This is a genomic window from Rhizobium nepotum 39/7 (genome assembly GCF_000949865.1).
GTDB classification, from domain to species: Bacteria; Pseudomonadota; Alphaproteobacteria; order Rhizobiales; family Rhizobiaceae; genus Agrobacterium; species Agrobacterium nepotum.
This window is the reverse complement of record NZ_JWJH01000018.1, coordinates 1-56,197: the sequence shown is the minus strand read 5'-3', so window position 1 is coordinate 56,197 and position 56,197 is coordinate 1. Positions and strand designations below refer to the sequence as shown.

General features: G+C 59.4%; 57 protein-coding genes and 1 other RNA gene (1 of these 58 cut by a window edge). 20 read left to right on the top strand and 38 right to left on the bottom strand.

The features are described 5' to 3' along the window. From serA to ruvC, 18 genes are all read right to left on the bottom strand, one after another. Positions 1–974 carry the 5' portion of a phosphoglycerate dehydrogenase gene (gene serA / locus RS75_RS18665; protein ID WP_045023265.1) on the bottom strand. The gene continues 622 nt to the left of window position 1, outside the view, so only the first 974 of its 1,596 coding nucleotides appear in the window; it begins with the start codon at positions 972–974; its stop codon lies beyond the left edge, outside the window. A gap of 83 nt (positions 975–1,057) precedes the next feature. Then, positions 1,058–2,236, bottom strand: a complete 1,179-nt coding sequence (locus RS75_RS18660) for a phosphoserine transaminase (RefSeq protein WP_045023264.1) — start codon at positions 2,234–2,236, stop codon at positions 1,058–1,060. Between the two features lie 216 nt (positions 2,237–2,452). Further along, complete coding sequence (locus RS75_RS18655) at positions 2,453–3,298, bottom strand: outer membrane protein (protein ID WP_045023263.1); 846 nt, start codon at positions 3,296–3,298, stop codon at positions 2,453–2,455. A gap of 190 nt (positions 3,299–3,488) precedes the next feature. Then, entirely contained in the window at positions 3,489–4,841 is a 1,353-nt protein-coding gene (gene glmM / locus RS75_RS18650; RefSeq protein ID WP_045023262.1) for a phosphoglucosamine mutase, read from the bottom strand. Between the two features lie 190 nt (positions 4,842–5,031). Then, positions 5,032–6,996, bottom strand: a complete 1,965-nt coding sequence (gene ftsH, locus RS75_RS18645) for an ATP-dependent zinc metalloprotease FtsH (protein ID WP_045023260.1) — start codon at positions 6,994–6,996, stop codon at positions 5,032–5,034. Positions 6,997–7,150: 154 nt separating this feature from the next. Beyond that, positions 7,151–8,479, bottom strand: coding sequence for a tRNA lysidine(34) synthetase TilS (tilS, locus tag RS75_RS18640; protein WP_045023258.1), 1,329 nt, complete (start codon positions 8,477–8,479; stop codon positions 7,151–7,153). 30 nt (positions 8,480–8,509) lie between these two features. Beyond that, complete coding sequence (gene ybgF / locus RS75_RS18635; protein WP_045023256.1) at positions 8,510–9,511, bottom strand: tol-pal system protein YbgF; 1,002 nt, start codon at positions 9,509–9,511, stop codon at positions 8,510–8,512. Between the two features lie 158 nt (positions 9,512–9,669). Then, a complete protein-coding gene (gene pal, locus RS75_RS18630; protein WP_045023254.1) occupies positions 9,670–10,203 on the bottom strand; it encodes a peptidoglycan-associated lipoprotein Pal in 534 nt (177 codons plus the stop codon). Between the two features lie 208 nt (positions 10,204–10,411). After that, on the bottom strand, positions 10,412–11,719 hold the full coding sequence (tolB, locus tag RS75_RS18625) for a Tol-Pal system beta propeller repeat protein TolB (RefSeq protein WP_045023295.1): 1,308 nt from the start codon (positions 11,717–11,719) through the stop codon (positions 10,412–10,414). A gap of 20 nt (positions 11,720–11,739) precedes the next feature. Continuing rightward, positions 11,740–12,909: a hypothetical protein gene (locus RS75_RS18620; RefSeq protein ID WP_045023252.1), complete on the bottom strand. Its 1,170-nt coding sequence runs from the start codon at positions 12,907–12,909 to the stop codon at positions 11,740–11,742. A gap of 9 nt (positions 12,910–12,918) precedes the next feature. Next, positions 12,919–13,377, bottom strand: coding sequence for a protein TolR (tolR, locus tag RS75_RS18615; protein ID WP_045023250.1), 459 nt, complete (start codon positions 13,375–13,377; stop codon positions 12,919–12,921). A gap of 59 nt (positions 13,378–13,436) precedes the next feature. Continuing rightward, positions 13,437–14,156, bottom strand: coding sequence for a protein TolQ (gene tolQ / locus RS75_RS18610; RefSeq protein ID WP_003511390.1), 720 nt, complete (start codon positions 14,154–14,156; stop codon positions 13,437–13,439). A gap of 261 nt (positions 14,157–14,417) precedes the next feature. Next, positions 14,418–14,858 (bottom strand): tol-pal system-associated acyl-CoA thioesterase, encoded by a 441-nt coding sequence (gene ybgC / locus RS75_RS18605; RefSeq protein ID WP_045023248.1) that lies wholly within the window; start codon positions 14,856–14,858, stop codon positions 14,418–14,420. 85 nt (positions 14,859–14,943) lie between these two features. Next, entirely contained in the window at positions 14,944–15,471 is a 528-nt protein-coding gene (locus RS75_RS18600; RefSeq protein WP_045023246.1) for an NUDIX hydrolase, read from the bottom strand. Next, positions 15,471–16,052 (bottom strand): DinB family protein, encoded by a 582-nt coding sequence (locus tag RS75_RS18595; protein WP_045023244.1) that lies wholly within the window; start codon positions 16,050–16,052, stop codon positions 15,471–15,473. Before RS75_RS18595 ends, RS75_RS18600 begins: the two co-directional genes overlap by 1 nt. Before the next feature lie 18 nt (positions 16,053–16,070). Continuing rightward, on the bottom strand, positions 16,071–17,111 hold the full coding sequence (ruvB, locus tag RS75_RS18590) for a Holliday junction branch migration DNA helicase RuvB (RefSeq protein WP_045023242.1): 1,041 nt from the start codon (positions 17,109–17,111) through the stop codon (positions 16,071–16,073). Positions 17,112–17,237: 126 nt separating this feature from the next. Continuing rightward, positions 17,238–17,855 (bottom strand): Holliday junction branch migration protein RuvA, encoded by a 618-nt coding sequence (gene ruvA / locus RS75_RS18585; protein WP_045023241.1) that lies wholly within the window; start codon positions 17,853–17,855, stop codon positions 17,238–17,240. A gap of 31 nt (positions 17,856–17,886) precedes the next feature. After that, on the bottom strand, positions 17,887–18,399 hold the full coding sequence (gene ruvC / locus RS75_RS18580; RefSeq protein WP_045023240.1) for a crossover junction endodeoxyribonuclease RuvC: 513 nt from the start codon (positions 18,397–18,399) through the stop codon (positions 17,887–17,889). 248 nt (positions 18,400–18,647) lie between these two features. Here ruvC and RS75_RS18575 point away from each other — a divergent pair, with 248 nt between their 5' ends. After that, entirely contained in the window at positions 18,648–20,957 is a 2,310-nt protein-coding gene (locus tag RS75_RS18575) for a methyl-accepting chemotaxis protein (RefSeq protein WP_045023239.1), read from the top strand. Between the two features lie 133 nt (positions 20,958–21,090). Further along, positions 21,091–22,092, top strand: coding sequence for an LLM class flavin-dependent oxidoreductase (locus RS75_RS18570; RefSeq protein WP_045023237.1), 1,002 nt, complete (start codon positions 21,091–21,093; stop codon positions 22,090–22,092). A 59-nt stretch (positions 22,093–22,151) separates the two neighbouring features. Here RS75_RS18570 and RS75_RS18565 read toward each other — a convergent pair whose 3' ends face one another. After that, positions 22,152–22,898, bottom strand: coding sequence for a YebC/PmpR family DNA-binding transcriptional regulator (locus RS75_RS18565; RefSeq protein WP_045023236.1), 747 nt, complete (start codon positions 22,896–22,898; stop codon positions 22,152–22,154). Between the two features lie 198 nt (positions 22,899–23,096). On the opposite strand from RS75_RS18565, the gene RS75_RS18560 reads away from it, so the two are divergent. Continuing rightward, on the top strand, positions 23,097–23,600 hold the full coding sequence (locus RS75_RS18560) for a pyridoxamine 5'-phosphate oxidase family protein (RefSeq protein ID WP_045023235.1): 504 nt from the start codon (positions 23,097–23,099) through the stop codon (positions 23,598–23,600). Positions 23,601–23,637: 37 nt separating this feature from the next. On the opposite strand, the gene RS75_RS18555 is transcribed toward RS75_RS18560, so the two are convergent. The 7 genes from RS75_RS18555 to RS75_RS18530 all read right to left on the bottom strand — a co-directional run bounded on the left by RS75_RS18555 (position 23,638) and on the right by RS75_RS18530 (position 28,504). After that, a complete protein-coding gene (locus RS75_RS18555; RefSeq protein WP_045023234.1) occupies positions 23,638–24,480 on the bottom strand; it encodes an MBL fold metallo-hydrolase in 843 nt (280 codons plus the stop codon). A gap of 116 nt (positions 24,481–24,596) precedes the next feature. Continuing rightward, positions 24,597–25,421 carry a TIGR00282 family metallophosphoesterase gene (locus RS75_RS18550; protein WP_045023233.1) on the bottom strand — a complete coding sequence of 275 codons (825 nt, stop codon included), beginning with the start codon at positions 25,419–25,421 and terminating at the stop codon, positions 24,597–24,599. Between the two features lie 72 nt (positions 25,422–25,493). Next, positions 25,494–26,108 carry a 5-formyltetrahydrofolate cyclo-ligase gene (locus RS75_RS18545; RefSeq protein WP_045023232.1) on the bottom strand — a complete coding sequence of 205 codons (615 nt, stop codon included), beginning with the start codon at positions 26,106–26,108 and terminating at the stop codon, positions 25,494–25,496. Then, entirely contained in the window at positions 26,108–27,370 is a 1,263-nt protein-coding gene (locus tag RS75_RS18540) for a hemolysin family protein (RefSeq protein WP_045023230.1), read from the bottom strand. The genes RS75_RS18545 and RS75_RS18540 overlap by 1 nt, the downstream gene beginning before the upstream one ends. Positions 27,371–27,605: 235 nt before the next feature. Beyond that, a non-coding RNA gene (ssrS, locus tag RS75_RS25780) (6S RNA) lies at positions 27,606–27,764 on the bottom strand. A gap of 78 nt (positions 27,765–27,842) precedes the next feature. Beyond that, a complete protein-coding gene (locus RS75_RS18535) occupies positions 27,843–28,220 on the bottom strand; it encodes a cell division protein ZapA (protein WP_045023229.1) in 378 nt (125 codons plus the stop codon). 11 nt (positions 28,221–28,231) lie between these two features. Next, a complete protein-coding gene (locus RS75_RS18530) occupies positions 28,232–28,504 on the bottom strand; it encodes a DUF4164 domain-containing protein (protein ID WP_003511407.1) in 273 nt (90 codons plus the stop codon). A 323-nt stretch (positions 28,505–28,827) separates the two neighbouring features. Here RS75_RS18530 and tkt point away from each other — a divergent pair, with 323 nt between their 5' ends. The 8 genes from tkt to rcdA all read left to right on the top strand — a co-directional run bounded on the left by tkt (position 28,828) and on the right by rcdA (position 39,380). Further along, complete coding sequence (gene tkt, locus RS75_RS18525) at positions 28,828–30,810, top strand: transketolase (RefSeq protein WP_045023228.1); 1,983 nt, start codon at positions 28,828–28,830, stop codon at positions 30,808–30,810. Positions 30,811–30,872: 62 nt separating this feature from the next. After that, positions 30,873–31,883: a type I glyceraldehyde-3-phosphate dehydrogenase gene (gene gap, locus RS75_RS18520; protein ID WP_045023227.1), complete on the top strand. Its 1,011-nt coding sequence runs from the start codon at positions 30,873–30,875 to the stop codon at positions 31,881–31,883. A gap of 397 nt (positions 31,884–32,280) precedes the next feature. Beyond that, complete coding sequence (locus RS75_RS18515) at positions 32,281–34,146, top strand: potassium/proton antiporter (protein ID WP_045023293.1); 1,866 nt, start codon at positions 32,281–32,283, stop codon at positions 34,144–34,146. A 68-nt stretch (positions 34,147–34,214) separates the two neighbouring features. Next, positions 34,215–35,417, top strand: coding sequence for a phosphoglycerate kinase (locus RS75_RS18510; RefSeq protein WP_045023226.1), 1,203 nt, complete (start codon positions 34,215–34,217; stop codon positions 35,415–35,417). 191 nt (positions 35,418–35,608) lie between these two features. Further along, positions 35,609–36,634, top strand: coding sequence for a class I fructose-bisphosphate aldolase (locus tag RS75_RS18505; protein WP_045023225.1), 1,026 nt, complete (start codon positions 35,609–35,611; stop codon positions 36,632–36,634). Between the two features lie 349 nt (positions 36,635–36,983). After that, positions 36,984–38,273, top strand: a complete 1,290-nt coding sequence (locus RS75_RS18500; protein ID WP_045023224.1) for an MFS transporter — start codon at positions 36,984–36,986, stop codon at positions 38,271–38,273. Beyond that, a complete protein-coding gene (locus RS75_RS18495) occupies positions 38,270–38,461 on the top strand; it encodes a DUF1192 domain-containing protein (RefSeq protein WP_045023223.1) in 192 nt (63 codons plus the stop codon). Before RS75_RS18500 ends, RS75_RS18495 begins: the two co-directional genes overlap by 4 nt. 403 nt (positions 38,462–38,864) lie before the next feature. Continuing rightward, positions 38,865–39,380 (top strand): protease adaptor protein RcdA, encoded by a 516-nt coding sequence (gene rcdA, locus RS75_RS18490; protein ID WP_045023222.1) that lies wholly within the window; start codon positions 38,865–38,867, stop codon positions 39,378–39,380. A 153-nt stretch (positions 39,381–39,533) separates the two neighbouring features. Here rcdA and rpmE read toward each other — a convergent pair whose 3' ends face one another. After that, complete coding sequence (gene rpmE / locus RS75_RS18485) at positions 39,534–39,755, bottom strand: 50S ribosomal protein L31 (RefSeq protein ID WP_045023221.1); 222 nt, start codon at positions 39,753–39,755, stop codon at positions 39,534–39,536. Between the two features lie 261 nt (positions 39,756–40,016). Between rpmE and RS75_RS18480 the strand changes: the two genes are divergently transcribed. Next, a complete protein-coding gene (locus RS75_RS18480; RefSeq protein ID WP_045023219.1) occupies positions 40,017–41,816 on the top strand; it encodes an ABC transporter transmembrane domain-containing protein in 1,800 nt (599 codons plus the stop codon). Between the two features lie 5 nt (positions 41,817–41,821). On the opposite strand, the gene RS75_RS18475 is transcribed toward RS75_RS18480, so the two are convergent. From RS75_RS18475 to RS75_RS18445, 7 genes are all read right to left on the bottom strand, one after another. Further along, positions 41,822–43,468: an FAD-binding dehydrogenase gene (locus RS75_RS18475; RefSeq protein ID WP_045023218.1), complete on the bottom strand. Its 1,647-nt coding sequence runs from the start codon at positions 43,466–43,468 to the stop codon at positions 41,822–41,824. Between the two features lie 97 nt (positions 43,469–43,565). Beyond that, positions 43,566–43,820: a hypothetical protein gene (locus RS75_RS18470; RefSeq protein WP_045023217.1), complete on the bottom strand. Its 255-nt coding sequence runs from the start codon at positions 43,818–43,820 to the stop codon at positions 43,566–43,568. A 16-nt stretch (positions 43,821–43,836) separates the two neighbouring features. Next, positions 43,837–44,868: a peptidoglycan -binding protein gene (locus RS75_RS18465; RefSeq protein WP_045023215.1), complete on the bottom strand. Its 1,032-nt coding sequence runs from the start codon at positions 44,866–44,868 to the stop codon at positions 43,837–43,839. A gap of 2 nt (positions 44,869–44,870) precedes the next feature. Beyond that, on the bottom strand, positions 44,871–45,890 hold the full coding sequence (locus RS75_RS18460) for a hypothetical protein (protein WP_045023214.1): 1,020 nt from the start codon (positions 45,888–45,890) through the stop codon (positions 44,871–44,873). A 200-nt stretch (positions 45,891–46,090) separates the two neighbouring features. Next, entirely contained in the window at positions 46,091–46,891 is an 801-nt protein-coding gene (locus RS75_RS18455; protein ID WP_045023292.1) for an inositol monophosphatase family protein, read from the bottom strand. A 164-nt stretch (positions 46,892–47,055) separates the two neighbouring features. Beyond that, a complete protein-coding gene (locus RS75_RS18450) occupies positions 47,056–48,156 on the bottom strand; it encodes a tetratricopeptide repeat protein (RefSeq protein WP_045023213.1) in 1,101 nt (366 codons plus the stop codon). 8 nt (positions 48,157–48,164) lie between these two features. Continuing rightward, on the bottom strand, positions 48,165–48,818 hold the full coding sequence (locus RS75_RS18445; RefSeq protein ID WP_045023291.1) for a thiamine phosphate synthase: 654 nt from the start codon (positions 48,816–48,818) through the stop codon (positions 48,165–48,167). Between the two features lie 103 nt (positions 48,819–48,921). Here RS75_RS18445 and RS75_RS18440 point away from each other — a divergent pair, with 103 nt between their 5' ends. Beyond that, positions 48,922–49,686 (top strand): sulfite exporter TauE/SafE family protein, encoded by a 765-nt coding sequence (locus RS75_RS18440; protein WP_045023211.1) that lies wholly within the window; start codon positions 48,922–48,924, stop codon positions 49,684–49,686. Between the two features lie 101 nt (positions 49,687–49,787). Here the strand turns inward: RS75_RS18440 and RS75_RS18435 are convergent, their stop codons facing one another. Then, complete coding sequence (locus tag RS75_RS18435) at positions 49,788–49,964, bottom strand: YdcH family protein (RefSeq protein WP_003506164.1); 177 nt, start codon at positions 49,962–49,964, stop codon at positions 49,788–49,790. Between the two features lie 237 nt (positions 49,965–50,201). On the opposite strand from RS75_RS18435, the gene RS75_RS18430 reads away from it, so the two are divergent. The 5 genes from RS75_RS18430 (at position 50,202) to RS75_RS18410 (ending at position 53,106) form a co-directional block, all read left to right on the top strand. Beyond that, positions 50,202–50,405 carry a YdcH family protein gene (locus RS75_RS18430; protein WP_006314698.1) on the top strand — a complete coding sequence of 68 codons (204 nt, stop codon included), beginning with the start codon at positions 50,202–50,204 and terminating at the stop codon, positions 50,403–50,405. A gap of 152 nt (positions 50,406–50,557) precedes the next feature. After that, on the top strand, positions 50,558–51,025 hold the full coding sequence (gene purE / locus RS75_RS18425; RefSeq protein WP_034501985.1) for a 5-(carboxyamino)imidazole ribonucleotide mutase: 468 nt from the start codon (positions 50,558–50,560) through the stop codon (positions 51,023–51,025). 11 nt (positions 51,026–51,036) lie between these two features. Continuing rightward, complete coding sequence (locus RS75_RS18420; RefSeq protein ID WP_084687081.1) at positions 51,037–52,125, top strand: 5-(carboxyamino)imidazole ribonucleotide synthase; 1,089 nt, start codon at positions 51,037–51,039, stop codon at positions 52,123–52,125. A gap of 139 nt (positions 52,126–52,264) precedes the next feature. Beyond that, entirely contained in the window at positions 52,265–52,390 is a 126-nt protein-coding gene (gene ykgO, locus RS75_RS18415) for a type B 50S ribosomal protein L36 (protein WP_003497670.1), read from the top strand. 95 nt (positions 52,391–52,485) lie between these two features. Further along, positions 52,486–53,106 (top strand): tetratricopeptide repeat protein, encoded by a 621-nt coding sequence (locus RS75_RS18410; protein WP_045023208.1) that lies wholly within the window; start codon positions 52,486–52,488, stop codon positions 53,104–53,106. Between the two features lie 69 nt (positions 53,107–53,175). Here RS75_RS18410 and RS75_RS18405 read toward each other — a convergent pair whose 3' ends face one another. The 3 genes from RS75_RS18405 to RS75_RS18395 form a co-directional block, all read right to left on the bottom strand. Continuing rightward, the gene (locus tag RS75_RS18405) at positions 53,176–53,433 is read right to left on the bottom strand and encodes a DUF2312 domain-containing protein (RefSeq protein ID WP_006314683.1); all 258 of its coding nucleotides are present in this window, start codon (positions 53,431–53,433) and stop codon (positions 53,176–53,178) included. A gap of 151 nt (positions 53,434–53,584) precedes the next feature. Continuing rightward, positions 53,585–53,890 carry a DUF1244 domain-containing protein gene (locus RS75_RS18400; protein WP_045023206.1) on the bottom strand — a complete coding sequence of 102 codons (306 nt, stop codon included), beginning with the start codon at positions 53,888–53,890 and terminating at the stop codon, positions 53,585–53,587. A 15-nt stretch (positions 53,891–53,905) separates the two neighbouring features. Next, a complete protein-coding gene (locus RS75_RS18395) occupies positions 53,906–54,694 on the bottom strand; it encodes an N-formylglutamate amidohydrolase (protein ID WP_045023205.1) in 789 nt (262 codons plus the stop codon). 291 nt (positions 54,695–54,985) lie between these two features. Here RS75_RS18395 and RS75_RS18390 point away from each other — a divergent pair, with 291 nt between their 5' ends. Both RS75_RS18390 and RS75_RS18385 read left to right on the top strand, forming a co-directional pair. Next, on the top strand, positions 54,986–55,372 hold the full coding sequence (locus RS75_RS18390; protein ID WP_407691559.1) for a DUF1036 domain-containing protein: 387 nt from the start codon (positions 54,986–54,988) through the stop codon (positions 55,370–55,372). Next, positions 55,372–56,197 (top strand): pyruvate kinase (locus tag RS75_RS18385; protein WP_045023204.1); only part of this gene is annotated, 826 nt, incomplete at its 3' end. The genes RS75_RS18390 and RS75_RS18385, both read left to right, overlap by 1 nt.

Below are 56,197 nucleotides of genomic sequence, written 5' to 3'. Positions count from 1 at the left end.
GGGGCTTCTTCCGCCGTGATCGACGGCATGTTGATGGCGTTGGAGACGGCGCCCTTGACCAGATAATCCGACATCTGCTCGGCAACCTGAAGGGCAACGTTTTCCTGCGCTTCCGTGGTCGATGCGCCAAGATGCGGCGTGCAGACGACGTTCGGCAGGCCGAACAGCGGGCTTTCGGTGGCGGGTTCGACTTCGAACACGTCGAAACCGGCGCCTGCGACATGGCCCGACTTGATGGCTTCGGCAAGGGCTGCCTCATCCACCAGGCCGCCACGGGCGCAGTTGACGATACGCACGCCCTTCTTGGTCTTGGCAAGGTTTTCAGCGCCCAGAATGCCACGTGTCTTGTCGGTCATCGGCACATGCAGGGTGATGAAATCAGCCTGCGCCAGAAGCTCGTCCAGTTCAACCTTGGTCACGCCCATTTCCTGCGCGCGCTCCGGCGACAGGAAGGGGTCGTAGGCCAGAACATGCATCTTGAGACCAAGTGCGCGCGAGCAGACGATGGAGCCGATATTGCCGGCACCGATGACGCCGAGTGTCTTGCCGGTGATTTCGACACCCATGAATTTCGACTTTTCCCACTTGCCCGCCTGCGTGGAGCTATCGGCGGCCGGAAGCTGGCGCGCGACGGCGAACATCAGCGCAATCGCATGTTCGGCGGTGGTGATGGAGTTGCCGAACGGCGTGTTCATGACAATGATACCACGGCGCGAGGCGGCCGGAATATCGACATTGTCGACACCGATGCCGGCGCGGCCGATGACCTTGAGGTTGGTCGCCGCCTCGATCAGCTTTTCGGTCGCCTTGGTGGCGGAACGAATGGCAAGACCATCGTAATTGCCGATGATTTCAGCCAGCTTGTCCTTGTCCTTGCCGAGCTTCGGCTGGAAATCGACTTCGACGCCACGATCACGAAAGATCTGGACGGCGGTTTCCGACAGTTCGTCAGATACGAGTACGCGAGGTGCCATGGTTTACGGGCTCCTTGAAAAGCGGTGCAGTTTTAAAAGCGGGAAATCGGCGGCCCTGCATCAGCGCAGGGCCGGTATCAAAATCAGGCGGCAGCCTTGGAGAGCGTTGCCTTCTGCGTCTGGTACGCCCAGGCGAGCCAGGGCATGACGGCTTCCATATCGGCCGTCTCGATGGTCGCGCCGGCCCAGATGCGCAGACCGGACGGTGCGTCGCGGTAAGCGCCGATATCGAGGGCGACATTTTCCTTTTCGAGCAGGGCAACGATGCCCTTGGCGAAATCCGCCTGCGCGGCGGCGTCCAGCGCAGCCACGTCGGGATCGACGATCTTCAGGCAGACGGAGGTATTGGAGCGGGTTTCCGGCTTGACGGCCAGATTGGCGATCCAGTTATTCTTCTCGATGAAGTCGTAAATGACCTTGGCATTGGCATCGGCACGGCCGATCAACGCCTTCAGGCCACCGAGGTTCTTCGCCCACAGCAGCGCGTCGATATAGTCCTCAACGCAGAGCATCGACGGCGTGTTGATGGTTTCGCCGGTGAAAATGCCTTCGATGAGCTTGCCGCCGGAAACCATGCGGAAGATTTTCGGCAGAGGCCATGCCGGCGCGTAGCTCAAGAGGCGCTCGACAGCGCGGGGCGAAAGAATGATGACGCCATGGCCGCCCTCGCCGCCCAGAACCTTCTGCCAGGAGAAGGTCACGACGTCGAGCTTTGTAAAGTCCATATCCTGCGCAAAAGCCGCCGAGGTGGCGTCACAGATCGTCAGACCTTTGCGGTCATCAGGAATGAAATCGGCATTTGGAACGCGAACGCCTGACGTGGTGCCGTTCCAGGTGAAAACCACGTCACGGTCGAAATCGACCTCGGCAAGGTTCGGCAGCAGGCCGTAATCGGCCTCGAACTTGCGGACGTCCTTAAGCTTCAGCTGCTTGACGACGTCGGTGACCCAGCCGGCACCGAAGCTTTCCCAGGCGACCATATCGACGCCACGTTCGCCGAGCAGAGACCAGAGCGCCATTTCAACGGCGCCGGTATCGGATGCAGGAACGATGCCGATACGATAATCGGCGGGAACACTCAAAATTTCACGGGTGAGATCGATGGCCTGCTTCAGCTTGGCTTTGCCAACCTTGGCGCGATGCGAGCGACCGAGCGGCGCATCGGAAAGAGCATCTAGCGACCAACCGGGACGCTTCGAGCAGGGACCAGAGGAAAAATGCGTATTGCCCGGACGCACGTCCGGCTTCACGATATCTGTCATTTTGACTATCCTTCCAGATAGGCGCTCCACGTTAGGGTGGAGTGTCCTGACGCCGTTGCTATTCCTCTCACCGGCCTCCGTCAAGCGGAATATGTCGCTACGCATGGAAATTTTGGTCCATATGCGTCATGCGCCGCGTCAGACACCCCTAAACAAAAAACCGCCCGCATCCGAGGAGGATGCGGGCGGTTTCAAACTATCAGTCCGGCGTGACGTTTATTTATAAACGGCAGGCTGCAACGGAATATCGGCAGGCGGCATATATTGCGCGGTATCGCAGCCATTGAAGACATAACGGCCGCCGACACGCACTTCATGCGAATAGAGGCCCTTGTCGCGGCCGGGGCCACCATTGTTCTCGTAACCGAACATGTCGCCCTTGTTGATGTGGCGGAAACGGTAGCCGATATCGGCCTTGAGGTTACAGGTGACGTCGATGGAGGCGCCGGCCATCAGGGCGTAGGCGAAACGCCACTTGCCCTTGCCACCGTGTTCCGTGGTCGGATCGCAGCCGAGGCCGCTTGTGCTGCACGAGGTGTTGCGCAGCTTGTCCCATTTGACATAGGAGCCGCCGATACCGCCGCCGACATAAGGCGTGATGCGACCGTAAGTTCCGAGATCGACATAGGCATTCGCCATGAGCGTATAGGCCCGCAGCGCACTGAGGTCCGCCGAGACACAGGGACCGGTCACGGAGCCACATTCACCGCTCGTCGAACCACGGAAATCCGACTTACCCATATAGTCAAACGTCACGTCACTGCGAAAATAGTTGTTGAACTGATAACCGACACCGGCACCGATGATATAACTATCCTTCATCGTCGCGGTGTCAAAATCCCTCAGATCACCACTGGGTCCACCCTGATAATAGTGGGCGCCGCGCAGCTTGTTGAAGGAATAACCGACGTCGCCGCGCAAATACCAGCCGCTCGCCTGCGTGATCTGAACTTCGGGGGCCTCGACGTAAGCCGGGGCGGGTTCGGCCTGGTAAAGATCTGCGCCGACGGCGCTCGTGCCGGTCAGCAGAACGGCCAGAAATCCGGCCAGGGCGTTTTTCATGACTTCCACTCCTGAAGAGGCACGTGCGCGATTGCGACAGCAGATGCCAGTGAACTGTTCAGTCATGGAGATTGACGTAAAATGGTTAAGTCCCGATTAACCACGATGATTCACTATATTTATTAGGAAACACTAAAAGAAAAAACCGGCTGGAAGGCCGGCTTCTTTTTCGTTTCTTTCTCCGCGCAGCTTACGCGGCGGAACGGGCGTTGGATATGACGCCGACAAGGTCGTTGACGATCTGCTCCACTTTCGCGCTGTCGTCGCCCTCCGCCATGACACGGATCAGCGGTTCCGTGCCGGAAGGGCGGATGACGAGGCGGCCATTATTGGCCAACGCGCTTTCCGCATCAGCGATCGCCTGCTGCACAACAGGGTTTTCCAGCGGTTTTCCGCCGGAAATACGCACGTTTTTCAGGAGTTGCGGCACCGGCTCGAACTTGCGGCAAACCTCGCTGACGGTAAGGCCGGAGCGTTTAACCTTGGCGAGAACCTGCAATGCCGCCACGAGACCATCACCGGTGGTGCCGTAATCCGACAGCACGATATGGCCGGACTGCTCACCGCCAACGTTGAAATTGTGGTTGCGCATATGCTCGACGACATAACGGTCGCCCACCTTGGTGCGGGCAAGGGTGAGGCCCTTGTCGCCAAGGAAGCGCTCCAGGCCGAGGTTGGACATCACGGTGGCGACAATGCCGCCGCCGCGCAGCGTGTTGTCGGCGGCCCAGCTATCGGCAATCACCGCCATCAGCTGGTCGCCGTCGACGATCTCACCACGTTCGTCGACGATGATGACACGGTCCGCATCGCCATCGAGCGCGATGCCGATATCAGCCCGCACCTCATGCACCTTCTTCTGCAGGGCTTCGGGATGGGTGGAGCCGCATTCGAGGTTGATATTGATACCGTTCGGCTCGTTGCCGATGGTGACGACTTCCGCCCCCAGTTCCCAGAGTGCTGCGGGGGCCACCTTATAGGCAGCGCCGTTGGCGCAGTCGATGGCGATCCGGAGGCCGCTCAGCGTCACGTCACGCGGCAGGGTGCGTTTGACGAATTCGATATAGCGGTAAATATCGCCATCCACGCGCTTGGCGCGACCGATCTCGCTCGGCTTGGCAAGCTGGGCATAGATATCCTTGTCGAGAATATCCTCGATTTCCATTTCCAGTTCGTCGGAGAGCTTGTAGCCGTCCGGTCCGAAAAGCTTGATGCCGTTGTCGGAAAAGGGGTTGTGCGACGCCGAGATCATCACGCCGATATCGGCACGCAGCGAACGGGTCAGCATCGCGACGGCGGGCGTGGGAATAGGCCCGAGCAGAAAGACATCGAGGCCGGCTGCGGTAAAACCGGCAACCAGTGCATTTTCCAGCATATACCCCGAAAGCCGCGTATCCTTGCCGATCACGACGCGATGGCGATGATGGCCCCGGCGGAAGATCGTTCCAACCGCAATGCCCACACGCATCGCCAGATCCGGTGTCATGGGAAATACGTTCGACTGTCCGCGGATACCATCGGTTCCGAAATAACGGCGTGCCATTTGAACTCCAAATCTTTCGGGCATTCCGGCAAAAGGTGAAAACAGCCGGAAGCATTTTTGGCTAGATGCCACAAACAACGATAAACAGCACGTAAATTACCGCGAAAATGGCTTATATCTTGTTACCAAACTGAAATGGCCACCCGGAAAACCGGGTGGCCATTTACAATCACTCGCCGTGTTCAAGCGATCAGTGCGGCTGCGGCTCCATGCCACCTTCGGCCTCACCGTCGCCCTTGGCTTCGCCGTCACCCTTGGCTTCACTTGGGCCGTCCTTCTTGGTGCCGGCTTTCGGCACTGCCGAACCACGGCTGCCTGGAGAATCATCGCCCAGATCGCGCGCGGGCTTCTCGCCCCTCAGCAATGCCTTGATCTCGTCACCCGTCAGGGTCTCATATTCGAGAAGACCCTCGGCAATCGCAACAAACCCGTCATGGTTGTCCGTCAGAATACGCCGTGCCTCAGTATAGGCCTCGTCGATCAGGCGGCGAACTTCGGTGTCGATCGTCTGAGCCGTTGCCTCGGAAACGTTCTTGGACTGCGAAACGGAATGGCCAAGGAACACTTCCTGCTGGTTCTCACCGTAGGATACCTGTCCTAGAGCATCGGAGAAGCCCCATTGCGTCACCATGGCGCGGGCAAGCTTGGTGGCCTGCTCGATATCCGAAGACGCACCGGAGGTGATGTTCTCCTTGCCGAAGGTCAATTCCTCGGCAACGCGACCACCCATCATGATCACCAGACGCGACACCATCCATTTGTAGCTCATGGAGTAGCGGTCGCCTTCCGGCAACTGCATGACCATACCCAAGGCACGGCCGCGAGGTATGATCGTCGCTTTGTGCAACGGATCGGCCATGGCGACCTTCAGCGCGGTAATCGCGTGTCCCGCCTCATGGTAAGCCGTCAATTTCTTTTCAGCCTCGGTCATGGCGGAGGAGCGGCGTTCCGCACCCATCATGATCTTGTCCTTGGCGTCCTCGAACTCCTGCATGGTCACCACGCGCTTGTTGCGGCGGGCGGCCATCAGGGCGGCTTCGTTGACGAGGTTCATCAGGTCTGCACCCGAAAAACCGGGCGTGCCACGGGCCAGAATCTTGAGATCGACATTCGGGGCCAACGGCACGTTGCGAATGTGAACCTTGAGGATGCGCTCGCGGCCGACGATATCCGGGTTTGGCACGACGACCTGACGGTCGAAACGGCCGGGACGCAGAAGCGCCGGGTCGAGAACGTCAGGACGGTTGGTCGCGGCGATGAGGATGATGCCCTCATTGGCCTCGAAGCCGTCCATCTCGACCAGCAGCTGGTTCAGCGTCTGCTCGCGCTCGTCATTACCACCGCCGAGACCGGCGCCGCGATGACGACCGACAGCATCGATTTCGTCGATAAAGATGATGCAGGGCGCATTTTTCTTGGCCTGTTCGAACATGTCACGCACACGGCTTGCGCCAACGCCGACAAACATTTCCACGAAGTCCGAACCGGAAATGGTGAAGAACGGCACATTCGCTTCGCCAGCGACGGAACGCGCCAGAAGCGTTTTACCGGTGCCGGGAGGGCCGACCAGCAGCACGCCGCGCGGAATTTTGCCGCCGAGGCGCTGGAACTTCTGCGGGTCGCGCAGAAACTCCACGATTTCCTCAAGGTCCTGCTTGGCTTCGTCCACGCCTGCGACGTCGTCAAACGTCACCCGACCATGCGCTTCCGTCAGAAGCTTGGCCTTGGACTTGCCAAAACCCATCGCGCCGCGCGAGCCGCCCTGCATCTGTCGCATGAAGAACAGCCAGACGCCAAGGATGAGGAACATCGGCAAGAGCGTGCCGAGATAGCTCAAAAAACCAGAGGAACCGTCGCTCTCGGGACGTGCCACGATGGTGACGTTCTTGCTCTGCAAACGTTCCATCAGGCTGTCGTCGATGACGGGGGAATAGGTCTGAAAGGCCGTACCGTTTTCGGTATAGGTTCCGAGAACCCTGTTTCCCGTCACGGTCACGTCGCGAACTCGTCCGGAGTCCACATCGCGAATGAACTGGGAATACGGAATTTCACGCGAACTCGTTTGCGTCGGCGAGGTCTGGAACATGCTGAACAAAGCGATCAGCAAAAGGGCAATCACCGCCCACAAGGCGAAATTTCTGAAATTTGGGTTCATAGAACTCCCCGAACTCACACGGACATGTTTGCTGCCCGCCATTACTCGCCCCTAACATAAGGACGACATCTGCCGTTGCCAAGGCGAAGGCCGTTATCTGATGCGTTTTGGTGTAAAAAGTATTCCGTGGCAATTCACGAAAAAGAGGCCGGATTTAAACCGGCGGCTGTGGATATGCCGGGCGGCCAAATAAAACGGCGATAGCATCCGCCAACTCAAGGTCGAAGCGCGGCAGGAAAAGGTCGAAGGGTGCGAGCCTCGGCGCGATGGTGACGGTGTCCGCCAAGGACAAAGCGCCGGCGGCCGGTGCGGCGATTTGCGGCAGGATCGCCATCGCCTGTTTCGCCACTCCAACCGGCACCAACGGGAAAAGTGCCGCCGCATCCGCAGCACTGCCCGCCCCGACATGCACCGGAAAAGCCGATGTGTTTGTCACAAGGAAGCGACCGTCCCACCATCCCTGAGTGCCGGCCTCGACGCGAAGCTCCGGCAGGTTTCGATGTTCGCGAAAAAGATAAAGCCCATCCCGCCGCCGATCGAGGAGAACGCGACCGGCCGTCATCCGGCCGTTCTCCCCCGTTTTGAGAAACAGCAACACCCGCTCCATGCTGCTTGCGGCCGGAAAATAGGCCCTGCCGCCGAGCGTAGCGATGAGCGCCGCCAGACCGTGCCGGAATTCCGGAAGATCGGGCATCAGGCCGTCGCCGGATAATCTGGCGAGCGCGGATTGAGAGACATCAACGTACCGGCGCAGGAAAGCGGCCGTTTTTTCAGAAAGCGCCTGCCTTTTGACTGCCGCCTCCGCATCGACCTGCACCGGGGAGCCGGGAAGTGACTGTCGCACCCGCACGCGTTCATAGCCGGCGTTTTCATTGCTCGGATCGTCAATCCAGCCCCGCGAACGGGATGAGACGAAATCGCGGATTGCCTGTCTTTCACAGGTCAGGAACGGCCGCATGATCCAGTGACGCCTGTCGTATAGGACGGCATCAGCCATTCCGGAGAGACCGAGATTGTCAACGCCACTATTCCGGGCGGCGCGCATCGCGACGGTTTCCCGCTGGTCGCCGATCGTATGCCCTGTCACGACAAGATCCGCGCCAATGTCACGGGCAACCTCGGCGATCAGGCGATATCGGGCGAGGCGCGAGGCTTCGGAAATGCCTGAAGCGGGTTTGACGCCATCCCATCGGCGCACGGCATGGGGAATGCCGAGTTCGGCGCAAAGCATGGAGACCTTATGGGCCTCATCGGCGGATTCCGCTCTCAGTGCATGGTCGACCGTGACGGCGGAAAGCTGCACCCGCTCGCGACCGATCTCCTCCATCACCTCATACAATGCCAGCAACAGACCGGTGGAATCGCTGCCGCCGGAGATTGCGATGAGAATATGGGTGGGTTTGTGAAGTTTTTCGACGAAGGACCTTGCCGCCGCAAGCGGCGCAACTGTTTTTTCGTTCAAAATGCGGGCATCAACCGGCATGGAAAAACCGCCGCCATGGCAGGAGAAAAATCAGCAGCTCAGCCGCTTCTGTTCGCTGGCAACCTTGTTCAACACGGTCTTCGAAGCACTGGGATAACGCTTCGGCACCTCGCGCAACGTGGCGCAGGCGGTTTCGGTATTGTCCAGAGCCGCAAGCGACATGCCAAGTTTCATCAGCATTTCCGGCGCTTTCGGAGATTTGCCATAGGTCTGGTGGCCGTTCAGGAAGGTTTTCGCCGCCTCGTTGAACTTGCCCTGCGAATATTGCGCCTCCCCCAGCCAGAAGCTGGCATCCGCGGCCTTGGTGCCCTTGGGGTAACCCTGGAGATATTGCTGGAACCCCTGCTCCGCCAGCTTGTAGTCGCCGGAAAGAACATGGCCGTAAGCAGCCTGATAGATATCGCTTTCGCTTGTCAGCGCCGCCGTGTTGACCGGATCGGTCTTGCGCGAACCGTTGCCGGTGGTGACACCCGGAAGACTGCCGGAAGAATTATTGGCACCCTGGTTCAATGAGCCGCCGATCGGCATGCCCTTGGAATCAAGTTCGATGGAGCCAAGCGTCGTCTCTGCCGGTGCGCTCGGCGCATTGGCCGGGGCGGACGGCGAAACGGAAGCGCCACCCTGAGGTGGCGTTTCGATGATTGTTGCAACGTCGTCACTCGGCGGGGTGGTCGGAGTGACCTCCGCCTTCTTTTTCGGCGTCGTCGGACTTGCGCCCTTGCCGCCGGCATTGCCGCCTTCCAGTTCCTGGAAGCGGAACTCATTGTCTTCCTGCGCCTTGCGGATCGTTTCCTGCATCTGCAAAAGCTGGAAGCTCATTTCTTCGATGCGGCCGTTGAGCTGCCGGATCTGTTCTTCAAGCTGCTGAACCTTATAGGCTTCATTGGCCTGAACCCGGACGACCGGGGCCTGCTGAGAGTTGAACGTGCCGAAGCTACCCCCCGCACCGAACAGCGGACCCGAAACGGCTGTGCCGCTCAGGCCGGTGCAGGCTGCAAGCCCCAGCATTCCCGCCACGACAAGTTTCTTCATCTCATTCGTCCTGCCTTAACTGATTTGCACCGGAATGGCGCAAGCCGGATTTTTTCCATATCAACCGAAAAAGCAACTTAACTTCGGCCAAACTATGAAAAAAACGAAAGGCGGCCCATAGACCGCCTTCCATTCAAGATCACAAAAGCGTCAGGCGATCACATGCCCGCGCCACCGAGAACCGTCACGGCGCGGCGGTTCTGCGACCAGCAGGAAATGTCGTCGCAAACGGCGACCGGCTTTTCCTTACCGTAGGAGATCGTCTTCATGCGGCCTGCCGGAACGCCCTGGGAAGCCAGGAAGTCGCGGGTCGCAGCGGCACGACGGGCGCCGAGCGCCAGGTTGTATTCACGCGTACCGCGTTCGTCGGCATGGCCTTCGACGGTGATCGCGTAGTTCGGGTAGCGGGAAAGCCACTGCGCCTGGCGCTGCAGCGTCTGCTGCGCATCGGCTCGGATCGAGGTCGAGTCCGTATCGAAGAAGATGCGGTCGCCGACATTGACCGTGAAGTCCTGCTGGGAGCCCGGCGTCGCAGAACCCGCACCGCCAAGACCGAGTTCACCGGCGCTGTTCGGCATGTTCTTCTTGTTCGCGCAGCCTGCGAGAGCAAGAGCGAGCGTCATGGCAATAACAGCGGGGTTACGGGCCAGTTTCTGCATCGGGCTGAGTGCCGAAGTGTGTGTACGGCTCATCGCCGGTCTCTCCTTGGAATTTCAATAACGTTGCCAGACACTAACGGATCGAGGTTAATAGCCGACAAACGCTTATGGTTAACAGAAAGGAAATGTCCCACTTTTTTGCTCCCTCACAACACTTTGCGGCAAGAAAGAGGCATTTCCCGCACGGTGCGGTCAAAACATGACGGCGCCGGTTTTTCCGGCGCCGTCATGGCAGTCAATATCAGTCCAGAAGCGGCGACCAGGCCGGATCCGAAGCGAAGGTGGGGGTCTTGATGAGCTGTTCGTTGTAGCCCGTCAGGTCGATCGAGTAGAGCTGCGGGCCACCAGCGCCGGCGTTCTGGCGGAAGAACATCAGCACGCGGCCATTCGGCGCCCAGGTCGGACCCTCATTGTGGAAGCCGCTGGTCAGGATGCGCTCACCCGAACCGTCGGTCTTCATCACGCCGATCGAGAACTTCCCACCCGACTGCTTGGTGAAGGCGATCAGATCGCCGCGCGGCGACCATACCGGGGTGGAATAGGAACCATCGCCGAAAGAAAGGCGCTGCTGGCCGGAACCATCGGCATTCATCACATAGATCTGCTGGCGGCCACCACGGTCGCTTTCAAAGGCAACACGCTGCCCGTCCGGCGAAAATGACGGCGCCGTATCGATCGCGGAGGTGTTCGTCAGGCGCGTCGTGGTGCGCGAGCGCAGGTCCATGGTGTAGATGTTGGCGTTGCCGTCCTGCTGAAGGCTCATGATGACCTTCTGGCCATCCGGCGAGAAGCGCGGCGAGAACGTCATGCCGGGGAAGTTGCCCACCACTTCGCGCTGTCCGGTTTCCAGCTGCAACAGATAGACGCGTGGTTGCTGGCCTTCGAAGGACATGTAAGTGACTTCCTGACGGTTGGGCGAAAAACGTGGCGTCAGAACGATGTCGTTCGAATTGGTGAGATTGCGGACGTTGAAACCGTCCTGGTCCATGATCGACAGCTGACGCTTGCGCGCCGTCTTCGGGCCGCTTTCGGAAACGAAAACGACACGGGTATCGAAATAGCCCTTTTCACCCGTGACGCGCTCATAAATGGCGTCCGCGATGATATGGGCCACACGACGCCAGTTTTCCGGCTGCGTGAAGAATTGCTGCCCGGTCATCTGCTGGCCCGCGAAAGTATCCCACAGGCGGAACTCGGCGCGCAGACGGCCATCGCTTTCGCGGGTCACGCGCCCGGTCACAAGCGCCTGGGCGTTGATGACCTTCCAGTCCTCAAAACGCGGCTGCTGATCCGGGTTGGCGATTTTTTCGATGAAGGCGCTCTTGTTGACCGGCGCGAACAGGCCCGAGCGCTGCAGATCGGCCGCGATGACGGCCGAAACCTGCGCGCCAATGCCGTCGCCGGATATGAAGTCGGTGATGGCGATGGGCAAGGGCTCGACGTTACCCTTGTTGATGTTGATTTCCACCCGTGCAAAAGCCGGTGCGGAGAAAACCGACATGAGGGCCGCGACAGCGAGCACCAGCCGGATCGGCGAAAATATCTTCATGTTGCCAGGCCTTTCAGCATTCATAGCAATTCACTGGGATCGAAATTCACTACGACTTCGTTCCATGCATCATATTTGTCGGCAGGAAGGTTCGTGAACGGAGCAGAACGCATGATGGCGCGATAAGCCCCGCCGGAAAGAGCGCGGCGCGTTCCCTCGGAACCACCCGTTGCCTCGATCTCGGGCCGGCCGATGATGGTTCCATCACGGTCAAGCTTCATGGTGACCCGAACGCGAACGTCCGAGGCATCCGCCATGCCGGGAATGATCTGCCAGTTCTTCTGGATCGCGCCACGCAGCGCATCCATTTCCGTCTGGCTGAGCGTCGAGCCGCCCGTCGTCTTTTTGCCGCCAAGCGATGCCTGCTGGGTAGAGCGCTTGGCCCCGCCACCTGAAGGCTCCTGCTTGTTCAACAGAGCGGCAACGTCGTCGGCGTTAAAATCGCTTTGCTTCGACGAAGCGGACTTCGCCGTTTCCTGCTTTTTCTCGCCCGGCTTCTTGTCGGAAGGTTTGTCCGTGGACTTCGCCTGGTCGGGCTTGGTCTCCGCCGGCTTTTCGGCGGGCTTCTGCTCGGCGGGCTTGGTTTCGGCCTGTTTCGGTTCTTCCGGCTTCGGCGGTTCGGGACGGGAATTCGGGCGCGGAACGTTTGGCGGCACGGGAATTTCGGCCGGCTCCTGCTGCACGGGCGGCGGCTCTTCCGTCTTGGTTTCCTGCGGCGGCGGCTCGGTCTTCGGCTGCGGCGCGATTTCAGGCTTGGTCTGCGGCAAGGCGGCCATTTCCTGCGGCTTGGGAGCCGAGGTCTCTTCCTTGACGATTTCCTTCACCTCGTTCGCCTTGGTATCGACGACCGGTTGCGGCTTTTCCTGCTTTGGCGGAGCAGCGGCGCTGATATTGTCGTTGGGCTTTGTCGTAGGCGTCGGCGGCGCTTCAATGTCAGCTACGTTGTTGCCGACATTCTGGGCGTTCTCGACGATATCCGGACGCGTGGTCGGAACCGGGGCAGACTTCTCCGCTTTCGGCGCTTTTTTGTCGCCCTGCTGGATCTGGCTCAATTCCTCGATCGGCACCAGCTCCACAGGCAAGGCCTCCGCCTGCGACACGTCAAGCGGCTCCGGCGAGCCCAGGGAAACCAGGGCGAAAGCCAGAAGCGACACGTGCACGATCGCGGATGTGGTAAGGCTGCCCTTCATCGCTTTACGTCAATTGTCCTGTTTCTGCTGGGTTACAAGGCCGATATTCTTGAAGCCCGCCGCCTGGATACGCGCCATCACGTCGGCAACGACGCCGTATGCGGCAACGGAATCAGCGCGCACGAAAATGCGTTCGTTATAACCTGTCGTGGCGATCGCCTGCAGCTTGTCGGCTACCTCGGCCGCCTGGATTTCCGTTTCCTGCAAATGAATCTGACCATTGGCATTGACGGAAATCGTGATCGGCTGCGTATCCGAATTCAGCGCGTTGGCGGATGTCTGCGGCAGGTCGATCGGAACGCCGACCGTCATCATCGGTGCGGCCACCATGAAGATGATGAGCAGCACGAGCATGACGTCGACCAGCGGCGTCACGTTGATCTCGCTGATCGCGCCGCTCCTGCGACGTCCACCGCGTCCCCGGCGTCCACCGGAACCACCGCTGCTGCCACCTGCTGACATACCCATACCATCTACTCCATTTTGCCTTGCGGCAAATTACTGCACAGCATGTAAATTGGGGCCGCTTATTGGGCGGCCTGCCGCGTCTGAAGTTTTTCATCGATCTGGCGCGACAGGATCGCGGAAAACTCGTCGGCGAAACCTTCCATCCGGGCGGAAAGCTTGTGCGCGTCGGCCGTGAACTTGTTGTAGGCGATAACCGCCGGAATAGCCGCCACGAGACCGATGGCCGTTGCCAGAAGCGCTTCCGCGATACCCGGCGCCACAACCGCAAGGTTGGTGGACTTGGAACCGGCGATCGCCTGGAACGACGTCATGATACCGACGACCGTGCCGAACAGACCGATGAACGGACCTGCCGAACCGATGGTGGCGAGCGAACCGAGGCGAGCCTCGTATTGTTCGCCTTCACGGGCGATCGTCACGTCCATTGCCCGGTCGATACGCATTTGCAGACCGATGGGCGAACGCGCGCCGCGTTCGAATGATTTCTTCCATTCCCGCATGGCGGAAACGAAAATTGCCGCAAGACCGACATTCTGGCGTTCTGCCAGCGTGCGGTAAAGCTCCTCAAGCGACTGGCCCGACCAGAAGACCTGTTCGAACTGGTCGAACTGGCGCTTTGCCTTGCCGAAGCTTACGTATTTGTCGAAGACGATCGCCCACGTCCAGACCGAGGCGGCGATCAGTCCGATCATCACGAACTTCACGATGAGGCCCGCCTGCATAAACAGCGCCCAGAGACTTACATCGTGCGTCGCCGCTGCCAAACCTGCCTGTTCCATAATTATCCAATCCCCGAATCCAAACGCCCGGTGCGGGACCGGGCGATTCAAACGCGTGTTAACGCTCGAAGTCCTGCGGCAACAGCCGCCAACCCCTTTGCCATACCCCGATACTTGCCAGTAAGCCTTACTTGCCAATAAATTTGGTGAAAGGAAGGCGTGCGCCGCACAAATGCCAGTTGCTAAAGTAAGACACCATTATGGTTAAAGGAGTGTTACAACCGCGCCACGCTTGATGGATTTACTGGACCGGCCCTGAACTTACTTCAAGAATTTTTCGGCAACCGCCTCCGGAAGACGCCTCGGCCGGCCATTGGCATTGATGACGGCGATGATGACCTTGGCGGCGACAAGCAGTGTTTCGCCGCGCCGAATCTCCTGATTGAGCACCATTTTTGCACCGCCGGCCTTTTCGGTAACGGTGGTGATCGTCAACACGTCATCCATCCGCGCCGGGCTCTTGAAATCAATCTCCATGCGATGAACGACGAAGACAAGACCTTCTTCGTCGGCGGTCAGAAGCGCGCTTTGTTCGCAGCCAAGGCAACGCAGGTAATCGGTGCGCCCGCGCTCGAGAAAATGCAGATAACGCGCGTGATAAACGAGACCGGAAAAATCCGTGTCCTCATAATAGACCCGCTGTGTCAGGCGGTGCCCATGTTCGATGAGTTCGCCTGAAAGCGAAACCACAAGCTCGCTCATGATGTCTCCTTGAAAAAATCGACCGCGCCTGAACGGCCCTCGCGGACGATGAGATGCTCGTGGCGCCTCGTTACAGGGGCAGAAGTCATTTATCGTCCAGATCGCCGTCGTGCCAGACAAGATGTCTCGTGGTTTGCGGCAAGTGTTCTATTTCATCGGCGATGAAATAGGGCGGAATATCGAGTTCGGTCAATGCCTCACGGGTCGCGGCGACCCAGCGAAACTCAAGCTCGTTGTCGCCATCCTGAACGCGGTGAATGATATCCGTTGGATGAAAGGCAAGCGTCTCCGGCAGGTCCATCAGGTAATAGAAACCGAGTTCGTGCCAGTCCTTGCCCTCATAATGGAAAAAATTCTCGACCGCCCACAAAAGCCGCCCGACCTTCGCCTCGACGCCAAGCTCCTCCACCATCTCACGCGCCAGCGTTTCTTCGGAACGCTCGCCCATTTCGGCGCGGCCACCCGGAAAGGTCCAGAATTTTTCGTGCGACGCCCGGTGCACCAGCACATGGCCATCACGAAACGCCAGCCCTGCAACGCGCATCTGGAAAATGCGCTTCGGCTTGAATTTCATGCGGATACGGGTGTCCTGCACTTTGGTATCTTGTGTCATTAACTGGACCTGCGGGCTGGAAACATCAAATCGGCTTCCGTCCACCCTAACGCATCCATCTCGGCTTTTCTCGCCTTTGCGTCATCTCCCACAATGAATTCATCCAGCTGCGGCGGTTCGATCATGGTGCCGGACAACATCGCATGCGCCTGCCCGCGATGATGCGTCTGGTGCTGAAAGAGATGGGACAGGACATCGTCGCAACGATCCTGCTGAATGCGCGTGCCACGATGAATATTGACGGTGGCAGCGAGGCCCTCTCCATCAAGCCTATCGACAAAGGCGATCAACGCCTCATCAAGTTCCGCCTGGGCGATGCGCAGTTCCACCATGGTGGCGAAAGGTTCCTCCTCGGCAAAGGCGTCAAGGCCGAGCGTCCCGCCTTTGATGGCGTCGATATAAAAACGGTCGACGGTGTAGATGTGGTTCAGGGTTGCGCGAAGGGTGGGAAAGAAGCTGACCCGAGGAGCCACGAACTCCTCTTGCGAAAGCTGAAGACAGGCGTGATGCAGCCGGAAATTGGCCAGCCGGTTGTTGCGTGCAAGTTTGCGAAAAACCCGCGAAGAATCATATTCCGGCATATGCCTCTCCCTTTTCGCTCAATCCTCTTCCAGGGTGAGCCGGAACTGCGCAGCTTCGATATCCTTGGGAGGCTGCATGCCCAGATGTTTCCAGGCCGTACCGGTCAGAATTCGGCCGCGTGGCGTACGCTGGATGAAACCCTGCTGGATCATATAGGGCTCGATGATATCCTCGATCGCGTCGCGCGGTTCCGACAGACCGGCAGCAATGGTCTCGATACCGACCGGACCGCCGCCGAAATTGACCGCGATCATGGTCAGATAACGCATGTCCAGCTGGTCGAGACCCATTTTGTCGACGAGCAGCCGCGTCAGCGCCTCGTCGGCGATCTCGCGTGTGACGGCTTCCGCCCGCGCCACCTCGGCAAAATCACGCACCCGGCGCAAAAGCCGTCCGGCGATGCGCGGCGTGCCGCGTGCGCGCCTCGCGATCTCGCGCGCGCCCCCGTCGGTCATGTTCAGCCCCATCAGCCGCGCCCCGCGCCGAACGATCAGTTCCAGTTCATCGACAGTGTAGAAGGCCAGCCGGACGGGAATACCGAAACGGTCGCGCAGCGGCGTCGTCAGAAGGCCGAGACGCGTGGTCGCGGCAACGAGGGTGAATTTGGAAAGGTCGATCTTCACCGAACGGGCCGCCGGCCCCTCCCCGATGATGAGGTCGAGCTGGAAATCCTCCATCGCCGGATAGAGAATTTCCTCGACTGCCGGGTTAAGACGGTGGATTTCATCGATGAAGAGCACGTCGCGCTCCTCGAGATTGGTCAGAAGTGCGGCGAGATCGCCCGCCTTGGCAATCACCGGTCCGGAGGTGGACCTGAAGTTGACGCCAAGCTCCTTGGCCATGATCTGCGCCAACGTGGTTTTGCCAAGGCCGGGCGGTCCCACGAACAACACATGATCCAGCGCCTCGCCGCGGTTCTTGGCGGCTTCGATAAATACCTTGAGATTGGCGCGGGCCTCCGCCTGGCCGGTAAAATCGTCCAGCGACTGCGGACGCATGGTGGTGTCAATATCTTCACCGCGCTTGTCCGCCGAAATCAGTCTGTCCGCATCGCTCATAGAGGGCATTCCATTGTTCTAAACCAATTCAAGAGATGGTCTTCGCCGCTATATCACGACTGTCGCACGAAGGCGCTTCACGAAATTCAGCATCGCACCCGGCTTCGTTCGCTTGCTGCGCGCAGCTTAGCGTGAAAGTTCGCGCAGGCCGAGCCGGATGAGTTTGGCACTGTCGCCGCCCTCCCCGCCATTCTTCAGCGCGGCGGCAACCGCATTTGCGGCCTGGTCGCGCGAATAACCGAGATTGGTGAGCGCGGAAACGGCATCCGCAACCGGCGCGGAGGCCACACCTTCGCCAAGCTCCTGCTTGAGCCCGATGGAAGCCGCAGCCTCTCCGGCAAAAGCCGGTGCCTTGTTGCGAAGTTCAGTGACGATGCGCACCGCCACTTTCGGCCCGACGCCCGGCGCACGCGAAATCATCACCTTGTCCTGTAGCGCTATCGCATTGGCGAGTTCGGAAGGGGACAGGGTGGACAGCATTGCCAGCGCTACTTTCGAGCCGACCCCCTGCACGCTCTGCAGCAGATTGAACCATTCCCGCTCAAGCGCCGACAGAAAACCGAACAGCTTCAGCTGGTCTTCGCGCACATAGGTTTCAATGAAGAGGACCACCGCTTCGCCAGCGGAGCCGATTTTCGAAAGTGTCCGGGCCGAGCAACTGGCCACGTAACAGACGCCGTGCACATCCACCAGCACGTAATCCGTGCCGATTTCCTCGATGGTGCCTTTAAGTTTTCCGATCATGATGCCGCCCGCTCAATGAGACTTCAAATATTCAACCGGCCGCCAAAAGCCGCGCCATCCTGTCGCCGCCGCGATTATGGGCGTGGCAAATTGCGATCGCCAAAGCGTCCGCCGCATCGTTACCCTTGAATTCGGCCTTCGGCATCAGGATTTTCAGCATCATGTGGATTTGCTGCTTTTCGCCGTGCCCCACGCCGATGACGGCCTTCTTAACCGCATTCGGCGCATATTCGAAGACAGGTAATCCCGCCCGCGCCGGAACCAGCATGGCGATGCCGCGCGCCTGACCGAGTTTCAGCGTGGCGACCGCATCCTTGTTCACGAACGTCTGCTCCACCGCCGCCTCGTCGGGCTGATGGCTGTGTACGACGTCCGCCAGCCCGTCATGCAGCTGGCACAGCCGGGAGGCAAGGTCCATGTCGCCATCCGACGTCACGGTACCGGAGGCGACAAACCGAAGGCTGTTGCCGAGGGTTTCGATGACACCCCATCCGGTGCGCCGCAACCCGGGGTCGATACCGATGATTCGAATCGTCTTTTGCATGAGGCACCCTATCTTTTCGGTTGCGACCCTGCCAGCGATAAGTGAACAAAACGACAACATTGATCAAATTTGCAGTGCAGCATTTACCTCTGCTTAAACCGCGTACCGCATTGTTCCCGCACAAAATCAAAAAAGGGGAGCTGCGGACATGATGATCCGCAGCACAATATTTTCGCCATATCAGCCGTCCGATGGCGCCGTGCATGCATGGCGCGGGAACTGATCCGGCATTGGGGGCTGCATCGGCCATGCTGAACCGTTTTCATTCCATATCCACCAAAGTGCTCGCGATCTTCCTTGCGCTGATGACGATCTCGACCGGGGCTCTCACGCTTCTCGGCTATCAAAGCAGCAGCGGCGTTCTGGAGGAACAGGCGTCGAAATCCATGGAAAGCATTCTCGTCTTCCGGGGCGATATGCTGCAGGAACGTCTTGAGCAGCTCGAAACGCAGGCGGTTTCCATCGCCAAGATCGAATCCCTGCAAATGGCGGTGGTTTCCATGCGCAGCGGCTGGGGCACGGTGCAGAAAAATTCCGGCGACGCAAAGGCGGAACTGCAACGCGTCTTCGTCAAGGAGAACCCCTTCGGCGAAAAGGAAAAGCTCATCAAGCCTGAAAACCCGAGCGGCTTTTATTATTCCACCCATGAAAAAACCCAGACGGATATCGGCGGCTATCTCAACGGAACTCCCTTCAGCGATGTTCTCTTCGTCGATCCCGCCGGCACGGTCTATTACTCCTATCTGAAAGGATCGGCTTTCGGGGAAACCGTCACGGGCGGCGCCTGGGCGGATAGCGGCCTCGGCACAGCCTTTGCCCGTGGGGCCGCTAGTGCCGAAAAAGCCGTGAACGACGTTGCGCAGACGAGTTTCTCCGGCTTGCGGATCGACGCCGCGACGAATGAGGCCGGCATCTATTTCGGCATTCCGGTTGTCAAATTCGGTGCGTTCAAGGGCATCGTCCTCTTCCGTGTCAAGCAAGAGGTCTTCGGCCATATACTCGCGAAAGGCGTTGCCGCCGGCAGCTCCGAACAATCCGCAATCATTTCTCCCGACGGCAAGGTTCTGGGCGTGGACGGCACCGGGCTCGTCAGCCTCGATCCGGTAATCTACGGCTTCCACGCGCAAGCGCTGAATGCGGCTGGCATGACGATTGCCAAGATCGACCGCCCGGACGGCGAGGCCAATGCCTATGCCCGTCCCTTCTCCTTTGCCGGTGAAAAATATCTCGCGGTGGAAAGCATGTTGCGCAGCGAGTTGAACGCGGGCTCCATCTCGATTGCCGGCACGCTTGCAGCGATCGGCCTTTGCGTCCTGGCCGCCATGTGTGCGGCAACAGCCTTTTTCGCGCGGCGTCTGTTCGCCCCGCTGGAAAAGCTTGCCGGACTGACCGGCGAGGTAGCGGCGGGCCGTCTCGATGCCGAGATCGGCAATCAGGACCGCAACGACGAAATCGGCCGCATGGCGCGTGCGCTGGGCAGCTTCCGCGAAAAACTCATCCTGCAGCGGGAAATGGAAGCGACGGCATCGCGCACGCGAGAAGAAGCCGAAACGGAACGCCGCGCGCATCTTGCGGAACGGGAAGCCGAGGCCGGCACCCTGCAAATGGTCGTTCATTCTCTGGACGAAGGGCTGAACCGGCTGGCCAACGGCAATCTCGCCTATCGCATTGAGACCGTCTTCCCCGACGATCTCGAAAGCCTGCGCCACAACTTCAATACGGCGCTTGCGAGGCTTAGCGAGACCATGCAGGCCATCGGCGGTAATTCCGCCGCAGTTCGCGGCGGCTCGGAGGAAATGCGGGTGGGTGCAGACCAGCTGGCGGAACGCACCGAACGGCAGGCCGCTTCCATTACCGAGACGGCAAGCGCCATCAAGGCAATCACCGAAGCCGTCCGCGACCAGATCGAACGCGCCGAACAGGCGACACGGATCGCCAGCGACGCCAGCGCAGAGGCCACCGCCTCGAGCCGAGTCATGGAGCAGACCATCGCCGCCATGGAGGCAATCCAGACCTCGTCGCGCCAGATCAACCAGATCATCGGCGTCATCGACGAAATCGCCTTCCAGACCAACCTTCTCGCCCTCAATGCGGGTGTCGAGGCCGCCCGCGCTGGCGACGCCGGCAGGGGCTTTGCCGTCGTGGCGCAGGAGGTGCGCGAACTGGCGCAACGTTCGGCCGCCGCAGCGAAAGAAATCACCAGCCTGCTGAAGCGCTCCACCGACGAGGTTTCAACCGGCGTGGCGCTGGTCGAAAAGGCGGGCACTTCGCTGACCGGCATCGGCCAGCATGTGCAGACCATCAGCTCCCGCATCGAGGAGATCATGGTGTCCACCCGCGAGGAGGCGCATACGCTTTCGGAAATCAACAGCACCGTCACCACCCTGGACACCATGACCCAGCAGAACGCCGCCATGGTGGAAGAAACGACGGCCGCTATTCACAACCTCGCCTCCGAAGCGGGAGAGATGGACGGCAGGCTCGGACAATTCGTGCTGGCACCCGACCGGCAACCGGCCGGGCATCGTGAAACCCGGCAGTTCCGGCGGGCGGGCTGAGAAAGCAAAAAGGGGCCTCTTCGGAGGCCCCAATTTTTTTGAACCATCCTTCAATTCTGCGCGACTTCTCTGGTAAATCGGGACACGCGCCTTACATCCGCATCAAAGACTTAAATTTGTGCAGGAGCGTCGGATGATACCCTTTTCCATTCTCGACCTTTCGCCGATCGGCGAAGGCGAGAGCGTCAGCGAGGCGCTTGAAAACTCCCGCCGCATGGCGATCAAAGCTGAAGACCACGGCTACAACCGCATCTGGCTTGCGGAACACCATGGCATGCCGGGTATTGCGAGCGCGGCGACATCGCTCGTCATCGCCCATGTGGGTGCGGCAACGAAACATATCCGTGTCGGTTCCGGCGGCATCATGCTGCCCAATCATTCCCCGCTCGTCATCGCCGAACAGTTCGGCACGCTTGCGGCGCTGCTGCCCGGCCGGGTCGATCTCGGTCTTGGCCGTGCGCCGGGAACCGACATGCGGACGGCAAGAGCACTGCGCCGTAACCTCGATGCCGGTGCGGAGAACTTCCCGCACGATATTATCGAACTCCAGCAATATCTCGGTGCGCCGCAGCAGGATCAGGCAATCCTTGCCGTGCCCGGCATGAATTCGAACGTGCCCCTCTGGCTGCTCGGCTCAAGCACCTACAGCGCGCATCTGGCGGCAGCACTTGGTCTGCCCTATTCCTTTGCCTCGCATTTTGCGCCGGATATGCTGATGGAATCGATCCACATCTATCGCGAACGCTTCCAGCCCTCTGCGACGCTGGACAAGCCCTATGTGATGGTGGGCGTGATGGGTGTCGGCGCCGATACGGACGAGGAGGCGCAATATCTCTTCACCTCGTCGCAGCAGCAATTCGTCAACCTGCGCCGCAATGTCCGCATCCCGTTTCCGAAGCCGGTCCACAACATGGACGACTACTGGAACGAGATGGAGCGTTTCTCGGTGGAACATACGCTGCGTTTCGCGGCTGTCGGCTCGCCTGAAACGATCGGACGCCATCTCGGCGGGTTCCTCGCCGAAACGCAGGCCGACGAACTGATCGTCTCGATGCCGGTCCACGATATCGAAAAACGGCTGCGCTCCGTGGAGATATTCGCCGACGTGCGGGCCTCCATCAGAAAGGCCGCCTGAACGAAAAAAGCCCCGGAGCGAAAACGCTGCCGGGGCTTTTTTTTAAAAAATATGAAACGTCAGGCGGAAAGCTTGGCGAGAATTTCTTCGGAAACTTCGAAGTTGGAGTAGACGTTCTGCACGTCGTCGTCGTCTTCGAGAGTGTCGATGAGCTTCATCAGCGACTGCGCCTTTTCCTCATCCACCGGCACCGTGTTCTGCGGTTTCCAGATGGCCTTGACGCTTTCGGCTTCGCCGAGCACGCCTTCCAGCGCCTTGGAAACCTCGTTCATCGCCTCGAAACCGCAAATGATGGTGTGGCCGTCTTCCGTGGTTTCGACATCGTCGGCACCGGCTTCGATAGCCGCTTCCATGACCTTGTCGGCATCGCCGACTTCGGCCTTGTAGGTGATCTCGCCGACGCGGTCGAAGGAGAAGGACACCGATCCGGTTTCGCCAAGTGCGCCGCCGGCCTTGGTAAAGGTGGACCGTACGTTGGAGGCGGTGCGGTTGCGGTTGTCGGTCAGGGCCTCGACGATGACAGCGACGCCACCGGGGCCGTAACCTTCGTAACGGACTTCATCGTAGTTTTCACCGTCTGCGCCGGCGGCCTTCTTGATCGCGCGCTCGATATTGTCCTTCGGCATGGACTGGGCCTTGGCGTTCTGGATTGCCAGACGCAGGCGCGGGTTCATGCTCGGGTCGGGCATGCCCGTCTTTGCCGCAACGGTGATTTCACGCGCAAGCTTGGAAAACATTTTGGACCGAACGGAGTCCTGTTTGCCCTTGCGGTGCATGATGTTCTTGAACTGTGAATGACCAGCCATGGAAAACCTGATGTCGTAATTTAGAGATTGCGGGCCTTATAAGTGCGATAGGCCCGCCGTTCAAGCCCGCAAGCGCGTTCTCCTGCCGCAAGAATATAAGGAACTGATTTATCCGCACCCCGTTTTGACCATGAAGGCGGAAGAGGCGGGCAGTTTTACTGCTCCGCGCCGCCACCTCAAACCGGAAGGAGAAAATCCATGGTCAGCCTGACTGAAGCAAGAGAAACCCCGGCGCGCCAGCTCTGGGATGAGGTCAACTCCGTCCACGCCGGCATGCTCGGTCTCGAGGGTCTACCCAGCCACATGCAGCCCATGGCCCCACATGCCGACCCAAAAACCAATACGATCTGGTTCTTCTCCAAAAAAGACGCCCGTCTCGTCAAATCACTGAAATCCCATTCGCGGGCGCATTTCTGCCTCGTCGGCAAGGACCATGATTACCATGCCTGCCTCTCGGGTGTGCTGGAGGTTCGCGATGACAAGACGAAGATCGAAGAATACTGGAATTCCGTCACCGCAGCCTGGTACGAGCACGGTAAAAGCGACCCGCAACTGACGATGCTCGCGCTTCATGTCGACGACGCTGAAATATGGGCCTCGACGGACAGTACCCTGAAATTCGGATGGGAAATCGCCAAGGCCAATATGTCCGACGACAAAACGCCAGATGTCGGCGTCCGCCAGCACCTCGCCTTCGCCTGAGAGGGCGGCCTCCCGGCCCTCCCCGCCCGTCGCCGCTCTACATGCCTTTCGGCACAAGTATCTGCGGCTGGCGGGGAAGGTTTCTCATCGAGACCCGGATGATCGCGTCGTTTGCATAGGCAATCTGGAAACTTTCCCCGAACATCGTCAGAAACTGCTCCAGCGGCGGCCCGGTGCGGTGCATCGGCAGAATCAGCGCGGAGCGGAGACGCTTCACCACCCGGCTCATGCTGTCGGCGCCCATCGTGAGACCACCATCCACGGGCACCATCAGCACATCCAGACGGCCGATCTCGGCATAATGCGTGTCCGTCAATTCGTGATGCAGATGGCCGAGATGACCGATGCACAGCCCCGCCACTTCGAAGATGAAAATGGAATTGCCGTTTTCCTGAAAGGATTCGTAATCACCCCAGCGGTTGCGGATGTCGGTTGCGACATTGCGGATATAGACATCGCCTACCAGAACCTTGTGTTCAGCCTTTTCCCCCGGCGTATCGCTCCAGCCTCGCAGCACATGTTGAATGGCCGGATCGGGGCTGAGAGTGAAATGTGTTGTATGCGCCCGGTTCATCGTTACCACAGTCGGTGTGACGGGTGGGCGATAGACGCCGTTATAATCTGTGGCAATCGTCACACCGCCGGGGCTTTCGATGAGATAAGTGGAATGGCCGATGAAGCTGATCTTCACCTCTTCCTTCGCCGTGGCCTGAGCCAGTTGAACATCAGGCGGGTTGAAGCTGGCGAACATGACGCCGGGAATGTTGCGGGCAATCGCCTGGCACTGGCTGACGGGAGGGCGGCTTTCCGTTTGGGCAAAGGCCGCTCCCGCGCAGGTGAGCAATCCCGTTATTGCAAGCATTAGCACGCGAAGCATCATGCCACTCCCCTGAACTTGCGAAGGTTGAGAGGATGGGACAGGTTTTGCCGGGCGTCCAGTTTCAAGAGCGGCGAAACGCTCACAATCTCGTCATTGTGAACGTCGCATCAGAAAGCCTACGCCCAGAAGGACGGAAGGGTCTCGGAAAGTCTCGGACCGATGCGCAGCGGTGCGATCTTTTCGGCAAGCCCGGTGCGGTCGGAAATCTCGACGCCCACGCCGCAGATCGTCGCAGGCCCGCTGGCGGCCTCGAAACGGCCCTTCGGCATTTTGGAAATGAAGCGGTTGATCGGCTCTTCCTTCTCCATACCGAGCGAGCTGTCGTAGTCTCCACACATGCCGGCGTCCGACATATAGGCCGTGCCGCCGTTCAATATCTGCGCGTCGGCCGTCGGAACATGGGTGTGGGTGCCGACGACGAAGCTTGCGCGGCCGTCGACGAAATGACCGAAGCACTGTTTTTCACTTGTAGCCTCGGCGTGGAAATCGAAGATGATGGCGTCGGCCTGCTCCTTCAGCGGGCAGGCGGCGAGAATGTTCTCCGCCGATTTGAAGGGATCGTCCAGTTCCGGGTGCATGAATACCCGGCCCATGATGTTGGCGACAAGCACGCGCGCGCCGTTGCGGGCGTAAAACATGCCAGAGCCCTTGCCGGGTGTACCATCAGGATAATTGGCGGGCCGCAGGAACTGGTCATGCCGCTCGCAGAAGGAAACAGCCTCCTTCTGGTCCCAGACATGGTTGCCGGTCGTCACCACATCGGCGCCGGCATTGATGGTCTCGAGATAGATATCCTCGGTGATGCCGAAACCGCCGGCGGCGTTTTCACCGTTGACGATGACGAAATCGAGCTTCAGGTCGGAAACCAGCCCGGGCAATTTGTCCCAGACCGCCGTGCGTCCGGTCTTGCCAACCATATCTCCGAGAAAAAGAAGCCTCATTCACCCGCCCCGATCTTGCGCATGTTCCTAAATTCCGTCCCCTCTAACGGGTAATCCGTGTTTTAAAAAGTGCTAAAGCGCCTTTTTCCCATCGGACATCAACCACTGCGCAGAAAACCAGCGCAAGCCGCTCTCCGTCAGAACGGCATGAAGCGGCACGTCATGCGGCTCCGCCGGCACCGACGGCACTTCCTGACAGTCGAATGCAACACCGATGAGAACGGGAGTTCGACCTTTGCCATGCAATCTCGCAATCGCGCGGTCATAATGACCCGCGCCGTAACCGATACGCTGGCCCTGCCCATCGAAGACGGAAAGCGGAACGAGCAGAATATCCGGATCGACGACATCCGCACCCTCCGCCGGACCGGCCGTGCCGAAACCCGTTTTGACCAGCGGCGTGTCCGCCTCGAAGGCACGGAAAACGATGGTCTCGCGATCCAACACAACGGGAAGGACAATACGTCCGCCCTTTTCGCGCAGCGTTTCCATCAGCGGCCGGATATCGGCCTCTGAGCGGATCGGCATGAAACCGGAAATAACAGCGCCCGGCGCCAACGGTATGGCGGATGCACCATGTACCGTCATCGCCTCGCTTTTTTGCTGTCGCTCCAACGGCGTCAGCGCATCACGCGCGGCAAGCCTTTCGCCGCGCAGCCTTGCTTTTTCGGCAATGTCGCCGGGCATCAGACCGCCCGGCTCACGAGGACCTTGTCGATGCGGTGTCCATCGAGATCGATGACTTCGAAACGCCAGCCGTTGCGGGTGATATGTTCGCCCAGTTCCGGCAGGCGACGGAACTCGTCCAGAACCAGACCGGCAACGGTCTCGAACTCGGCGTCTTCGTCGATCTGGAAGCCCATGCGGTAAGCGAATTCGTCGGCGGGCATCCAGCCGGCAACGAGGAACGAACCGTCCTCGCGCTCGACGATCGCCGGCTCCTCGTCATTGTCTTCCTGGAAAGCTCCGGTGATAGCCTCCAGAACGTCGCCGGAGCTGACGATACCTTCGAAATGGCCGTATTCATCATAGACCAGCACCATATGCACGGTGGAACGGCGCAGTGACTGGATAACGTCCACAGCGCTCGTCAGATCCGAGACGACGGGAACTTCGCGCAGAAGCTCACGGACATTCAGCTCATTGCCGGACGCCAGCGCATCGAAAGCGTCCTTGGCGAAAAGCACGCCCAGAATTTCGTCGGAAGCGCCGTTGCGCACCGGCAGACGCGAACGCTGCGTCTCGCGAAGCTGCACGCGAATTTCTTCCGCGCTGTCTTCGATATCGACCACTTCCACGTCGCGGCGCGGCGTCATCAGGCCGCGGGCATTGCGGTCGGCAAGGCGCATGACACTGGTGATCATCGCCGATTCCTCGGTCTCGATCACCCCGGCGCTATGGGCTTCCGCCAGAACAGTACGGATTTCGTCGTCCGTCACCGATGCGTTGGACGTGCCGCTATGGCCGAGAAGCGCTAGGATGGCCTTACCGGACTTATCGAGAAACCAGACCAGCGGCGCGCCGACCTTGGAGAGCATCACCATGGTGGGGGCAACGCGGGCAGCGATCTTTTCCGGATCGCGCAGCGCAATCTGCTTCGGCACCAGTTCGCCGACGATCAGCGACAGGTAGGTGATGGCGACGACCACCGAGCCGACGCCCAGCGCATCGGCGGCACGGTCGGGAACACCTTGTTCCAAAAGCCATGCGGTAAAACGGGCGCCGAGCGTGGCGCCGGAGAATGCACCGGAAAGGACGCCGACCAGCGTGATGCCGATCTGCACCGTGGAAAGAAAACGTCCGGGATTTTCAGAAAGGCTGAGCGCCATCGTGGCGCCCTTGCTGCCTTGTGCGGCAAGCACCTTGAGCCTCGCCGGTCTGGAGGAGACAACGGCAAGCTCGGACATGGCAAGCACACCGTTCAATACGGTGAGCAGAACCACGATCATAATTTCAGTAAACAAGTTTAGCTCTTTGGGCTGTTGAACGGCACGTCGCGGTTTTGGCCGCAGCGCCCTTTTTTTTAAAAAAAGGGCATGACAGACATACCAATCTAGATAATAGGGAATTGTTCCGCCATTGCAATGACGGCGGTATAAAAAAGCCGTCTCCGGCAGCAATGAAAAATGACTGTCGAAAAATATAAGGTCAGAGGAAGAGCCGGGGAGTGACCCGAAACTTCAAGCGCGATCCACGGCGACCGATGGAGATTTACGATCCTGGGTGCCTACAAATGTAGGTGGGCGCCATGTGTCCAGCCCCACGGGACTGGCCAGGGACAGCTCCCTTTGGATCGAGTATGGCCCCAGGGATTGTGGTTCCTGTCGGGAAGCGCAGAACGCTTCTCAGATATAGGACGTATCGAACCAAACCACCAGAGGGCCATGAACGAATTTTGCGGCTGAAAAGCTTGACCGACGATCAATGTGCCGCAGGCTTCGGCCGCGCCAGCAGTTTTTCGGTAATGCCGTTCAAACGATCGGCCAGATCGCCGATGGCGACTGCAATGATCTCGTCCGATTTCGCCTTGTGTTCGGCCATGCCATCACGATTTCTGGAAAGGGACGCGACCTCCCCTTCCAGCTTCTCGATCTTGCGATTGAGTTCGGAAAGCTCGTCCATCACCATAATGCCCGCCATGACGGTCAGGCGCAGGTCGCCGATTTCGCCGAACTGGCTCTTGAGATGCCCGACGTAACGATCGAAACGGGTGGCCAGATCGGTCAGATGGTCTTCCTGCCCCGCCTCGCACGCCATGCGATAGGCCTTACCATCAATCATAACAGTAACTTGCGCCATGAAACCGCTCCCTATCGATCCAGCACCGCGCGGATCGTCTCCATCGCCGTCACCAGACGGCGCGAGACCTCGCGGTTGACTTCCTCAAGACGGTTGGCGCGAAACTCGGCCTGGTCCAACTCATGCGCGAGCCTTGCGCGATCGACATGGACCCGCTTGACCTCATTATCGATCTCGCCCGTCTCCCTTTGCCGTTCGATACGCATATCGATGGCATTTTCGAGATTTGTGATGGCAGCGCTCAGCTCCGTCACTGCGGATTGTACGGTCTTCTCAGCCGACATCGTTTTTTCCAACTCGCACGCAACCGGCCGAATCGTCCGGTTTCAAGCCTTTTCAACATTCACGAGGTTATTACCCGATTTATCATCCCGTCAATCAAACCAGTGCATTGAGGCGTTTTGCTCTGTGGATGAACGAGGAAGCATCGGCACATATCGCACGGATTTTCCAGGAATGCCCGATTTTCTAAACGATTTTTATCCCTCACAGAACCGCAAATGCCCGTGGATTTATTGACTTGCCTGCCTCACCTGCTATGGATCAACCCGCTTTTTGGATAGTTGCGTAAAACTATCTCCTTTCACCCGGAACAGACGGAAAAGCCATGATTTCTCGCGACAAACACAACCGGATGGCCAATGCGATCCGCTTTCTTGCCATGGATGCAGTGGAGAAGGCCAATTCGGGCCATCCCGGCCTGCCGATGGGCGCCGCTGATGTCGCCACCGTTCTCTTTACCCGTTACCTGAAATTCGATCCCAAGGCTCCGCTGTGGGCAGACCGCGACCGCTTCGTGCTGTCTGCGGGCCATGGTTCGATGCTGCTCTACTCGCTGCTTTATTTGACGGGCTACGAGGACATGACGATCGACGAGATCAAGCGTTTCCGTCAGTTCGGCTCCAAGACCGCCGGCCATCCCGAATACGGCCATGCGACCGGCATCGAAACGACCACCGGCCCGCTCGGCCAGGGCATCGCCAATGCTGTCGGCATGGCGATCGCCGAACGCAAGCTGGAAGAGGAATTCGGCTCCGACCTGCAGAGCCACTTCACCTATGTGCTTTGCGGCGACGGCTGCCTCATGGAAGGCATCAGCCACGAAGCCATCGCGCTTGCCGGCCATCTGAAGCTCAACAAGCTCGTTCTGTTCTGGGATGACAACAACATCACCATCGACGGTGAAGTCGGTCTTTCCGACAGCACCGACCAGATCGCCCGCTTCAACGCCGTTCACTGGAACACCATCCGTGTGGATGGCCATGATCCGGACGCGATTGCCGCAGCCATCGAGGCCGCGCAGAAATCCGACCGCCCGACCTTCATCGCCTGCAAGACCGTGATCGGCTTCGGCGCGCCCAACAAGCAGGGCACCCACAAGGTGCACGGCAATCCGCTCGGCGCCGAAGAAATCGCCGCCGCCCGCAAGAGCCTCAACTGGGAAGCCGAAGCCTTCGTCATTCCGGAAGACGTGCTGGATGCATGGCGTCTTGCCGGTCTGCGCGCCACCAAGACCCGCCAGGACTGGGAAGCCCGTCTCGAGGCGACCGAAGCCGGCAAGAAGGCCGAGTTCAAGCGTCGCTTCGCCGGCGACCTGCCCGGTAATTTCGACAGCTCCATCGATGCCTTCAAGAAGAAGATCATCGAGAACAATCCGACCGTCGCCACCCGCAAGGCCTCCGAGGACACGCTGGAAATCGTCAACGGCATCCTGCCGGAAATGGTCGGCGGCTCGGCCGACCTGACGCCGTCCAACAACACCAAGACCAGCCAGATGAAGTCGATCACACCGACGGACTTCTCCGGCCGTTACCTGCATTACGGTATCCGTGAGCACGGCATGGCGGCGGCGATGAACGGCATCGCGCTGCATGGCGGTCTCATCCCCTATGCCGGCGGCTTCATGATCTTCTCGGATTATTGCCGTCCGTCGATCCGCCTGGCCGCCCTGATGGGCATCCGTGTCGTCCACGTTCTGACGCATGATTCCATCGGCGTCGGCGAAGACGGCCCAACCCACCAGCCGGTGGAGCAGATCGCGGCGCTGCGCGCCATTCCGAACCTTCTCGTCTTCCGCCCGGCGGATGAAACCGAGACGGCGGAATGCTGGCAGCTTGCGCTGGAGCAGAAGCACCGTCCTTCGGCGCTGGCGCTCACCCGCCAGAACCTTGCGCCTTCGCGCAAGGAATATGAAGAGAAGAACCTTTCCGCTTACGGCGCCTACGAACTCGTATCGGCAAGCGACGCCAAGGTTTCGATCTTCGCGTCCGGTTCGGAAGTCGAGGTTGCCCTGAAGGCCGCAGCGACGCTGAAGGACAAGGGCGTTTCCGCCCGCGTCGTTTCCGTTCCCTGCTTCGAGCTCTTCAAGGAACAGCCGGAAACCTACCGCAACGCCATCATCGGCAAGGCTCCGGTGAAGATCGCGGTTGAAGCCGCCATCCGCCAGGGCTGGGACTACTTCATCGGCTCCGACGGCGCGTTCGTCGGTATGCATTCCTTTGGTGCATCCGCGCCGGCAAAGGATCTCTTCAAGCACTTCGGCATCACGGCGGAAGCCGTTGTCGCCGCAGTCGAGGCAAAACTTGCGTGAGGGCTTCCCCAGCCCTCGCATTCCGCAAAGACCAGGTACATATCTTGTTCGGGAGACTTTAAATGACTGTAAAAGTTGCCATTAACGGCTTCGGCCGCATCGGCCGCAATGTTCTGCGCGCCATCGTCGAATCCGGCCGCACCGATATCGAAGTCGTTGCCATCAACGACCTCGGTCCGGTTGAAACCAACGCCCACCTGCTGCGCTACGATTCGATCCACGGCAAGTTCCCTGCCGACGTGAAGGTCGAAGGCGACACGATCATCGTTGGCGGCGGCAAGCCGATCAAGGTGACGGCCGTTCGTGATCCGGCAACGCTGCCGCACAAGGAACTCGGCATCGACATCGCGCTCGAATGCACGGGCATCTTCGCTACTCGCGACAAGGCAGCGGCACACCTGACGGCAGGCGCCAAGCGCGTCATCGTTTCGGCTCCGGCTGACGGCGCCGACCTCACCGTCGTCTTCGGCGTCAACGACGACCAGCTGACGAAGGACCACCTGGTCATTTCCAACGCCTCCTGCACCACCAACTGCCTCGTGCCGGTCGTGAAGGTTCTCGATGACGTCGTTGGCATCGATCATGGCTTCATGACGACGATCCACTCCTACACGGGCGACCAGCCGACGCTGGACACCATGCACAAGGATCTGTACCGCGCCCGCGCCGCAGCCCTGTCCATGATCCCGACCTCGACGGGTGCAGCCAAGGCCGTTGGCCTCGTTCTGCCGCACCTCAAGGGCAAGCTGGATGGCACATCGATCCGCGTTCCGACCCCGAACGTTTCGGTCGTCGACTTCAAGTTCATCGCCAAGCGCGACACGACGGTTGAAGAAATCAACGAGGCGATCAAGTCTGCTTCCAACGGCAAGCTGAAGGGCATCCTCGGTTACACCGAAGAGCCGTTGGTCTCCCGCGATTTCAACCACGACAGCCACTCCTCGATCTTCGCGATCGACCAGACCAAGGTCATGGAAGGCAAGTTCGTGCGCGTTCTGTCCTGGTACGACAACGAGTGGGGCTTCTCCAACCGCATGTCGGATACGGCCGTCGCATTTGCGAAGACCATCTGAGCGAGAAACACAATTCGTGAATTAGAAAAACCGGCAGGAGCAATCCTGCCGGTTTTTGTTTGTCAAAAAATGCCGGCGGGACTTCGACTGATACAGGAGACGCAGAACACGACGCCTTCAATACCCCGCTGCGCTCCTTGATTTTTTCGCACCCACGTCGAAAAAATTCCCATTTCCTGCCTTCGTGTGGTCCACTTTGAAACGGACAAGAAGAACAGGGATAACGGTCGTGCGCAATGCACTTCGGCCCTGCCGTATCATTCGATACACCCCGCCTTGCGTCGCCTTTCAACGCCACCGACACCAGCGCTGACAGAACCGCAACCCGTGGCGCATTGACTGCCGACGTGCAGAGCCTTCATTGCGGCGGCCAGCGCGGTTGAAAGAGGCGGTGGACGTGGAATCATTTTATCTTCTGTTGCTGGTGGCAACTGTTCTGGTTCTCGTCGCAGCGTTCTCAAGCCTCATCGCCTTCCGGTTCGGCGCACCGCTCCTGCTGCTCTTTCTCATGATCGGGCTGGCGGCGGGTGTGGACGGTCTCGGCATCGAATTCACCAACAATCCGCTGGCCTATATGCTCGGTTCGCTTGTGCTCGCCGTCATCCTTTTCGATTCCGGTTTCGGCACGTCGATGCAGTCGTTCCGGCTTTCGGCGGCCCCCGCCGTGGCACTCGCCACCGTCGGCGTCATTCTCACATCCGTCTTTTTCGCGGGCGCGGCCGCCCTGCTGCTCGGGCTTTCCTGGCTGGAGGGTCTGCTGCTGGGCGCCATCGTCGCCTCCACGGATGCAGCGGCCGTGTTCTTCCTGCTCCGCATCGGCGGCATCCATATCCGCGATCAGGTGCGCTCAACGCTTGAGGTCGAATCCGGCACCAACGATCCCATGGCGATTTTCCTCACCGTCGCTTTGGTCGAGATCATCGCCAAGGGACAGGGAATGGCTGGCATCGACACCGGCTTCCTGCTGCTGTTCATCAAGGAAATGGGTCTCGGTGTTATTTTCGGCCTGCTTGGCGGCGTCATGATCGCCACCGTGGTCAACCGTTTCGCCGCCGACCGCGGGCTCGCGCCGATCTTCGTGCTGGCGCTGGCCCTGCTCGTCTTCTCCTTTACCGGCGCGATCGGCGGCAGCGGATTTCTCGCGGTCTATGTGGCGGGCATCGTTGCCGGCAACCGCAGGATCTTCGCCAAGGAAACCATCCGCCGTTTCCACGAAGGGCTGACCTGGCTCGCCCAGATCATCATGTTTCTTATGCTCGGCCTCCTGGCCACGCCGTCGCAATTTCCGGCGATCGCCGTTCCGGCCGTCCTGCTTGCGCTTTTCCTGATCTTCGTCGCCCGCCCTCTCGCGGTGTGGTTCAGCCTGATGCCCTTCAACTATACCCAGCAGGAAACATCGTTCGTGGCATGGGTGGGCCTGCGCGGTGCGGTTTCGATTCTGCTCGCCATCATGCCCATTCTCGGCGGGCTGGACGATGCGCAGATCTATTTCAACGCCACCTTCATCATCGTGCTGGTGTCGCTCCTGCTACAGGGCTGGACCATCAAGCCCGTGGCCACAAGGCTGGGGTTGATCGTGCCGCCGCGCATGGGCGAAGTCGATAAGCTGGAGGTGGACCTTCCCGGCACCGCCAATCATGAACTGATTTCCTATCGCGTCGCGACGGGCAGCGCCATCCTGCACGGCGAGCGTATTCCGCGCTGGGCGATGCCGTCGCTGGTGGTGCGTGACGGCAAATCGATCCGCTACCAATATGCCGGACGCCTGCGCGAAAACGATCTCGTTTATCTTTTTATCGCGCCCGGCTATACCCGGCTGATCGACCGGCTGTTTGCAAGCGCCTTGCCGGTCGCAGACGACGACGCCGATTTCTTCGGCATTTTCACGATCTCGCCCGCCCGCCCGGCAACGGAACTCGATGCAGCCTACGGCCCCGGTATCATTTCGCCAGCCGAACACGCCATGAGCATCGCGGAACTCATCGAGGCGCGTCTTTCGGGGAAGGCGGATTATGCCGACCGGGTGCGCCTCGGTTCCATCGTTCTCATCGTTCGGGCGCTGGATGAACATGAGGCGATCACCGGTGTCGGCATTTCGCTCGAGCCGGTCGAACCGGCCATCGGCCTGCCGATCTTCATCAGTTTTTCGGAAATCCTCCGCCGTGCGCGTACGCATCTGGCGCAACGGCGCGCAATGCGCTCCAACGATGCCCGCGAGGGCGTTTCCACGCCTTCGAACGAGGTGAGAGAAAATGAGGTCTGACCCGCTTGCGTCGTCAATCAGGCATAGTATGGTCCGTCCCGAACTCGCAACAAAATCAGGATCGACCCATGCCCGCCTTCAAGACCATCGACGACCTTAACGACATTGCCGGAAAGCGCGTTCTCGTCCGCGTTGATCTCAACGTGCCGGTTGCGGATGGGAATGTGACGGATAAAACCCGTATCGAACGGGTTGCGCCAACCATTCTGGAACTCTCCCAAAAAGGCGCGAAAGTCATTCTGCTCGCCCATTTCGGCCGTCCGAAGGGTGAACCGGTTGCCGACATGTCGCTTTCCCTGATCGTGCCTGCCGTCGAGGAAGTGCTGGATCACGCCGTTTCCTTCGCATCCGATTGCATCGGTGCGCCGGCAGCCGACGCGGTCGCAAAAATGAACGATGGCGATATCCTACTTCTGGAAAACACCCGCTTCCACAAGGGCGAGGAAAAGAACGACCCTGCCTTCGTCGAGGCACTGGCGGCCAATGGCGATATCTATGTGAACGATGCCTTCTCCGCCGCCCACCGCGCCCACGCCTCCACCGAGGGCTTAGCGCGCCATCTGCCCGCCTATGCCGGCCGCACCATGCAGGCGGAGCTTGAGGCGCTGGAAAAAGGTCTCGGCCAGCCGGTCCGCCCGGTGGTCGCCATTGTCGGCGGCGCGAAGGTTTCGAGCAAGATCGACCTCCTGATGAACCTCGTCAAGAAAGTCGACGCCCTCGTCATCGGCGGCGGCATGGCCAACACCTTCCTTGCCGCACGCGGCACACAAGTCGGCAAATCGCTCTGCGAGCACGATCTGGCCGAAACCGCAAAACAGATCATGATCGAGGCGGCGACATCCGGCTGTGCGATCGTTCTGCCGGAAGACGGCGTGGTCGCCCGCGAATTCAAGGCCGGCGCGGCAAACGAAATCGTCGATATCAACGCCATTCCCGCCGACGCCATGGTTCTCGATGTCGGCCCGAAATCGGTCGAAAGCATCAAGGCCTGGATTTCCCGCGCGGAAACGCTGGTCTGGAACGGACCGCTCGGTGCTTTTGAAATCGACCCCTTCGATGCGGCAACCGTTGCCGCGGCAAAACATGCCTCCGAATGCACCAAGGCGGGCAAACTCGTCTCCGTCGCCGGCGGTGGCGACACGGTCGCAGCACTCAACCATGCCGGCGTCTCGGACGATTTCAGCTATATCTCGACGGCAGGCGGCGCCTTCCTCGAATGGATGGAAGGCAAGGAATTGCCGGGCGTTGCCATCCTGACCGCCGCCAAGTAAACTTCCCCTACTTGCCTGACACGGGGCCGGACAAGCGATGCTTGCCCGGCCTTGTTTTTTGGTAAGTGCGCATGGGAGGAAAAGTTTCAAACGATTGAAACCATTTCAATCGTTTCAATGAGTTAGCGCGCCATTTCCCTGCCGTGGAACTTCTGTTATCGGAAATTTATTGTGCCTTGGGAGAATAGCAAATGACCGAACGTCTCGAAGACATCGCAATCAAAATGGTTGCCGACGGCAAGGGCCTGCTCGCCGCCGATGAATCCACAGGAACGATCAAGAAGCGTTTCGACAGCATCAATCTGGAATCCACCGAAACCGCCCGCCGCGACTATCGCGAAATGCTGTTCCGCTCCGACGACGCCATGAAGAAGTGCATCTCCGGCGTCATCCTTTACGAAGAGACCCTGTTCCAGAAGGCAGCCGATGGCACGCCTTTCGTAGACATCATCAAGGCCGCCGGCAGCCTGCCGGGGATCAAGGTGGATATCGGCGCCAAGCCGATGGCCTTCCATCCGGGTGAGTTCATCACCGAGGGCCTCGACGGTCTTTACGAGCGCCTGCGCAAGTACCACGAGGCCGGTGCCCGTTTCGCCAAGTGGCGCGGCGTCATCACCATCGGCGATCAGCGCCCGAGCTGGGGCTCGATCAAGGCAAACTCCCAGTCGCTCGCCCGTTACGCCGCTCTCTGCCAGCAGGCGGATATCGTGCCGATCGTGGAACCCGAAGTGCTGATGGACGGCGAACCCGGCACACACGACATCGACCGCTGTGCGGAAGTCACGCAATGGGTTCTCCAGACGGTATTCGCGGATCTGTTCGACGCCCGCGTCAACCTTGAAGGCATGATCCTCAAGCCGAACATGATCATCGACGGCAAGAAGGCCCGCAAGGCTTCCGTCGAGGAAGTGGCGGAAAAAACCGTGAAGGTTCTGAAGGCGACCGTGCCTTCCGCCGTTCCGGGCATCGCCTTCCTTTCCGGCGGCCAGTCCTCCGAAGAGGCGACGGCGCATCTCTCCGCCATGAACGCCGGTTACGACCTGCCCTGGTCGCTGACCTTCTCATACGGCCGCGCCCTTCAGGACGGCGCGCTCAAGACATGGGGCGGCAAGCAGGAAAATGTCGCCGCCGGCCAGCGTGCCTTCACGCATCGCGCCACAATGAACAGCCTTGCCGCAAAGGGCAACTGGAAGCAGGAACTCGAAAAGGCGGCCTGAGGCCCCGGCGACAGACATGCATCGAAACCGAAGCCGCCCCTGTGGGCGGCTTCTTTGTTTACGGACGCAGAAGCAGCGTCGCCGACCAGATGACAAAGGCCGCAACCGCTATCTTCCAGCAATCGCCTCTTTTCTTGAGGCCTGGCAGGCCCAAAGGCCGGATGATCTGGATTACCATCGCAAGCAGTAAAAAAAGGCCGATCGCCTTCGTCATTTATTGAGCCTTTTCTTTATTTCTGCATCGTCACAGGCTGGACATTTTTACCGTTCACCAGAAGAGTGCAACTCATTCGGGTAACACCCGTTTTATGGCTATCGACCATATGTCCGAACGCATGAGAGTGTTTTCATGAGCAGAAATCTTCTACCCGTATTCGCTCTTTTATCCAGCACTCTGTTTCTTTTTCTTGGTAACGGCCTTCAGGGTCTCGTGCTGCCGATGCGTGGTTCGGCGGAAGGCTACTCCAACGAAATTCTGGGCTTTCTCGGCACATCATGGGCGGCGGGCTTCGTTATCGGCTGTTTCGTGGCGCCCGCCATCGTGCGCCGTGCCGGACATGTGCGGGCATTTGCCTCCTTTGTCGCGCTGGTCTGCCTGACGGTGCTGATGACCGGCCTTATCATCGACGACATCTCGTGGATCACCTTACGCGCGCTGACCGGCTTCTGCACGGCCGGCACTTCGATGATCATCGAAAGCTGGCTGAACGAGCGCGCGACCAATGAGAGCCGCGGCATGATCTTCTCACTCTACATCGCCATCACGCTGCTTGGCGTCGTTGCGGGGCAAATGATCGTGCCGATGGGCGATATCAGCAACAACTCACTGTTCATGATCTGCGGCATCATCTACTGCATCGCCATTCTGCCGGCGACGCTGTCCAAGGCTGCCAGTCCCCAGCCGTTGCAGAAGGTCAAGCTGGATTTACCCGCCCTTTACCGCAACTCGCCGGTCTCCTTCGTCGGCATTCTGATGATCGGCATCGCCAATGGCGCTTACGGCACGCTCGGCGCCGTCTTTGGCGCGCGGGCGGGTCTTGATCCGACCATGATCGCCATTATGGTGTCCGTCACGATTTTCGTCGGCGCACTGGCACAATTTCCCGCAGGCCGTCTTTCGGACCGGATAGACCGCCGTTATGTGCTTGCCGGGCTGGCCGGGCTTGGCGCGGTCGCGGGCCTGGCCGTTGCGGCCGTGCAACCTCACAATGTCTATGTACTTATCCCCATGATCGCCATTTACGGCGCCGCCGCCAACGCGCTTTATCCGATCGCCGTGGCCCATGCCAACGACTACGCGGCATCGGAAGACTTCGTCAAGGTTTCGGGCGGTCTGCTGCTGCTCTACGGCATCGGCACCATCATCGGCCCGACACTCGGCGGCGCGATCATGACCTATTCCGGCCCCTATGCGCTGTTTCTGGTGACAGCCGTGGCCCATCTGCTGATAACGGCCTACGCCATCATCAGAAGCCGCCAGCGCGCCGCCCTCTCTACCGACGAAAAGGACAATTTCTCGACGATGATGCCGACAACGCCCTCACCGCTCGTCACGCCGGAAAGCATTGCGCTTGACCCGCGCGCGCCGCAATATCCCGAGGACGATGGCGACCATGTTGAAAAAGGAGCAGGCATATGACCCTCTTTGACGATGACCGTCCGCAAAAACCCGTGGCGCATGAGATCGGCTGCGATCTCAGCCTTCTTTCGGTGGACGAGCTGAGTAACCGTATCGATCTCCTGAAAGCGGAAATCACCCGGCTTGAAGAAGAGAGGCAACGGAAGTCCGCCGGCCGGCTGGCGGCGGAGAACCTCTTCCGATCCTGACGGACGCGCCAGCAAAACATCGGGCGAAATCCGCAAACTACAAGCTGCGGGCGCAATGGCTAACGAAAATAAAGATTTTGACGCAGTCTTTCGTTTACCATTAACCAAAAATTAAGCTTTCTGAGAGATTACTATACATGTTCAGTTCTTCTGGACCTCAGGCATCTTCTCCATACGGCGAATTGGTCTGATTTTTCTCCCTGTTTTACCTTGAGAGCCGCTTTCGCGGCTCTTTTTTTGCCGGTAACGGAATCCCGTAAAACTGTGGGTATTAACCCTTCTTTAATAATTGCCTTGCGCATTTCAGGTAAAGATACCATCCTGAAAACACTAAAAGGCCGGAACAAAATATCCGGGTCTTCGTTGCCTGACAGTGTGGTGCGTGAGCAGGGATTTAAAGAAAATGTCAGAACAGGTCTTAAATACCATAAGCTTTGCGGGTCACGCAGCTGCGTCCAATCAGTTCAAGACCCTCTATACTGAAGGCATGACCTTGGTTGAGGAAACGGCAAGCTATCTCGATGGTGCCGGTCGCACCGCTTCCAAGGTTCTGCCGCGCATGGCGTCGGTCCTTTACGCCGCAGAATCGATGCGCCTCACCACCCGCCTGATGCAGATGGCGTCCTGGCTGCTTCTGCAGCGCGCCGTCAACAACGGCGAGATGACAAGGGATCAGGTTCTCAGCGAAAAGAACAAGGTGCGGCTCGACAGCTTCAACGTCGACCGTAATGCCCCCGGCTGGAACGACCTGCCGGAATCATTCCGCGACCTCATCGAACGGTCGCTGCGCCTCCAGAACCGCGTCGCCCTTCTCGACCGTGAAATCTATCGCCCGTCTGAAGTGACCAAGGTGCCGGACAACGAAAACAGCGTTCAGGCGCAGCTCAACCTTCTGCGCACCGCTTTCTCGATCAACTGAGAAAAGACGACTTTATCCGGACAATTTGAAAAGCAGGCTGAAGAGCCTGCTTTTTTTATTTTGGTCGGTTATGACACTGATATCATCGCCAAAACAGGCAACAAAAAAGCCCGGCAAAACCGGGCTTTTTTAATTGATCCGTCCACAAGTGGATTAGAGGCCGAGGCCGCCGAAACGCTTGTTGAACTTGGATACGCGACCACCGCGGTCCATAAGCTGCTGGTTGCCGCCCGTCCATGCCGGATGGGACTTGGGGTCGATTTCAAGGTTCATGACTGCGCCTTCCGAACCCCAGGTGGAGCGGGTTTCGTATTCGGCGCCATCGGTCATGACGACCTTGATCGTGTGATAAGCGGGATGGATATCAGCCTTCATGACAATCTTCCTGGTTAAGTGACGTGCGGTCCATTTGCCGCAATTGCGTCAACTGAGCCATTTCAATAAATGAAGCCATAGTCCAGATGGGCTATGGCTTCCCAATTCGATGCGGAGCCTATACATGAAGGTCGCCCAGATAACAAGAGCCTGCTATCCCCTTGTGAAAGGAGATGGCCTCAGGGACAGGAATTTTACCGCGCGCCGGAAATTCACCCGCAAAAGGCCGAAAAACGGCACCGAACGAGGAGTATCGAGGACGTGGCAGACATTGAAGAGCAGAAAGCGGCGAAACAGAGAAGCCTGAAGCCGCTTCTTGGCCTGTTTCCCTATCTCAGGCGTTATCGCGGCCTGATGGCGGCGGCCCTTTTCGCGCTTGCGCTTTCCTCCGCCACGACACTGGCTCTGCCGCTGGCCGTTCGCCGCATCATCGACCATGGCTTCCAGACGCCGGATGGCGGCATGATCAACAGCTATTTCGCCATGCTTCTGGCGATTGCCGTCCTCCTCGCGCTTGCCAGCGCCATGCGCTATTATTACGTCATGACCATCGGCGAAAGGGTCGTCGCCGATCTGCGCCGTGATGTCTTTGCCCATCTCACCACGTTGTCGCAGCAGTTTTTCGATGCCAACCGATCCGGCGAGCTGACCTCGCGGCTGACCGCCGATACCGTACAGATCCGCTCCGCCTTCGGCTCCTCCGCCTCCGTGGCGCTGCGCAACATCATCATGTGCAGTGGCGCTGTCGCGATGATGATCTATACCAGCCCCGGTCTTTCCGGCCTTGCGCTGCTTGCCATTCCCTTCATCGTGTTTCCGCTGATTGCCTTCGGGCGTTCGGTTCGCGCCCGCTCCCGCAACACGCAGGACACATTGGCCAATTCCGCCGCCTATGCTTCGGAAACGATCGGGGCAAGCCGCACAGTGCAGTCCTTCAACGCCGAGGCGCTGGCGAATGCCCGTTACGGCGCCTCCGTGGAGGCCGCCTATCAAGGTGCACGCGCGGCGATCGGCGCCCGGTCCATTCTTACCGCCGTCGCCATCGCGCTCGTCTTCGGCAGCGTTGTCGGCATTCTCTGGTATGGCGCGCAGAGCGTTTTGTCCGGCGGCATGACCGCCGGTACACTCGGCCAGTTCGTGCTTTATTCGGTCATCGCGGCAAGCGGCCTCGGCCAGCTCTCCGAGGTCTGGGGTGAACTCGCGCAGGCGGGCGGTGCGGCCGAACGGCTTTCCGAACTGCTGAACGAACGCTCGCCCGTCGCGGAACCGGCAGCACCCGTTTCCATGGTCAACCCGCCGCGCGGCGAGGCGGCATTCGAGAATGTCGGCTTTATTTATCCGCGAGCAACCGGTGGCCCGATCATATCCGGCCTCTCCTTTAAGATCAGCGCCGGCGAAACCATCGCCATCGTCGGCCCTTCCGGTGCGGGCAAAAGCACGGTCTTCTCGCTGTTGATGCGGTTTTACGATCCGCAACAGGGCCGTATCACCGTCGATGGCACCGATATCCGTGCCGTCAGTCTTGCCGACCTACGCGCGCGCCTGTCCATCGTTCCGCAAGATGTGGCGATATTCGCCTCCTCCATCCACGATAATATCGCATTCGGCCGGCCGGATGCGACACGCGAGGAGGTCCGCACCGCCGCCATCGCCGCGCAGGCGGACAGTTTCATCGCCCGGTTGACCGATGGCTATGACACGCAGGTGGGAGAACGCGGCGTCACACTTTCCGGCGGCCAGCGCCAGCGCCTCGCCATTGCCCGCGCCATCCTGCGTAATGCGCCGATCCTGTTGCTGGACGAAGCGACCTCCGCACTGGATGCGGAAAGCGAAACGCTGGTACAGAAGGCGCTCGATGAGCTGATGAAAACCCGCACCACCATCGTCATTGCCCATCGCCTCGCCACCGTGCTCAAGGCAGACCGCATTCTGGTGATGGATGAAGGCCGCATCATCGAGGAAGGCACGCACCAGAGCCTCATTCGCCAGAACGGCCTTTATGCAAGGCTTGCCCGGCTGCAATTCCAGACCGGGCCGGACGAATTGCGCGCTCAAGCCTAAGGCGCTCACGCCAGCACGTTTCGCCCCGCAACGCGGCCGGAAAACAGGCATCCACCGAGGAATGTGCCCTCCAGCGCATTATATCCGTGCATGCCGCCGCCGCCGAAACCCGCCACCTCACCGGCGGCATAAAGACCCGGCACCGGATTACCGGCAGCGTCCAGCACCCGCGCTTCCAGATCCGTATGCAGGCCGCCCAGCGTCTTTCGCGTCAGAACATGCAGGCGCACGGCAATCAGCGGCCCCATCGCCGGATCGAGCAACCGGTGCGGTTTTGCGGTGCGCATCAGCCTGTCGCCGAGATAACGCCGTGCGCCGTGGATCGCCGTTACCTGCGCATCCTTGCAGAAACCATTGTCGATCTGCCGGTCGCGCGCCTCGATCTGCTGGCGGATATGGCCTATATCCAGCCGGTTGTCGCCGCTGATCGTGTTCATCGCCGCCACAAGCTCTTCCAGCGTATCGCGGACGGCGAAATCTTCGCCGCGCTCCATGAAAGCCTGCACCGGCCCCGGCGGCTCCTTGCCCAGCCGTTTGAGCAGCAACCGCACATCCTTACCCGTCAGATCCGGATTTTGCTCCGAGCCTGAAAGTGCGAATTCTTTCTTGATGATCGCCTTGGTCAGAATGAACCAGCTGTGGCCGCTGCCGCGCTCGCCCAGCATTTTAAGCGTGCCGAGCGTGTCGAAGCCGGGCATGGCGGGCGCTGGGAGCCGGTTTCCGTCCGCGTCGCACCAGAAGGACGAGGGGCCGGGCAGGATGCGGATACCGTGATCCGGCCAGATCGGATCGTGATTTTTTACACCCTCGGTATAATGCCACATGCGGTCGCGATTGATGACGGTTCCGCCCGCTGCTTCGGTAATGGCAAGCATGCGGCCATCCACATGCGCGGGCACACCGCAGACCATGCTCGCGGGTGGGCTACCCAGGCGCTCCACCGGCCAGTTGCGCCGCACCAGTTCCCGATTGCCGCCAATGCCGCCGGAACTGACGATGACCGCTGAGGCCGAAAGGGCAAAATCACCCTGCTCCTCCCGGCTGCTTTGTTGTCCGCGCAACACCGGGTCCGCGGTAAGAACAGCGCCCGAAATACCGGTTACCTTGTCGTCGGTGATGTCCAGATGGTCGACCCGGTGGCGGAACCGAAAGGTGAGCCGGCCGCTTGCCGCCATGGCCTTCGCCTTTTCAACAAAGGGCGCCAGCACGCCCGGACCCGTGCCCCATGTGACGTGGAAACGCGGAACGGAGTTGCCGTGGCCATGGGCAAAGGCCCCACCACGCTCAGCCCAGCCGACCACGGGAAACCAGCGCACGCCCAACCGATGCAGCCATTCGCGCTTCTCGCCGGCGGCGAAATTGAGATAGGCCTCCGCCCAGCGGCGCGGCCAGTGATCTTCGGGGCGGTCGAAACCGGCCGAACCGAACCAGTCCTGCCGCGCAAGCTCAAGACTGTCGCGCACCCGCATCCGTCGCTGCTCGGGACTATCGATGAAAAACAGGCCGCCCAGCGACCAGAAGGCCTGCCCGCCGAGGTTTTGTTCCCCCTCCTGATCCACGAGGCAAACGCTGAATCCCCGCTCGACGGCTTCGGTCGCTGCTACAAGCCCGGCAAGTCCCGCGCCGACAATGATTACATCATATCGTTCCATCAGCCCCTCCCAGATATGACGGAATTACCTTTACGCGCACGTAAACTACAAAATATCGCAGAAGACCACGTCTGAGAGAGATAATCAGCAGCGTGGCCTAAAATTTCTTAAGTGACCAAGCCTTCGTTTCTTTGTTTTGTTCTACCACGCCTTCTGCCTCCATGATGGACAGTAAGGTGCGTGGAACATGGCCTTCGTGATCAACGTGGCCCGTATAGATTCCAAGCGATCGACCGATTTCGGAGTTCTTCATTCCCTCACTCTTGGCGTCTTTCAACAAGAGATAGATGGCCGATTTCAACTGTGACATCGCCAATTGCGCTACAGCATAAGGCTCATGTGGAAACGTCATTTATTCTCCATAGGAATTATCGCTCGGTGAGCTTGAGTTCGATGCGACGGTTCTGTTGGCGCGCTTCCGGCGTGTCGCCTTCGGCTATCGGCTGATATTCGCCAAAACCGGCAGCGGCCAGCCGGTTCGACGGAACGCCCCTGGAAATCAGGAATTTCACCACCGAGGTCGCGCGCGCCGAAGAAAGTTCCCAATTGTCGCGGAAACGACCGGAACCGGAAAGCTGGACATTGTCCGTATGGCCATCCACGCGCAAGACCCAGTTGATCTCCGCGGGGATTTCCTTGGCGAGATCGATCAGCGCGGTCGCCAGCTTCTCCATCTCCGCCTGCCCTTCCGGGTTGAGATCGTTGCCACCAGAGGGAAACAGCACTTCGGACTGGAAGACGAACCGGTCGCCAACGATGCGGATGTTTTCGCGATCCGAGAGGATTTCGCGCAGCCTTCCGAAGAAATCCGAACGGTAGCGGTTGAGTTCCTGAACCCGCTGCGCCAGCGCGACATTAAGACGGCGGCCGAGATCGGCAATCTTGACCTGAGACGAGGTGTCCTTGGCCTCCGACGCCTGCAAAGCGGCTTCCACCGAGGCTATCTGCGCTCGCAGCGCCGCGATCTGCTGGTTGAGCAACTCGATCTGCGCCGACGCCCGGGAATTGGCTTGTCTCTGGTCGTCCAGCTCGCCAGTCAGGTTGCCGATCCTGGCATTGGCGCTCGCGCTGCTGCCAGTACCGGCGTCGAGAAGCGACTGCAGGCGTGAACGTTCGTTTTCGGATGCCGCAAGCGTGGATTGCAGGCTCGCGAGCGCGTCCTCGACATCCTGCTTGTTGCCTTTTTCCATGGCCAGAAGTTCGGTCAACTCCGCAATCTGGCTATTGAGACGCGTCAACACCTCGTCCTTGCCGGTGATTTCTCGCGAAAGGACGAATTGCGCCAGCACGAAGACCGTGAGCAGAAACATGATGGCCATCAGCAGCGTCGACAGCGCATCGACGAAACCCGGCCAATAATCTACACCCCTGTCGCGGCGGCGGTTGCGCGCAAGCGCCATGGCTACTCGCTCCCGTTATCGTGCCGGGTGCGTCCGGAGGATTTTGTCTCGCTGTCGATGCGCGTCGACAGCTTGTCGAGCGTGCGGCGGAGCGATTTCGATTCCTCCTGCTGCGCCTCGATCCAGTCACGCAACATCTGCTGTTCGCTGCGCATGTTCTTGACGAGACCCTGAATGCCTTCGGCGAGGCTTGTCATGGCCGCAAGCGAACGTTCGGTGCTGACCACGGCGCCGGGCTCCGCCTTGAATTCCCTCGGCCCATCCGCCGATGTATCCGTCACCTCGGACAGCCAGTTTTCCAGCTGGGTGTAAAAACGGTTCTGGGCACGACCGGCCTGCAGGTCGAGGAAACCGAGGATCAGCGAGCCTGAAAGACCGAGAAGCGACGAGGAAAACGCCGTTCCCATGCCGGCAAGCGGCGCGGTGAGACCGGCCTTGAGCGAACCCAGAACATCGTTGCTGTCACCGGCGCTCGGATCGAGCGACTGTATGACATTGCTGATGGCGCCGATTGTGCCGATCAGGCCCCAGAAGGTGCCGAGCAGACCCAGAAAGACCAGAAGACCGACGAGATAACGCGACGTATCGCGGCTTTCATCAAGGCGCGTTGCGATGGAATCGAGGATCGTCCGCTGCGTGACGGCAGAAAGCCGGACTTCGCCACGCTTGCCGATCAGCGTGCTCATGGGGGCAAGCAGTTTTGGCGCGCGACCGGCTTTTTCGACGCTGCCGGCTGCCCGGAATGCATTGAACCAGCGGACTTCCGAGCGCAGGCTCATGGTCTGCGTGAACACCAGAATGATACCGATGACGAGAACGCCGAGAATGAAGCCGTTCAAGCCGGGGTTCGTCATGAAGGCGGTGTGCGTCTGCCGGTAAAGAATGGCCGCCAGAAAGCCCACGAGGATCAGAAACAGAACCATCGTCCAAAGAAACGGTGTGGGGCTGGACAGCTTGTGGCTGTATTGCCGTGTGGTCACCGGCTTCTCCACGCCGAGATCGAGCAACTCCGAATCCGCCATAACGTTCGCATTCCCTTTGGTCACGTATCAATCGGAAGCTATTTGAAAATTGCGACGATTTGAAGCGAAAAGCCGGTCTTTCGTCACAGACCTTTCACGAAAGCCGGCTGGACCAAAGACCGAAAAAACAAAAACGTCCGGCAAGGGTTCGCCGGACGCCTAAAACTTGCATTAAACGGCAGGTTTTCTGCCGAAATCGATCAACGGCCCGGTATCGGGCGGTTGGCAACTTCCACAAGCGCCTTGTGGATATATTCGTTTCCGGCGGCAACGCTGCCGCTACCGAAGATATCCGTGCCGCCCTTGGCGTCGGAGGCAAAACCGCCGGCCTCGCGAATCAGCACGAGACCAGCCGCCATATCCCATGGCGAAAGATCCGCTTCCCAGAAACCGTCGAGGCGGCCTGCGGCAACGTAGGCAAGGTCGAGCGCTGCCGCGCCCATGCGGCGGATGCCCGCCGCTTCACCCATGACGTGGCGAAGCTCGACGAGGAATTTGCCGTGATTGCCACGGCCGAGATGCGGCACGCCGCAGCCGATGACACAATCGGTCAACACCTTGCGTGCGGCGACGCGGATGCGTCGGTCGTTGAGGAACGCGCCGCTGCCGCGCTCGGCAGTGTAGAGTTCGTCGGTAGCCGGGTTGAAAATCACACCGGCGACGACTTCGCCGTTACGCTCGAGCGCGATGGAAACGGCGAAGTGGGGGATGCCGTGCAGAAAATTCGTCGTGCCGTCAAGCGGATCGACAATCCAGCGATGCGCACCGTCCGAGCCTTTTTCCTCGCCGCCTTCCTCACCCAGGAAGTCATAGGTCGGGCGGGCTTTCAGAAGCTCGTCGCGCACGATCTTTTCGGCCTTGAGGTCCGCCTGCGATACGAAATCGCTCGGTCCCTTGACTGAAACCTGAAGGTTCTGCACCTCACCGAAGTCACGCGACAAAGACTTACCCGCCTTGATGGCGGCCTGAACCATGACATTGAGAAGGGCTGAACGGGCCATCGAATTTGTTTCCTGGAAAGCTCGCGAACCGCCCGCAAGCTGGCCGGGCAGGAACGTCATTATTTTCTTGAAATGAAAGTTTGGGGTTGAAGACCACAAAACGCGCGGAAATTCAAGGCAAAAAGCCGGCACGCGATCGTCGCCGCCGAACGACCGGCCTTGCGTCACATCGGACGGAAACGATTTGCGGCCTCGATCGCCTTTTTTTGCTGCTCGTCGGTGATCCCGAGATAAAAGTCCTCAAGGGACGGATCCTTCAGCCCGGCGCGGCGGGAAAGCACGTACCATTTCGCCGCCTCTATCGGATCAGGCCGGATGCCGAGCGCCTGAATATAAAGATGCGCCACCTTGTTCTGGGCCACGACGTTGCCGCGCTGTGCCGCGCCATAAAGCCAGCGGAACCCCTCCTCCAGATTTCGCTCGCCGCCAAAACCGTTGACCAGCCAGACGCCAAGATCGACCTGCGCGGTATCATAACCCGCCTTGGCAGCCCGCATCAGCCAATCCCGCGCCTTGGCCTTCTTCTCAGCCGGCACATCCTTGACCGACCAATAGATCTGCGACACCGCATATTGCGCGTCGGCAATGCCCTGTTCGGCGGATTTTTCGTAAAACGGCATGGCCATCAGCAATCCCTTTACACCGGGATTTTCCGAAACCAGTATCTGACCCCAGTTGAACTGGGCCGAAGCATTGCCGGCTTCCGCAGCACGGTGCATGTAATCGTCGGCCTTCGCCTTGTCGCGGGTGACAAATTTGCCCTCCATCAAAATGAGGGCGAATTTGAACATGGCGACGGGATCACCACCCTGCGCCGCCTGCTGATACCAGAAGGCCGAGGTCTTCTCGTCGCGGGCGATGCCGAGACCACGCGACATCATTTCCGCCACCAGCGTCTGGGCGGCGGCATCGCCGTTCTGCGCACGGTTCAGCGCCTTGTCGAGCGCCTGGACATATTCGCCGCGCTGGAAGTGCCCGTAGGCTTCGTCCACCCGACCCTTGAATTCCTTTTCAGGCGGCAAGGCCGGCAGGTCCGCACCCATACGCTGATAGACGTTGACGCCCTGCGACGGCTGCAAATCCTTCTGCTCTTCGGATTGCACCCTGCCCTGGCGGGAAGGCTGGGCTTCATCCTCCAACTGACGGGACAGCGCATTGCTTTCGCTCTGCGGTCCGGACTGGGCAAAAGCAACGCCCGCCGGCGCGCCGAAAGACAGCGCCAGCAGCGAAACGGAAAGGCAGACGTGAACCGAGCGCATCAACATCGCCTGTATCAACCGCCAAACCGTGGCGCTTTTTCGTCAAGCAACGCGTTGATTTCAGAAACGGCCTGGGCGGCGCCAGCGGCATTGTCGAAAACGCCGCTGCGCATCGCCACGAATTCCACGCCGGCTTCAGCCACGGCCACCACCGAGGAGATATCCGTGCCGCCCATGACGATGGACGGAATCTCGATCAACGACGCCCACCATTCGCCGAGCGCCAGATTTTTAGGATGCGCCTCCGGCTTGATGTCGCCTTCGAGCTTTCCAAAAAAGACGTAGTCCGGATTGGACTCACCCATCTCCAGAGCCTTGTGGCGATCATCGGCATTGCCGCCACCGACGATCAGCTTCGGCGTGAAATTCTCTACGGCTTCGGCAAGCGCCGCGGCGTTGCCCGCCACATGCAGGCCATCCGCCTTCACCCGGCTCGCAACCCGGCTGTCACCGGCGATGAGGGCAGCAGCGCCCGCCTCCTGGACCATCGGTACGATCAGTTCGGCGCGTTTCTGGAAAGCAGCGTCATCCAGATCGTATTGCGGAATGATGACCGAAGCCACGTCGCCACCCCGCAATGCTTCCTGCAAATCAGCCGCCTGCTTTTGCGCGTCGTCCGATTGAGGGACGATCAGAACAAGGCGGCAACGGTTTTCAACTATGGTCATCGGTTCGTCCATTTTAGGCAGAAGACGCTTTCGGCGCGATCTGCACTCGTTTTGATATGATAAATCCGATAGACCGGACCGGCGAAAGGATCAACCTTCATCCATGCTGACCGATTTTCATTTTTTCCTCGTCGCCATCCCCGCAGTCGTGCTCGTTGGTCTTTCCAAGGGCGGACTCGGCGGCGCACTGGCCCTAATGGGCGTGCCGCTGATGGCGCTCGCGATCCCGCCCGTACAGGCGGCGGCGATCTTCCTGCCGATCCTGATTGTGATGGATCTCGTGGCGCTTTGGGCCTGGCGGCACCATAACCACCGGGAAACGCTCCTCATCATGCTGCCCGGCGCCATCGCCGGCATCGCCCTCGGCTGGGCAACCTCCAGCCTCATCTCCGCAGATGCCATGCGCCTTGTCGTCGCCTCGGTGACGATCCTGTTCGTGCTGCGCTATTTCCAGGAGAGCTTCAAAAGCCGCAAGGGGCAGGAAATCCCGGCCAGACCGCAGCGACCGGCAGCCGCGACGCTCTGGTCCAGCCTGTCGGGTTATGCGAGTTTCGTTGCCCATGCGGGTGGCCCGCCCTTCCAGATCTATGTCCTGCCGCTGAAGCTCGATCCCAAAACCTATACCGGCATGAGCGTGCGTTTCTTCGCCATCATGAATGCGATCAAGCTCATCCCCTATTTCGCGCTGGGGGCGCTGGACGCCACCAACCTCAAGACATCCGCCAGCCTGCTGCCGGTGGCGATGCTGGCGACACTTGCCGGTGCACGGGTGGTGAAATACCTGAAGCCATCAGTGTTTTACCCACTGATGTATTCCATGGCGCTGATCGCGGCGCTGAAACTGCTCTGGGACGGACTGCCCTTTTAACATCCCGGCAGCCACTAAAAGGCCCCGGCAGCACCGTAGGTGTCGCCAGGGCCGAAAAGAAATCCGTCAGTCCTTCATCGAAGGCTGCGGCTTGGCATCAATCAGTGCCTTGTGGAGGCTTTCAGCCTCTGCAGTTCATCCTTCAGGCGCAGTTTACGGCGTTTGAGGTCGGCGATCTCTCTATCGTCAGAGGATGGGGAAGCAAGAATACTTTCGAGCTCCTCCTCCAGAGCACCGTGTTTCTTTTCGAGCGATGCAATATGAGCCTGAATGGTCATGCGGCACGTCCTTCCATTTTTTAAGCCTACCTCCAGCGCTCCATCGCTGGAGTTTCAGGTTTGCGACGACAATGTGACACGGATCGTTGGTATTGTCGAAGGCGAAATGAAGGCAATAAGTGGGCAATTTGGTCGCAAGGGATAACTTCCCGTTACCGCGATTTGATGATAGAGGCTCGAGAACCGATGACATACGCGCCGGAGGCTCTCCGGCTGGCATAAAATGGGGATGACAAGATGCCCGATCAGGACCAGGCGGACATCAGGCTCACGCTGGCGCGGCTGCGCCAGGAGCATGAGGATTATGACGCAGCGATCAATGCGATGATCCAGACCAGCTGCGATGCGCTGAGAATACAGCGCATGAAAAAGAAGAAGCTGGCCGTCAAGGACAAGATGACCCAGATCGAAGATCAGGTTATTCCCGATATCATCGCCTAGAGCGTCTCTCGCGCCTCCTGCCGGACGCGCGAGATACGATCTAACCTATTGAATTTACACATCGTGCTTTGCAAAGATCGATTCGATTTTTATGCTATGCTGTAAGCCGGAGAAGCGAAGTGACAGCAGAAACACCCCCCGTCGCCATTATCATGGGCAGCCAGTCCGACTGGGAGACCATGAAGAACGCCGCCGATACGCTGGATGCGCTGGACGTTGAATACGAAGCCCGCATCATTTCCGCCCATCGCACTCCGGACCGCCTTTATGATTTCGCCAATGGCGCCAAGGACGAAGGCTTCAAGGTCATCATCGCGGGTGCGGGCGGCGCCGCCCATCTGCCGGGCATGACGGCAGCCATGACACCTCTTCCGGTCTTCGGCGTGCCTGTCCAGTCCAAGACGATGTCCGGGCAGGACAGCCTCTATTCCATCGTCCAGATGCCCGCAGGCATTCCCGTCGGGACGCTTGCCATCGGCAAAGCGGGCGCGATCAACGCGGCACTTCTGGCGGCCGCAGTTCTGGCGCTCGGTGACGAGGACCTGGCAGACCGGCTCGACGCATGGCGCGCGCGCCAGTCGGCAGCGGTTGCCGAATATCCCATGGACAGCGCCCAGTGACAGCCTCTGACTTGACGACGGAAACCAATAATCTCACCATCGGTATTATCGGCGGCGGACAGCTTGGCCGTATGCTGGCAATGGCGGCGGCGCGCCTCAACCACCGCACCATCGTCCTGGAACCGCAGGCCGATTGTCCGGCGGCGCAGGTCTGCAACAGCCAGATCGTCGCGGATTATGACGATGAGGCCGCGCTTGCCGAACTCGCCCGCCTTTGCGATGTCGTGACGTACGAATTCGAGAACGTGCCGGTTACGGCAGCCGAGACGCTGAGCATCTCCGTTCCCGTCTATCCGCCGCCGCAGGCGCTCAGCGCCTCGCAGGACCGGCTGACGGAGAAGCGTTTCCTCAACGGCTGCGGCATTCCCACAGCCGATTTTCGCGCCGTGGATAGTCAGGAAGAACTGGAAGCGGCATTGACCGCTTTCAGCGGCAAGGGCGTGCTGAAAACCCGCCGCATGGGCTATGACGGCAAGGGCCAACGTCTTTTCCGGGGCGGCGAGGATATCACCGGAGCCTTTGCGGCTCTGGGTGGCGTGCCGCTCATCCTCGAAAGCTTCGTTGCCTTCGAGCGGGAAATCTCGATCATCGCGGCCCGTTTCAGGGACGGCACCGTCACCTGCTACGATCCGGCTGAAAACATTCATCTGAACGGCATTCTGCACACATCCACCGTGCCGGCGGCGCTGTCCGATACGGCAAGGGCGGTCGCCGTACAATCGGCGGAAAAGCTTCTGGCGGCACTCGATTATGTCGGCGTGATCGGCATCGAGTTCTTCGTCCTGCCTGACGGTTCGCTGGTCGCCAATGAAATGGCGCCACGCGTCCACAATACCGGCCACTGGACGGAAGCAGCCTGTGTGATCTCGCAGTTCGAACAGCATATGCGTGCCGTCTCCGGTCTTGCCCCTGGCAGCACGGCCCGCCATTCGGATTGCGTCATGACCAACCTCATCGGCGATGACATCAACAATGTGCCGGCATGGCTTTCGAAAAAAGACTGTCTCGTGCATCTCTACGGCAAGACGCAAGCACGGCCCGGCCGCAAGATGGGCCACGTGACCGAGCTTTTGCACACAGGAAAAGCCTCAGTCTTTTAAGGCAAAGACACCGGCAAGTGTTGACAGGCAGGGGTCAAACAGGTATTTGCCTGCCAACCGAAAAGAGCGCGCCCCGTTGCGCGCTTTTGATTGTTTGAATAAGCACGGTAAAAGCCGTGCAAAACTGCGGACCAGTAAAATGAAAATCAAGAATTCGCTTAAAGCGCTTAAGGCCCGTCATCGCGATAACCGCCTGGTTCGCCGCAAGGGCCGCGTCTACATCATCAACAAGCAGAACCCGCGCTTCAAGGCTCGTCAGGGCTGATTGACTGCGGTTCGCGATCAAGATCGCGGATCACTTTGTTGATAGAGTAGAAGTTTGCATTTGATATTGGGCGCAGTCGGGTTAAGCTTTAACCCATGCGCCCAAATCGTTTTTGCACGGCTATCTTCGTCGCTCAGGGTTTCCTGTTTTCAGGCCTCCTGTTTCCAGGAATGGTCACTATTGGCCATGCGGCGGATGGGCAACCTCCCGCAGCGGTAGAGGCTGCGCCTTCACCCGCCAAGACCGTCGATACCCTTTTCGTATCGCTGAAAAAAGAGCGGAATGCGGTCAAGGCGCGCAGCATCGCCAACCAGATCGCTTCCGAATGGAATGATTCCGGCAGCGCGACGATCAATCTTCTGATGCAATGGGCAGGCGAGGCTTCGGACGAGAAGCGCAATGCCGCCGCTTTCGATTTTCTGGACCAGGTCGTCCTGCTCGATCCGGACTATGTGCAGGCGCCCTATCGCCGCGCCATGGTACATTTTGCCGATGGCGACACCCGCAAGGCAATGGCGGATATCAACCTGACGCTGGAGAAGGAGCCGCGCTATTTTCCGGCGCTGGCAAGCCTTGCCAACATCCTCGAAGCTTCGGGCCGCGAAGAACTGGCCCTGAAAGCCTGGGAGCGCTACCTGGCGCTCTATCCTGCGGACAAGGACGCCCGCAAACAGGCCGCCGACCTTTCCGAAAAGCTGGCGGGCACACGCGGCTGAGTTTCGCAAACGGCCCAAATAAAAATCGCCGCAAAAGCGGCGATTTTTCATTAAAAGATCGTCAGCCGATCATTCCATGCCAAGCGCGGCCATATAGGTCTGAAGGATGGTTTCTTCCTCGATACGCTCGTTGGCGTCCTTCTTGCGCAGGCGGATGATCGTGCGGATCGCCTTGGTATCGTAACCACGGCCCTTCGCTTCGCCCATGACATCCTTGATATCGCCCTGAATGGCGGCCTTTTCCTCTTCGAGACGCTCGACACGTTCGATGAATTGACGCAGTTCGGCGGCGGCGACGGTTTCGGTGGTGCTCGTTTCGTCCATCATATCTTCCTTCATTGGTGGCAGCTCATATGAGCCTTGTTCATTAAATCCGGGCAAAGCCTTCGCCGGTCGCCGCCAGCCGGGCAGCAAAAATTCCGGCCTGTGAACTGCCCATTGCCGGGCCTCACGTCAAGTCGTTTCCGTCGATCAGGGATTATTCCGTGGGTCTGCTCTGCTCAAAGGCGGCTTTTTGAACATCGCTCGCCTCCGGCTGATATTTTTCCTTCCAGTCCTCATAGGGCATTCCGTAGACAATTTCGCGGGATTGCTCCTTGCTGAGCGCGACACCGGCCTCATCTGCCGCTTCCCGGTACCAGTTGGAAAGGCAATTGCGGCAAAATCCTGCGAGATTCATCAGGTCGATGTTCTGCACATCGTGACGCTCGCGAAGGTGCTGTACGAGACGGCGGAACGCGGCCGCCTCGAATTCGATCTGCTGTTTATCGTTCTCTTTCGTCATGGGGCAACTCCAGGCTCAATAGGGGCCGGTGCGAGAGGTGAACAGCCGATATTCGTGCAAAATGGGATCGTCGTTCATTGCGGCAAAAATGGGAGCGAGCCGGTCCGACCAACCGGCAATCCCGTCCTCATCCGCGATCAGATCCTGCCGTACCTCGAGAAGTGCATGCGGTATACCCTTCATCATGCAGTGGCGATACATGGTATCGCCCTTCAGCGCGCCGTCATAGGGTTCGTTATCGCCGACGAGAATATCGCCGGTCGCGCGCAAATGCGCCAGAAGCGGATCGACCGCGCGATTATCCGTGTCCCAGAGAACGGCAGCATGCCATGGCCGCGGCGTTTCCTTCCAGAACGGTGTGTAGGAATGCAGCGACAGAACAAACGGCGCCTCCCCCGACGATTGCGCGACACCGGCGAGCACGCGGTCCACGGCATCGTGATAAGGCCGATGGAAAACCTCGATCCGTTTTTGCCATTCCTCATCTGAAATCGGGTGATTGCCGGGAATGATCGCCCCGTCCGAAATCTTCATGATAAGGGTGGGGTCGTCCTCGCCGCGATTGGGGTCAATCAGGAGGCGCGAAAACCGCCCGAGGACCGCAGGCACGCCGAGACGGGCAGCCAGAGAGCGTGTTAGCCCTTCGATGCCGATATCAAATGCTATATGGCGATGAAAAGCGGTTTGCGGAAGGCCAAGTTTGCCGTAGTGTGCCGGCAGGAGGTTCATGGCATGGTCCGCCAGAAGAACCATGCCTTTGTCATAATCGCCTTCTATGATTTCATAGGGTATGAAGTCGTTCATCGATGATTTTCTGGGGCAGGATTGAGGAGAAAAGCTTGATGGCATGGCTTGAGGCCGGGCGCAAGTTTCGGCGAAAGAACAGCCATCTACCTTATCGCACTCACGACCCCACGAACAATATAATCGATTAAACTCGCGTTGACATTCTTGGGCGACCACGCCAAGAAGTGTGTTCATTATAACCATGGAATCCGGATGGAAGCCGTGACTCAGTCATCTCTCGCTCTTCCTCGCCACTTTCGGCATCTTGCCCGTCTTTTCTCCGCAGCGGCAATGTTTCTGACCCCGTTTATGTTCGTGGAGTCCGCGCATGCGGATTTCCGCGTCTGCAACAGCACGCAAAACCTCGTGGGGGTCGCAATCGGCTACCGGGGGCAGGATGGCTGGGTCAGCGAAGGCTGGTGGCAGGTCCCCTCCTCCACCTGCGCAACGCTGATAGAGGGCGAGTTGCAGTCGCGTTATTATTATCTTTATGCCGAGGACGCCGCCCATGGCGGCCGCTGGACCGGTGACGTCAACATGTGCGTGGCGGAAAACGAGTTCAAGATCGCCGGTGTAGACGATTGTTATGCCCGCAGCTTCCAGAGAATGGGTTTCAAGGAATATGACACGGGCAGACAGGGAAGCTGGATGGTCCAGCTTTCCGACACGCCAGGCACACAGGGAAATCAAAACTGATGAAGCGTAACCGCAAAGTCAAAATTCTTGCAACTCTCGGCCCCGCCTCATCGGAAGAGTCGATGATCGAAAAGCTGCATCTGGCCGGCGCCGATCTTTTCCGCATCAATATGAGCCATGCGAGCCACGACGTGATGCGGACGCTGATTACGCGTATCCGCTCGGTCGAGAGCCGCAACGGCCGTCCCATCGGCATTCTGGCCGACCTGCAGGGTCCCAAGCTGCGCGTCGGAAAATTCGCCGAGACCAAGGTCGATCTGGTTCCGGGCCAGACCTTCACGCTGGACAACAACGATACACCCGGCGACAACACCCGTGTTTTCCTGCCGCATCCTGAAATTCTCGAAGCGGTCAAGCCCGGCCACCGCCTGCTGATCGATGACGGCAAGCTGCATCTGCGCGCTGAAAAGAGCGACGGCAAGAGCATCGTCACCACGGTCGTTTCCGGCACCCGGATTTCCGACCGCAAGGGCATCAGCCTGCCCGACACCCTGCTCGGCGTCGGCGTTCTGACCGACAAGGACCGCGTTGACCTTGATGCTGTTCTCGCCACCAACGAAGTGGACTGGGTTGCGCTTTCCTTCGTCCAGCGCCCGGAAGATCTGGCCGAAGTGCGCAAGATTTCGCGCGGCCGCGTTGGCCTGATGTCCAAGATCGAAAAGCCGCAGGCTATCGAACGCATCGAGGAAATCATCGAGCTTTCCGATGCCCTGATGGTTGCGCGTGGCGATCTTGGCGTGGAAATGCCGCTGGAAGCGGTTCCGGGCATCCAGAAGCAGCTGACCCGCGCCTGCCGGCGCGCCGGCAAGCCGGTGGTCGTTGCCA

What these genes read in the sequence shown, in the direction of transcription:
- ruvC (WP_045023240.1), bottom strand. Translation starts at nt 18,399, where the DNA reads ATGCAAAAGACGATTCGAATCATCGGTATCGACCCCGGGTTGCGGCGC.
- ruvB (WP_045023242.1), bottom strand. Translation starts at nt 17,111, where the DNA reads ATGAGCGATGCGGACAGACTGATTTCGGCGGACAAGCGCGGTGAAGAT.
- ruvA (WP_045023241.1), bottom strand. Translation starts at nt 17,855, where the DNA reads ATGATCGGAAAACTTAAAGGCACCATCGAGGAAATCGGCACGGATTAC.
- RS75_RS18450 (WP_045023213.1), bottom strand. Translation starts at nt 48,156, where the DNA reads ATGTTGATGCGCTCGGTTCACGTCTGCCTTTCCGTTTCGCTGCTGGCG.
- RS75_RS18570 (WP_045023237.1), top strand. Translation starts at nt 21,091, where the DNA reads ATGATACCCTTTTCCATTCTCGACCTTTCGCCGATCGGCGAAGGCGAG.
- RS75_RS18575 (WP_045023239.1), top strand. Translation starts at nt 18,648, where the DNA reads ATGCTGAACCGTTTTCATTCCATATCCACCAAAGTGCTCGCGATCTTC.
- RS75_RS18430 (WP_006314698.1), top strand. Translation starts at nt 50,202, where the DNA reads ATGCCCGATCAGGACCAGGCGGACATCAGGCTCACGCTGGCGCGGCTG.
- RS75_RS18555 (WP_045023234.1), bottom strand. Translation starts at nt 24,480, where the DNA reads ATGATGCTTCGCGTGCTAATGCTTGCAATAACGGGATTGCTCACCTGC.
- RS75_RS18400 (WP_045023206.1), bottom strand. Translation starts at nt 53,890, where the DNA reads ATGACGAAAGAGAACGATAAACAGCAGATCGAATTCGAGGCGGCCGCG.
- RS75_RS18655 (WP_045023263.1), bottom strand. Translation starts at nt 3,298, where the DNA reads ATGAAAAACGCCCTGGCCGGATTTCTGGCCGTTCTGCTGACCGGCACG.
- RS75_RS18660 (WP_045023264.1), bottom strand. Translation starts at nt 2,236, where the DNA reads ATGACAGATATCGTGAAGCCGGACGTGCGTCCGGGCAATACGCATTTT.
- RS75_RS18535 (WP_045023229.1), bottom strand. Translation starts at nt 28,220, where the DNA reads ATGGCGCAAGTTACTGTTATGATTGATGGTAAGGCCTATCGCATGGCG.
- RS75_RS18510 (WP_045023226.1), top strand. Translation starts at nt 34,215, where the DNA reads ATGCCCGCCTTCAAGACCATCGACGACCTTAACGACATTGCCGGAAAG.
- RS75_RS18595 (WP_045023244.1), bottom strand. Translation starts at nt 16,052, where the DNA reads ATGCCGGAATATGATTCTTCGCGGGTTTTTCGCAAACTTGCACGCAAC.
- rcdA (WP_045023222.1), top strand. Translation starts at nt 38,865, where the DNA reads ATGTCAGAACAGGTCTTAAATACCATAAGCTTTGCGGGTCACGCAGCT.
- rpmE (WP_045023221.1), bottom strand. Translation starts at nt 39,755, where the DNA reads ATGAAGGCTGATATCCATCCCGCTTATCACACGATCAAGGTCGTCATG.
- RS75_RS18550 (WP_045023233.1), bottom strand. Translation starts at nt 25,421, where the DNA reads ATGAGGCTTCTTTTTCTCGGAGATATGGTTGGCAAGACCGGACGCACG.
- RS75_RS18545 (WP_045023232.1), bottom strand. Translation starts at nt 26,108, where the DNA reads ATGCCCGGCGACATTGCCGAAAAAGCAAGGCTGCGCGGCGAAAGGCTT.
- RS75_RS18465 (WP_045023215.1), bottom strand. Translation starts at nt 44,868, where the DNA reads ATGGCGCTTGCGCGCAACCGCCGCCGCGACAGGGGTGTAGATTATTGG.
- RS75_RS18600 (WP_045023246.1), bottom strand. Translation starts at nt 15,471, where the DNA reads ATGACACAAGATACCAAAGTGCAGGACACCCGTATCCGCATGAAATTC.
- ybgF (WP_045023256.1), bottom strand. Translation starts at nt 9,511, where the DNA reads ATGAAGAAACTTGTCGTGGCGGGAATGCTGGGGCTTGCAGCCTGCACC.
- RS75_RS18460 (WP_045023214.1), bottom strand. Translation starts at nt 45,890, where the DNA reads ATGGCGGATTCGGAGTTGCTCGATCTCGGCGTGGAGAAGCCGGTGACC.
- RS75_RS18445 (WP_045023291.1), bottom strand. Translation starts at nt 48,818, where the DNA reads ATGACCATAGTTGAAAACCGTTGCCGCCTTGTTCTGATCGTCCCTCAA.
- RS75_RS18540 (WP_045023230.1), bottom strand. Translation starts at nt 27,370, where the DNA reads ATGATCGTGGTTCTGCTCACCGTATTGAACGGTGTGCTTGCCATGTCC.
- ykgO (WP_003497670.1), top strand. Translation starts at nt 52,265, where the DNA reads ATGAAAATCAAGAATTCGCTTAAAGCGCTTAAGGCCCGTCATCGCGAT.
- RS75_RS18565 (WP_045023236.1), bottom strand. Translation starts at nt 22,898, where the DNA reads ATGGCTGGTCATTCACAGTTCAAGAACATCATGCACCGCAAGGGCAAA.
- RS75_RS18475 (WP_045023218.1), bottom strand. Translation starts at nt 43,468, where the DNA reads ATGGAACGATATGATGTAATCATTGTCGGCGCGGGACTTGCCGGGCTT.
- RS75_RS18505 (WP_045023225.1), top strand. Translation starts at nt 35,609, where the DNA reads ATGACCGAACGTCTCGAAGACATCGCAATCAAAATGGTTGCCGACGGC.
- RS75_RS18500 (WP_045023224.1), top strand. Translation starts at nt 36,984, where the DNA reads ATGAGCAGAAATCTTCTACCCGTATTCGCTCTTTTATCCAGCACTCTG.
- RS75_RS18560 (WP_045023235.1), top strand. Translation starts at nt 23,097, where the DNA reads ATGGTCAGCCTGACTGAAGCAAGAGAAACCCCGGCGCGCCAGCTCTGG.
- RS75_RS18470 (WP_045023217.1), bottom strand. Translation starts at nt 43,820, where the DNA reads ATGACGTTTCCACATGAGCCTTATGCTGTAGCGCAATTGGCGATGTCA.
- RS75_RS18405 (WP_006314683.1), bottom strand. Translation starts at nt 53,433, where the DNA reads ATGATGGACGAAACGAGCACCACCGAAACCGTCGCCGCCGCCGAACTG.
- RS75_RS18390 (WP_407691559.1), top strand. Translation starts at nt 54,986, where the DNA reads ATGTTCGTGGAGTCCGCGCATGCGGATTTCCGCGTCTGCAACAGCACG.
- glmM (WP_045023262.1), bottom strand. Translation starts at nt 4,841, where the DNA reads ATGGCACGCCGTTATTTCGGAACCGATGGTATCCGCGGACAGTCGAAC.
- tolB (WP_045023295.1), bottom strand. Translation starts at nt 11,719, where the DNA reads ATGAAGATATTTTCGCCGATCCGGCTGGTGCTCGCTGTCGCGGCCCTC.
- RS75_RS18410 (WP_045023208.1), top strand. Translation starts at nt 52,486, where the DNA reads ATGCGCCCAAATCGTTTTTGCACGGCTATCTTCGTCGCTCAGGGTTTC.
- purE (WP_034501985.1), top strand. Translation starts at nt 50,558, where the DNA reads ATGGGCAGCCAGTCCGACTGGGAGACCATGAAGAACGCCGCCGATACG.
- tolR (WP_045023250.1), bottom strand. Translation starts at nt 13,377, where the DNA reads ATGGGTATGTCAGCAGGTGGCAGCAGCGGTGGTTCCGGTGGACGCCGG.
- RS75_RS18530 (WP_003511407.1), bottom strand. Translation starts at nt 28,504, where the DNA reads ATGTCGGCTGAGAAGACCGTACAATCCGCAGTGACGGAGCTGAGCGCT.
- gap (WP_045023227.1), top strand. Translation starts at nt 30,873, where the DNA reads ATGACTGTAAAAGTTGCCATTAACGGCTTCGGCCGCATCGGCCGCAAT.
- RS75_RS18455 (WP_045023292.1), bottom strand. Translation starts at nt 46,891, where the DNA reads ATGGCCCGTTCAGCCCTTCTCAATGTCATGGTTCAGGCCGCCATCAAG.
- ybgC (WP_045023248.1), bottom strand. Translation starts at nt 14,858, where the DNA reads ATGAGCGAGCTTGTGGTTTCGCTTTCAGGCGAACTCATCGAACATGGG.
- RS75_RS18395 (WP_045023205.1), bottom strand. Translation starts at nt 54,694, where the DNA reads ATGAACGACTTCATACCCTATGAAATCATAGAAGGCGATTATGACAAA.
- RS75_RS18435 (WP_003506164.1), bottom strand. Translation starts at nt 49,964, where the DNA reads ATGACCATTCAGGCTCATATTGCATCGCTCGAAAAGAAACACGGTGCT.
- pal (WP_045023254.1), bottom strand. Translation starts at nt 10,203, where the DNA reads ATGAGCCGTACACACACTTCGGCACTCAGCCCGATGCAGAAACTGGCC.
- ftsH (WP_045023260.1), bottom strand. Translation starts at nt 6,996, where the DNA reads ATGAACCCAAATTTCAGAAATTTCGCCTTGTGGGCGGTGATTGCCCTT.
- tkt (WP_045023228.1), top strand. Translation starts at nt 28,828, where the DNA reads ATGATTTCTCGCGACAAACACAACCGGATGGCCAATGCGATCCGCTTT.
- RS75_RS18440 (WP_045023211.1), top strand. Translation starts at nt 48,922, where the DNA reads ATGCTGACCGATTTTCATTTTTTCCTCGTCGCCATCCCCGCAGTCGTG.
- RS75_RS18620 (WP_045023252.1), bottom strand. Translation starts at nt 12,909, where the DNA reads ATGAAGGGCAGCCTTACCACATCCGCGATCGTGCACGTGTCGCTTCTG.
- tolQ (WP_003511390.1), bottom strand. Translation starts at nt 14,156, where the DNA reads ATGGAACAGGCAGGTTTGGCAGCGGCGACGCACGATGTAAGTCTCTGG.
- tilS (WP_045023258.1), bottom strand. Translation starts at nt 8,479, where the DNA reads ATGCCGGTTGATGCCCGCATTTTGAACGAAAAAACAGTTGCGCCGCTT.
- RS75_RS18495 (WP_045023223.1), top strand. Translation starts at nt 38,270, where the DNA reads ATGACCCTCTTTGACGATGACCGTCCGCAAAAACCCGTGGCGCATGAG.